55 protein-coding genes and 3 pseudogenes are annotated in these 53302 nt (G+C 45.8%); 32 read left to right on the top strand and 26 right to left on the bottom strand.

All coding sequences use genetic code 11. From position 1 onward, the window contains the following. The first annotated feature begins 210 nt into the window (after nucleotides 1–210). Entirely contained in the window at nucleotides 211–1254 is a 1044-nt protein-coding gene (locus QUA20_RS23970; RefSeq protein WP_333191737.1) for a chemotaxis protein CheB, read from the top strand. Between the two features lie 223 nt (nucleotides 1255–1477). On the opposite strand, the gene QUA20_RS23975 is transcribed toward QUA20_RS23970, so the two are convergent. Both QUA20_RS23975 and QUA20_RS23980 read right to left on the bottom strand, forming a co-directional pair. Further along, entirely contained in the window at nucleotides 1478–1771 is a 294-nt protein-coding gene (locus QUA20_RS23975) for a glutathione S-transferase C-terminal domain-containing protein (RefSeq protein ID WP_333191738.1), read from the bottom strand. Nucleotides 1772–1980: 209 nt separating this feature from the next. Next, on the bottom strand, nucleotides 1981–2721 hold the full coding sequence (locus QUA20_RS23980; RefSeq protein WP_333191740.1) for a DUF1963 domain-containing protein: 741 nt from the start codon (nucleotides 2719–2721) through the stop codon (nucleotides 1981–1983). Between the two features lie 121 nt (nucleotides 2722–2842). Here QUA20_RS23980 and QUA20_RS23985 point away from each other — a divergent pair, with 121 nt between their 5' ends. The 13 genes and pseudogenes from QUA20_RS23985 (at nucleotide 2843) to QUA20_RS24040 (ending at nucleotide 13015) form a co-directional block, all read left to right on the top strand. Beyond that, nucleotides 2843–3751, top strand: a complete 909-nt coding sequence (locus tag QUA20_RS23985; RefSeq protein ID WP_333191741.1) for a DMT family transporter — start codon at nucleotides 2843–2845, stop codon at nucleotides 3749–3751. A 134-nt stretch (nucleotides 3752–3885) separates the two neighbouring features. Further along, the gene (locus tag QUA20_RS23990) at nucleotides 3886–4335 is read left to right on the top strand and encodes a pyridoxamine 5'-phosphate oxidase family protein (RefSeq protein WP_333191742.1); all 450 of its coding nucleotides are present in this window, start codon (nucleotides 3886–3888) and stop codon (nucleotides 4333–4335) included. 119 nt (nucleotides 4336–4454) lie between these two features. Beyond that, nucleotides 4455–4808 carry a DUF5335 family protein gene (locus tag QUA20_RS23995; protein ID WP_333191744.1) on the top strand — a complete coding sequence of 118 codons (354 nt, stop codon included), beginning with the start codon at nucleotides 4455–4457 and terminating at the stop codon, nucleotides 4806–4808. Between the two features lie 75 nt (nucleotides 4809–4883). Next, nucleotides 4884–5027, top strand: a complete 144-nt coding sequence (locus tag QUA20_RS24000; RefSeq protein WP_333191745.1) for a hypothetical protein — start codon at nucleotides 4884–4886, stop codon at nucleotides 5025–5027. Between the two features lie 17 nt (nucleotides 5028–5044). Beyond that, entirely contained in the window at nucleotides 5045–6028 is a 984-nt protein-coding gene (locus tag QUA20_RS24005) for an aldo/keto reductase (protein ID WP_333191746.1), read from the top strand. Nucleotides 6029–6350: 322 nt separating this feature from the next. Continuing rightward, nucleotides 6351–7679, top strand: coding sequence for an IS4 family transposase (locus tag QUA20_RS24010; RefSeq protein ID WP_333191809.1), 1329 nt, complete (start codon nucleotides 6351–6353; stop codon nucleotides 7677–7679). Nucleotides 7680–7896: 217 nt separating this feature from the next. Beyond that, nucleotides 7897–8901, top strand: a complete 1005-nt coding sequence (locus QUA20_RS24015; protein ID WP_333191747.1) for an NADP-dependent oxidoreductase — start codon at nucleotides 7897–7899, stop codon at nucleotides 8899–8901. Nucleotides 8902–8988: 87 nt separating this feature from the next. After that, on the top strand, nucleotides 8989–9783 hold the full coding sequence (locus QUA20_RS24020; RefSeq protein WP_333191749.1) for an SDR family oxidoreductase: 795 nt from the start codon (nucleotides 8989–8991) through the stop codon (nucleotides 9781–9783). Nucleotides 9784–10597: 814 nt separating this feature from the next. Continuing rightward, nucleotides 10598–10879: a hypothetical protein gene (locus tag QUA20_RS24025; protein WP_333191750.1), complete on the top strand. Its 282-nt coding sequence runs from the start codon at nucleotides 10598–10600 to the stop codon at nucleotides 10877–10879. A 353-nt stretch (nucleotides 10880–11232) separates the two neighbouring features. After that, nucleotides 11233–12330 (top strand): HAMP domain-containing sensor histidine kinase, encoded by a 1098-nt coding sequence (locus QUA20_RS24030; RefSeq protein ID WP_333191752.1) that lies wholly within the window; start codon nucleotides 11233–11235, stop codon nucleotides 12328–12330. A gap of 131 nt (nucleotides 12331–12461) precedes the next feature. Further along, a pseudogene (locus QUA20_RS32115) lies at nucleotides 12462–12596 on the top strand (cation-transporting P-type ATPase); the annotation flags it as partial. A gap of 66 nt (nucleotides 12597–12662) precedes the next feature. Beyond that, a complete protein-coding gene (locus QUA20_RS24035) occupies nucleotides 12663–12842 on the top strand; it encodes a hypothetical protein (RefSeq protein WP_333191754.1) in 180 nt (59 codons plus the stop codon). Nucleotides 12843–12856: 14 nt separating this feature from the next. Then, entirely contained in the window at nucleotides 12857–13015 is a 159-nt protein-coding gene (locus tag QUA20_RS24040; RefSeq protein WP_333191756.1) for a hypothetical protein, read from the top strand. Here QUA20_RS24040 and QUA20_RS24045 read toward each other — a convergent pair. The 4 genes from QUA20_RS24045 to QUA20_RS24060 all read right to left on the bottom strand — a co-directional run bounded on the left by QUA20_RS24045 (nucleotide 13012) and on the right by QUA20_RS24060 (nucleotide 15451). Then, nucleotides 13012–13650 (bottom strand): ankyrin repeat domain-containing protein, encoded by a 639-nt coding sequence (locus QUA20_RS24045; RefSeq protein ID WP_333191758.1) that lies wholly within the window; start codon nucleotides 13648–13650, stop codon nucleotides 13012–13014. The two genes, QUA20_RS24040 and QUA20_RS24045, sit on opposite strands and share 4 nt — an antisense overlap. Before the next feature lie 23 nt (nucleotides 13651–13673). Further along, nucleotides 13674–14273: a glutathione S-transferase family protein gene (locus tag QUA20_RS24050; protein WP_333191761.1), complete on the bottom strand. Its 600-nt coding sequence runs from the start codon at nucleotides 14271–14273 to the stop codon at nucleotides 13674–13676. 84 nt (nucleotides 14274–14357) lie between these two features. Continuing rightward, entirely contained in the window at nucleotides 14358–15320 is a 963-nt protein-coding gene (locus QUA20_RS24055; RefSeq protein WP_333191763.1) for a glycosyltransferase family 2 protein, read from the bottom strand. Next, on the bottom strand, nucleotides 15317–15451 hold the full coding sequence (locus QUA20_RS24060; protein WP_333191765.1) for a hypothetical protein: 135 nt from the start codon (nucleotides 15449–15451) through the stop codon (nucleotides 15317–15319). The genes QUA20_RS24055 and QUA20_RS24060 overlap by 4 nt, the downstream gene beginning before the upstream one ends. Nucleotides 15452–15598: 147 nt before the next feature. On the opposite strand from QUA20_RS24060, the gene QUA20_RS24065 reads away from it, so the two are divergent. Continuing rightward, complete coding sequence (locus QUA20_RS24065; protein ID WP_333191766.1) at nucleotides 15599–16222, top strand: TenA family protein; 624 nt, start codon at nucleotides 15599–15601, stop codon at nucleotides 16220–16222. Between the two features lie 514 nt (nucleotides 16223–16736). Here the strand turns inward: QUA20_RS24065 and QUA20_RS24070 are convergent. Further along, nucleotides 16737–16955 carry a hypothetical protein gene (locus tag QUA20_RS24070; protein WP_333191767.1) on the bottom strand — a complete coding sequence of 73 codons (219 nt, stop codon included), beginning with the start codon at nucleotides 16953–16955 and terminating at the stop codon, nucleotides 16737–16739. A gap of 97 nt (nucleotides 16956–17052) precedes the next feature. Further along, entirely contained in the window at nucleotides 17053–18345 is a 1293-nt protein-coding gene (locus QUA20_RS24075; RefSeq protein WP_333191769.1) for a pentapeptide repeat-containing protein, read from the bottom strand. 119 nt (nucleotides 18346–18464) lie between these two features. Between QUA20_RS24075 and QUA20_RS24080 the strand changes: the two genes are divergently transcribed. Next, the gene (locus QUA20_RS24080; RefSeq protein WP_172189250.1) at nucleotides 18465–18920 is read left to right on the top strand and encodes an aspartyl protease; all 456 of its coding nucleotides are present in this window, start codon (nucleotides 18465–18467) and stop codon (nucleotides 18918–18920) included. A 240-nt stretch (nucleotides 18921–19160) separates the two neighbouring features. Here the strand turns inward: QUA20_RS24080 and QUA20_RS24085 are convergent, their stop codons facing one another. Continuing rightward, a complete protein-coding gene (locus QUA20_RS24085) occupies nucleotides 19161–19673 on the bottom strand; it encodes a DUF1648 domain-containing protein (RefSeq protein ID WP_333191770.1) in 513 nt (170 codons plus the stop codon). 101 nt (nucleotides 19674–19774) lie between these two features. On the opposite strand from QUA20_RS24085, the gene def reads away from it, so the two are divergent. The 3 genes from def to QUA20_RS24100 all read left to right on the top strand — a co-directional run bounded on the left by def (nucleotide 19775) and on the right by QUA20_RS24100 (nucleotide 22047). Further along, nucleotides 19775–20335, top strand: a complete 561-nt coding sequence (gene def, locus QUA20_RS24090) for a peptide deformylase (RefSeq protein ID WP_172189246.1) — start codon at nucleotides 19775–19777, stop codon at nucleotides 20333–20335. Next, a complete protein-coding gene (locus tag QUA20_RS24095) occupies nucleotides 20335–20535 on the top strand; it encodes a hypothetical protein (RefSeq protein WP_281363548.1) in 201 nt (66 codons plus the stop codon). Before def ends, QUA20_RS24095 begins: the two co-directional genes overlap by 1 nt. A gap of 177 nt (nucleotides 20536–20712) precedes the next feature. After that, complete coding sequence (locus QUA20_RS24100) at nucleotides 20713–22047, top strand: PrsW family glutamic-type intramembrane protease (RefSeq protein WP_333191772.1); 1335 nt, start codon at nucleotides 20713–20715, stop codon at nucleotides 22045–22047. Between the two features lie 36 nt (nucleotides 22048–22083). On the opposite strand, the gene QUA20_RS24105 is transcribed toward QUA20_RS24100, so the two are convergent. Beyond that, nucleotides 22084–22758: a PEP-CTERM sorting domain-containing protein gene (locus tag QUA20_RS24105; protein WP_333191774.1), complete on the bottom strand. Its 675-nt coding sequence runs from the start codon at nucleotides 22756–22758 to the stop codon at nucleotides 22084–22086. A 511-nt stretch (nucleotides 22759–23269) separates the two neighbouring features. Between QUA20_RS24105 and QUA20_RS24110 the strand changes: the two genes are divergently transcribed. After that, the gene (locus tag QUA20_RS24110; RefSeq protein WP_172192820.1) at nucleotides 23270–24322 is read left to right on the top strand and encodes a Gfo/Idh/MocA family protein; all 1053 of its coding nucleotides are present in this window, start codon (nucleotides 23270–23272) and stop codon (nucleotides 24320–24322) included. A 358-nt stretch (nucleotides 24323–24680) separates the two neighbouring features. Here QUA20_RS24110 and QUA20_RS24115 read toward each other — a convergent pair whose 3' ends face one another. Beyond that, on the bottom strand, nucleotides 24681–25667 hold the full coding sequence (locus QUA20_RS24115) for a GDSL-type esterase/lipase family protein (RefSeq protein ID WP_333191776.1): 987 nt from the start codon (nucleotides 25665–25667) through the stop codon (nucleotides 24681–24683). A 407-nt stretch (nucleotides 25668–26074) separates the two neighbouring features. Here QUA20_RS24115 and btpA point away from each other — a divergent pair, with 407 nt between their 5' ends. The 4 genes from btpA to QUA20_RS24135 all read left to right on the top strand — a co-directional run bounded on the left by btpA (nucleotide 26075) and on the right by QUA20_RS24135 (nucleotide 31815). Next, nucleotides 26075–26962 (top strand): photosystem I biogenesis protein BtpA, encoded by an 888-nt coding sequence (btpA, locus tag QUA20_RS24120; protein ID WP_333191813.1) that lies wholly within the window; start codon nucleotides 26075–26077, stop codon nucleotides 26960–26962. Between the two features lie 312 nt (nucleotides 26963–27274). Continuing rightward, nucleotides 27275–28201, top strand: a complete 927-nt coding sequence (locus QUA20_RS24125) for a vitamin K epoxide reductase family protein (protein WP_333191778.1) — start codon at nucleotides 27275–27277, stop codon at nucleotides 28199–28201. Between the two features lie 669 nt (nucleotides 28202–28870). Next, nucleotides 28871–31009: a CHASE2 domain-containing protein gene (locus tag QUA20_RS24130; protein WP_333191780.1), complete on the top strand. Its 2139-nt coding sequence runs from the start codon at nucleotides 28871–28873 to the stop codon at nucleotides 31007–31009. 569 nt (nucleotides 31010–31578) lie between these two features. Beyond that, nucleotides 31579–31815, top strand: coding sequence for a hypothetical protein (locus QUA20_RS24135; protein WP_333191781.1), 237 nt, complete (start codon nucleotides 31579–31581; stop codon nucleotides 31813–31815). Between the two features lie 10 nt (nucleotides 31816–31825). Here QUA20_RS24135 and nadB read toward each other — a convergent pair whose 3' ends face one another. From nadB to QUA20_RS24150, 3 genes are all read right to left on the bottom strand, one after another. Further along, nucleotides 31826–33490, bottom strand: coding sequence for an L-aspartate oxidase (gene nadB, locus QUA20_RS24140; protein ID WP_333191782.1), 1665 nt, complete (start codon nucleotides 33488–33490; stop codon nucleotides 31826–31828). 322 nt (nucleotides 33491–33812) lie between these two features. After that, nucleotides 33813–34247 carry a photosystem II complex extrinsic protein PsbU gene (gene psbU / locus QUA20_RS24145; protein ID WP_172191957.1) on the bottom strand — a complete coding sequence of 145 codons (435 nt, stop codon included), beginning with the start codon at nucleotides 34245–34247 and terminating at the stop codon, nucleotides 33813–33815. Nucleotides 34248–34498: 251 nt separating this feature from the next. Further along, nucleotides 34499–35488: an adenylate/guanylate cyclase domain-containing protein gene (locus QUA20_RS24150; RefSeq protein ID WP_333191785.1), complete on the bottom strand. Its 990-nt coding sequence runs from the start codon at nucleotides 35486–35488 to the stop codon at nucleotides 34499–34501. Between the two features lie 514 nt (nucleotides 35489–36002). Here QUA20_RS24150 and hisF point away from each other — a divergent pair. Both hisF and QUA20_RS24160 read left to right on the top strand, forming a co-directional pair. Then, the gene (hisF, locus tag QUA20_RS24155) at nucleotides 36003–36794 is read left to right on the top strand and encodes an imidazole glycerol phosphate synthase subunit HisF (RefSeq protein WP_333191787.1); all 792 of its coding nucleotides are present in this window, start codon (nucleotides 36003–36005) and stop codon (nucleotides 36792–36794) included. A 442-nt stretch (nucleotides 36795–37236) separates the two neighbouring features. Then, nucleotides 37237–37578 carry a low temperature-induced protein gene (locus QUA20_RS24160; RefSeq protein ID WP_333191788.1) on the top strand — a complete coding sequence of 114 codons (342 nt, stop codon included), beginning with the start codon at nucleotides 37237–37239 and terminating at the stop codon, nucleotides 37576–37578. Between the two features lie 120 nt (nucleotides 37579–37698). Here QUA20_RS24160 and QUA20_RS24165 read toward each other — a convergent pair whose 3' ends face one another. Further along, a complete protein-coding gene (locus QUA20_RS24165; RefSeq protein ID WP_333191789.1) occupies nucleotides 37699–38715 on the bottom strand; it encodes a sulfate/molybdate ABC transporter ATP-binding protein in 1017 nt (338 codons plus the stop codon). 444 nt (nucleotides 38716–39159) lie between these two features. Here QUA20_RS24165 and argC point away from each other — a divergent pair, with 444 nt between their 5' ends. Further along, nucleotides 39160–40218: an N-acetyl-gamma-glutamyl-phosphate reductase gene (gene argC, locus QUA20_RS24170; RefSeq protein ID WP_333191790.1), complete on the top strand. Its 1059-nt coding sequence runs from the start codon at nucleotides 39160–39162 to the stop codon at nucleotides 40216–40218. A gap of 351 nt (nucleotides 40219–40569) precedes the next feature. Here the strand turns inward: argC and eno are convergent, their stop codons facing one another. After that, nucleotides 40570–41850 carry a phosphopyruvate hydratase gene (gene eno / locus QUA20_RS24175; RefSeq protein WP_445304707.1) on the bottom strand — a complete coding sequence of 427 codons (1281 nt, stop codon included), beginning with the start codon at nucleotides 41848–41850 and terminating at the stop codon, nucleotides 40570–40572. A 298-nt stretch (nucleotides 41851–42148) separates the two neighbouring features. Here eno and QUA20_RS24180 point away from each other — a divergent pair, with 298 nt between their 5' ends. Next, nucleotides 42149–43060 carry a calcium-binding protein gene (locus QUA20_RS24180; RefSeq protein ID WP_333191791.1) on the top strand — a complete coding sequence of 304 codons (912 nt, stop codon included), beginning with the start codon at nucleotides 42149–42151 and terminating at the stop codon, nucleotides 43058–43060. Nucleotides 43061–43150: 90 nt separating this feature from the next. Here the strand turns inward: QUA20_RS24180 and QUA20_RS24185 are convergent, their stop codons facing one another. From QUA20_RS24185 to QUA20_RS24195, 3 genes are all read right to left on the bottom strand, one after another. Next, nucleotides 43151–43798, bottom strand: coding sequence for a nucleoside triphosphate pyrophosphatase (locus QUA20_RS24185; RefSeq protein WP_333191793.1), 648 nt, complete (start codon nucleotides 43796–43798; stop codon nucleotides 43151–43153). A gap of 123 nt (nucleotides 43799–43921) precedes the next feature. Next, nucleotides 43922–44461, bottom strand: a complete 540-nt coding sequence (gene psbP / locus QUA20_RS24190) for a photosystem II reaction center PsbP (protein WP_172191939.1) — start codon at nucleotides 44459–44461, stop codon at nucleotides 43922–43924. 142 nt (nucleotides 44462–44603) lie between these two features. Continuing rightward, nucleotides 44604–44816, bottom strand: a complete 213-nt coding sequence (locus QUA20_RS24195) for a chlorophyll a/b-binding protein (RefSeq protein ID WP_172191937.1) — start codon at nucleotides 44814–44816, stop codon at nucleotides 44604–44606. Between the two features lie 329 nt (nucleotides 44817–45145). On the opposite strand from QUA20_RS24195, the gene QUA20_RS24200 reads away from it, so the two are divergent. Next, the gene (locus QUA20_RS24200) at nucleotides 45146–45757 is read left to right on the top strand and encodes a hypothetical protein (RefSeq protein ID WP_333191795.1); all 612 of its coding nucleotides are present in this window, start codon (nucleotides 45146–45148) and stop codon (nucleotides 45755–45757) included. 112 nt (nucleotides 45758–45869) lie between these two features. On the opposite strand, the gene larB is transcribed toward QUA20_RS24200, so the two are convergent. The 6 genes and pseudogenes from larB to QUA20_RS32120 form a co-directional block, all read right to left on the bottom strand. Then, entirely contained in the window at nucleotides 45870–46673 is an 804-nt protein-coding gene (gene larB, locus QUA20_RS24205) for a nickel pincer cofactor biosynthesis protein LarB (RefSeq protein ID WP_333191796.1), read from the bottom strand. A gap of 144 nt (nucleotides 46674–46817) precedes the next feature. Beyond that, a complete protein-coding gene (locus QUA20_RS24210) occupies nucleotides 46818–48578 on the bottom strand; it encodes an ABC transporter substrate-binding protein (protein ID WP_333191798.1) in 1761 nt (586 codons plus the stop codon). A 40-nt stretch (nucleotides 48579–48618) separates the two neighbouring features. Continuing rightward, nucleotides 48619–49224, bottom strand: a complete 606-nt coding sequence (locus tag QUA20_RS24215) for a PIN domain-containing protein (protein WP_333191800.1) — start codon at nucleotides 49222–49224, stop codon at nucleotides 48619–48621. Further along, a complete protein-coding gene (locus QUA20_RS24220; protein WP_333191802.1) occupies nucleotides 49199–49717 on the bottom strand; it encodes a hypothetical protein in 519 nt (172 codons plus the stop codon). The genes QUA20_RS24215 and QUA20_RS24220 overlap by 26 nt, the downstream gene beginning before the upstream one ends. Before the next feature lie 62 nt (nucleotides 49718–49779). Then, complete coding sequence (gene ispF / locus QUA20_RS24225; RefSeq protein ID WP_333191803.1) at nucleotides 49780–50259, bottom strand: 2-C-methyl-D-erythritol 2,4-cyclodiphosphate synthase; 480 nt, start codon at nucleotides 50257–50259, stop codon at nucleotides 49780–49782. A gap of 163 nt (nucleotides 50260–50422) precedes the next feature. Beyond that, a pseudogene (locus QUA20_RS32120) lies at nucleotides 50423–50570 on the bottom strand (IS1 family transposase); the annotation flags it as partial. A 350-nt stretch (nucleotides 50571–50920) separates the two neighbouring features. On the opposite strand from QUA20_RS32120, the gene QUA20_RS24235 reads away from it, so the two are divergent. The 3 genes from QUA20_RS24235 to QUA20_RS24245 all read left to right on the top strand — a co-directional run bounded on the left by QUA20_RS24235 (nucleotide 50921) and on the right by QUA20_RS24245 (nucleotide 53121). Further along, the gene (locus QUA20_RS24235; protein WP_333191805.1) at nucleotides 50921–51082 is read left to right on the top strand and encodes a hypothetical protein; all 162 of its coding nucleotides are present in this window, start codon (nucleotides 50921–50923) and stop codon (nucleotides 51080–51082) included. A 93-nt stretch (nucleotides 51083–51175) separates the two neighbouring features. Beyond that, nucleotides 51176–52237 (top strand): ATP-binding protein, encoded by a 1062-nt coding sequence (locus QUA20_RS24240; RefSeq protein WP_333191806.1) that lies wholly within the window; start codon nucleotides 51176–51178, stop codon nucleotides 52235–52237. Between the two features lie 2 nt (nucleotides 52238–52239). Continuing rightward, nucleotides 52240–53121 carry a hypothetical protein gene (locus tag QUA20_RS24245; protein ID WP_333191807.1) on the top strand — a complete coding sequence of 294 codons (882 nt, stop codon included), beginning with the start codon at nucleotides 52240–52242 and terminating at the stop codon, nucleotides 53119–53121. A gap of 113 nt (nucleotides 53122–53234) precedes the next feature. Here QUA20_RS24245 and QUA20_RS24250 read toward each other — a convergent pair. Then, a pseudogene (locus QUA20_RS24250) lies at nucleotides 53235–53302 on the bottom strand (photosystem II protein D1); the annotation flags it as partial.

Genomic DNA, 53302 nt, shown 5'->3' on the forward strand with positions numbered 1-53302 from the left:
ATATCTACCAAAATGGAATTATCGTGCAGTTCCGACTATTTAGCAGACGCTAATGTTATTAAATTTTCATTCCTAAAAGCACTGTCGAATGCAGGTTTTAGCATTGACGACCCTTTTGTCACTGCTGCTAAACATCAGCCAAGCTGTGCTAAAAAATTCAAAAAACATACATAACGTTGGGCTGGTTTCAGTCACTAAAAAAAGGAATTTATGCCTGGACACGACATTATCGTTATTGGAGCTTCGGCAGGCGGACTCAAAGCACTGGGCGCGATCTTGGGTAATCTGCCTAGTGACATAGATGCTGCCATCTTTATTGTTAAGCACCTCGCAGCCGATAAGCCCAGTATTCTTCCCCAAATTCTGACAGATCTAGGCTCTCTGCCGGCATCTCACCCGTCCGACGGAGAGGCTATTCAAAAAGGGCGAATCTACGTCGCGCCGCCCGATAATCACCTGTTGCTCAATCAACAAGGGTCAATCCGCGTGGTGCACGGGCCTAAAGAAAATAGATTTCGGCCCGCCATCGATACGTTATTTCGTTCAGCGGCTCGTGCTTATGGTTCAAGGGTGGTGGGTGTGGTACTCACTGGTTATCTGGATGATGGCACGGTGGGATTACAGGCAGTCAAGAAACGGGGCGGAGTGACGATCGTCCAAGATCCAAAAGAAGCAGAATACCCCAGTATGCCAACGAGTGCCTTGCGATACGTGAAGGTCGATCGCTGCCTGCCACTGGCAGAGATCCCAGACCTGCTAGTGGAGTTATCAAAGCAACCTGCCGCCGAGCAAGAGGCCTACCCCATGACCGAAGAGATCGAAATTGAATCTAACATTGCTGAACAGCAAATGAATACTAAGGAGCTTTTAGATAATGTAGAAGCGATCGGGACTCGGACAACTTACACCTGCCCTGAATGCAACGGCAGCATCTGGCAAATTGACAAATCAGAGCCGCTGCGGTTTCGCTGTCACACGGGGCACTCGTTTACGGCTGATACATTTCTGGCAGAGCAAACTCAGAGTTTGGAGAACGCGTTATGGTCGGCAACTCGAATAATGGAGGACAAGGTGATGTTTTTGCGTCAAATGTCTGAGCGAATGAGAAATTACAATTTACAAAGTGCGGCAGCAAAATACGAAGACCACGCCGAAAGCCTGGATGCCGAAGTATCACTGATTCGAGGCATAATTGTCAAAGGCTTTGCCACGAAACGAACCATTGTTGAAACAGATGAAGAGCAGCCACATTAACTCAATCTCGATAAAGTTTTCTTTCGACCCAGCAATACGCTTAACGAGTGTTTTACAGCCGCGTAAAATTTTAGTCGTCAAGGCGCAGCACTGATTATTTTAGACAACTAAGAAATGTGGCGGTAATGTTATAGACGTATACTATATTTAGCCTCATTTTAATTTAATTTAATTGTGCTATTTTGATATATCGAGGTCGAACTTTTACTCGATTTGTCCAATTTTAAATTGCTGGAAATTTGGTTAAATCAAATCCGCTTTCGCGCGCAAAGTGAGTGTAAACAAATAAACCGATGTCAGCAATAGTATAGCGATCGCCTGTAAAAAAAGCATGGTTTGCTAAATACTGTTCCATCACCCCCAAAGCACCATAACCCGGTGCTTGTTTTTGTTTAATTGCTTCCCGATATTCTTGTGCTTTCCCCGTCATATCAACTCCGGTAGCATCGGAATTAATATTACCCAGAGTCAGGACACGGCAGTGCCGTGTCCCTACCCCAATTAATTGTAGGGACACGGCACTGCCGTGTCCTCAGTATCATTCCGATGCAACCGGAAACGATATCAAATACCAAAAACGAGAAGTAGCAATAAAAAGTTCGTGACTGTACTGCTCAAAAAATAACCACTTTGTAGCAAATCCCAGAGAGCGAATATTCGTAAAGTTTCAACATGAGTATTTTTTTATATACCGTAGAGAACGCAGAGAATACAGATTACTGGCTATTAACCAGCGTCCGATCTTAGATTTGAAAAGTCGTGTTTTTTGAGTCGTTCAATCTCGATAAAGATCATGAGCTTATCACCATCGTGCCAATGCCAGTCTAATTCGTCATCCGAATGACCTGTAAATAGCGAAATCCACTCTGATCCCGGAGTTGGATCGTATGCAAGGCTACAATGCGATGGATATCCGAGAAGATAATCATCACTCTGGTGTAAAGCATTCCGAAGCTCGCCATAAGATGCACATAGCTCATCTGTCTGAAATGGCCACTCGTCAACTTGATATTCGTCAAAGGGAAGATCGAATGTCTGTCTAAATGTGATGGTGCACCTAGAGCCTCTGGCAACCGCATCAGGCGGTATAGTAGGAACAAGTTTTGTGATGTCACTAAAGAATTCTGCATGAATATAGCCCGGATCTCCCCAAAAAAGATCGCTTTCACCATCAGGGTCATCAGCGACGAAAAGACTCAATAGTCCGCGCTCAGGCAAATTAGTATTAACTTGTGGAATTTCTGCAAAGTTAAACTGACCGAGGAAACGGTAAAGTCCTAAGTGGTGAGTTGGCCACTCGAACCCTTCTGGCAAATCAGGCGATCCGCCATAACGACTTCCAGCCAAGTTAATCCCAGAGTCAGACCGTATAATTTCTATCGCCGTGCGGAGAACACTACATAAATAGTCTTGGTGTAAGGCGATCGGTGTTCGCTCGAACATCTGCAAGAAGTTTGTTACGTCCATTTTTATTCAATCTTTTCTGCAATTGTCCACATCGTAACTAAGGTCAGCCACAAATATCCTAAATATTATAATCAGCTTCGCGGTCAGCTTCACTTTTACACAAGACTTTATGGGAGATTCAATGAAATCCTACTGGAAAAATATTCACTTAAGTTCGGAAAATATTGGCTTAATTTACGGTTTCTTGGGCGTTGTTGGATTCAGCTTGACACTACCGGCAACCAGAGCCGCTGCGCTCGATTTAGACCCGCTTTTTGTAGGCTTGGGACGCGGATTAGTAGCAGCTATACTAGCAGCATTTACTCTGCGGATAACGCATCAACCCATTCCCTCAAAACAGCAATTTCGGAGTTTATTAGTTGTCGGATTGGGAGCTGTTTTGGGATTTCCGGTACTATCGGCTTGGGCTATGCAGCAAGTACCTGCCGCCCACGGTGCTGTGGTGTTGGGATTGTTGCCTTTAGCAACAGCGATAGCGGGAGTTTGGCGAGCTGGCGATCGCCCTGATGTCACTTTTTGGATGGCTAGCATTGTCGGTAGTGCAACTGTTGTCGGTTTTGGTATTATTAGTGGTGCTGGAAACCTTCAGCTCGCCGATTTAGCTTTGTTTGGATCTGTAATTGCTGCTGCTTTTGCCTATGCTGAAGGTGGGCAATTAGCTAAGATTTTAGGTGGATGGCAAGTTATTAGTTGGGCATTGGTAATTATCGCTCCTTTCGAGGTTTTGCCAACAATATTTGTGGTCTTAAAACAAGGGTTGACAGCATCACCGATAGCCTGGTTCGGTTTTGCGTATGTGAGTATTTTCAGTCAATTTATCGCATTTTTTGCCTGGTATCACGGTATGGCAATTGGTGGAGTTGCCCGGGTAGGCCAAATTCAGTTATTGCAACCTTTTTTGACGCTCCTGGCTTCGGCAATTCTGCTTGGTGAGACTTTGGAGCCGATCGCCCTAGCCACGGCCTGTTTGGTTGTTGCTAGCGTAGCTGCGGGTAAAAAAGCATCAATTAAGCGGGCAGAAGATTTGTGAGGCGATCGCTTTCTCAACAGGCTATTGACTCTGCTCATTAACTTTCACAGCTCGACTCCATCCAACGACAGATGTAAAGCTGGGATTATTTCTGTTCAATACTACCAATCAACTGAATTTTTTAGAGAATAGTAATGTTAGATATTGATGAAATGGGGCAAAAAGAAATACACGAACTCCTACACAAAGTAGGATACGGTCATCTGGGCTGCATACACGAAGGCAAGCCCTACGTGATACCAATGAACTATTATCTCGAAGAAGAGGACATTTACCTGTTTACAACGATCGGCATGAAGACTCACGATCTTGATGCAAATCCAGAAATTTGTTTGCAGGTTGAAGAAATACGCGAGCCGCTTCATTGGCGCAGCGCGATCGTCAATGGTCGAGCCTCGCGCCTGACTGAGCAGGAAGATATCGATCGGGTAATGCACCTGATCAAAGACCGCAATCCCACGCTGTCACCTGCGATCAATCGAACCTGGACTGATGCTCAGGGACGTTCAGAAGCGATCGCAATCTACCGCATCCACGAGACTGAAATGAGCGGGCGCACGACTGATGGAGTCAGCAGTCGTTAAGAACCGAGATACCTCAAACGTTTAGAATGTTGAGGGAAACCCGATTCTCCTAGGTCGAGGCTTCACAATAATTAATCCATTGCTTTGATTCTTTTTACTATTTTTTCACAAGGAATGATATGACGAACAAAATTGACATCAACAAATCTGTGCCGCAGGAGCGATGGGGTGAATTTTTCGATCAGTTTTCAGATGGTAATCGCGGGCGGCTTATTTCCATCGAAACCATTAATTCAGAACTCGGTCATGCAGAACTGATTAAGGACGCACCATTGATGGCTATGGTTTACGATCGCCCTGGAAAGGGAGATGATTTGGTGATTGAAGTGGGTAAAGATGTGGTGACTTATGCTCACACGATCGATTCACCAACTGAAGTTTTAACGGGACAGGACTCAAACGGCGTGATGATGGCGGTTCGGATTAGTGACGCTGCTGGGACACAAACATTGATCCAGCTACAAGCAAGTTGAGCTGGTTGAATAATGCTGATTTTAGTTTATTTCAGTACCCAATGTTTCAAGCCCCACACTCAATCACCCACTTAGTTGAATACCGCGATTAGCGATAAAGATACAGCAGCGGGAATGAATGCTCTTTATGCGATCGCCATTGATGCAGATGCCATTGAGCAGCCTGGTGATTTTGATGTGAATGAAATCATCATCCGTCCGACACGTCAAGAACTTTAGACTAATAGGAAAACATCATGAAACAGCGAAAACTGGGCAATCAAGGATTAGTAGTCTCAGAGTTAGGACTGGGCTGTATGGGTATGTCCGAGTTCTACGGCATAGCCGATGAGTCAGAAGCGATCGCCACCATTCATCGCGCCTTAGAGCTAGGCGTGACGTTCCTCGACACGGCTGATATGTATGGTCTCGGCCACAATGAGGAGTTGGTCGGCAAAGCAATTAAAGACTGTCGAGATCGAGTCATCATCGCCACCAAGTTTGGCAGTGTACGCGGTAGCGACGGCAGCTTTCTAGGCGTGAATGGCAAACCCGAATATGTCCGCTCTGCCTGTGATGCCAGTCTCAAGCGTCTGGGCGTAGATACGATCGATCTTTACTATCAGCACCGAGTCGATCCAAACACTCCCATCGAAGAAACCGTAGGTGCAATGGCGCAGCTCGTCCAAGCCGGGAAAGTTCGCTACCTCGGTCTTTCCGAAGCCGCGAGCGCCACCATCCGCCGTGCCCATGCAGTACATCCTATTTCGGCACTCCAGACTGAATATTCGCTGTGGAGCCGGGAGCCAGAATCCGAGATTTTGCCCACCTGCCGAGAGCTAGGGATTGGGTTTGTGCCTTATAGCCCTCTGGGGCGCGGGTTTCTCACAGGCAAAATCAAGAGCCTCGACACGTTATCTGAGGGAGACTATCGCGCACAACGATATCCTCGCTTTCAAGACGATAATCTCCAGCAAAATCTGGATCTAGTCGAGCAGATTGAGCAGATAGCCGCAGCTAAGGGCATCAAAGCTGGACAGTTGGCGCTGGCATGGGTCTTAGCCCAGGGCGAAGACATTGTGCCAATTCCAGGCACCAAACGCCGCACCTATTTAGAAGAAAACATTGCGGCGACTGCTGTAACGCTCACTCAAGAAGAACTAGACCAGCTCGGGAAAGCGCTGCCATTAGGAATTGCGGCGGGCGATCGCTACCCCGATATGAGCAGCGTCAATCGTTAGGATTTGGTCAACTCGCCAAGTGGATGGAGAGGGTCGGCACGGGGGGTCATTGGTGTCCACAATCGCCTGAAATTCCCGATCGATCTCGCTTTTAGCCCAGTCTCGATCCCCCTAAATCCCCCTTAAGAAGGGGGACTTTGAGCGCTTCCGGTTCCCCCCTTCTTAAGGCTACCGTGTACACACAAGTCAAAGTAAACTAGGCTCATGTTGTGAGAGAGGTATAAACCGTGGACAATCCCATACTGATTCACGCCTCGCTCCTCGAAGGAACAGCCTTTGGAGACCCAAGGCTGGTAAAAAGGGGGCGGCATTATATGAAGCAATCAACCAGCATCAATCGGTAAATATTCGTCAAATCAGCCGAAATCGAGCTGAACAAGTAGGATACTATCGTTTTTTGGAGAATGAAAACGTGACCGTATCGGAATTAGTGCAAAGCCTATCGGGGCATTGCCAAAAAAATATAGAAGGACGGCACGTATTAGCCGTCAGTGATAGCAGTGAAATCAATTTGCAGTCCCACGCAGGCCGACTAAAACCCGAACAATTAGGGGTGGTTGGCAACAATACAGATGTGGGTTTTTATATACATCCTACATTAGTTTTGGATGCTGAAAATGGCTTTCCATTAGGGTTAAGCACGGTGCAACTGTGGAGTAGAGGTTTAGATCATAAGAATAAGCATGAACGCAATTATCAAAATCTGCCAATAGAGCAGAAAGAATCATACAAATGGTTGGCATCCGCCGAGCGCAGTCAACGGTGTTTAACTAAGGGTGGTGCCAAGATGGTCACTCACATTGGTGACCGCGAAAGTGACTTATATGAGGAATGGGCGACCGTTCCCGACCAACATAATCACGTATTGGTGCGCGTTCGTCAAGACCGTCGGTTATTAGGACAATCTCAATCGCTTTATACCTATTTAACAGAACAGCCCTGTGAAGGGGCTTATACAATTGATGTACCAGCAGACCCACGCATTGGTCGGACGGCGAGAGAAGCATTGCTCATTATTCGCTGTGTTAGTGTTAAGATTCGGCGTCCCGATCAATTGAAGGCACAAGATTATCCACCCAGTATCACTCTTTACGCAGTCGAAGCTATAGAAGTTAATCCTCCGGCAGGGCAAGAAGCGATTCATTGGCGATTACTCACAACTCACAGGGTGGTTTGTTTAGAACAAGCACTACAAGTTATCGAATGGTATCGATGGCGATGGCGCATTGAACAACTTTTTGCCACATTGAAACAAGCAGGATTAAATCTTGAAGCTACACAGCTAGAGTCCGTAGCTGCCATTCAACGTCTCACTGTCTTGGCATTAGGCGTTGCCGTGCGAACCCTACAAATGGTTGAAGGGCGCGATCGTGCCGACTTACCAGTTTCCCTGACTTTCTCTGATTCTCAACAGCAATGCTTGTCTGTGATTGAACCATCTCTTCAAGGGCGCACGAAAAAATTGCAAAACCCCTATCCTCCCGCCTCCTTACCTTGGGCTACTTGGCTGATTGCTCGACTTGGGGGTTGGTCTGGTTATAGTTCTCAGACACCTCCTGGAATGCCTACCCTTGTTCATGGACTCCGACAGTTTGAATCCATCTTTTTGGGATGGAAACTAGCTCAGAATCAACTTGTGTGTACACGGTAGCCTTCTTAAGGGGGGTTAGGGGGGATCTCCGCGTTAAAAACACGCCCTGGCCGCAGCAATCTCAATCTTTTTCGTTGCCTTTTTTATTAAGTAAACCAGAGGAATAGAACTTAAATAAATCTAATCTTTGGCATCCATGCCTGTAGTAAATGTTAAAAACAACAGATAAAACTCAAATCGAGCGAGTTCTGAAAGCCTAATCAATAAGCAGAAAATTATGACAAATACAATCAGCCGCGAAATTCAGCTAGTCTCCCGCCCCAAGGGGATGCCCACCGCCGATAATTTTACGATCGCCCAAACAGAACTAAAGCCACTTCAAGAGGGGCAGGTGCTCGTTCGCAATCTCTACATTTCGGTAGATCCATATATGCGCGGTCGCATGAATGAGGGGAAATCCTATGTCCCCCCGTTCAAGTTAGGTAAAGCGCTAGAAGGCGGTGCAGTCGGCGAAGTCATCGAGTCGCGCGCCCAGGAATTAAAGCCGGGTGATGTTGTCACTTCCCAGTATGGCTGGCGAGAATACTTTATAGCTGCACCAAAAGATTTGCATCAGGTCAACCGCGAGATTCAACCGCTCTCAGTTTACCTGGGTGCCCTCGGCATGACGGGCATGACAGCTTGGGTTGGGTTGAATTTGGTAGAGGTCAAAGCTGGCGATGTTATTTTTGTTTCGGGAGCAGCAGGTGCGGTGGGAAATGTCGCCGGACAACTAGCGAAATTGCGCGGATGCCATGTCATCGGGTCAGCCGGTTCAGGGTCGAAGGTCAAGTTTCTGCTGGAAGAATGCGGATTCGATCGCGCCTTCGATTACAAGGTAGGCCCCGTCCTCGAACAACTCAACCGGGCAGCACCGGACGGAATAGATGTTTATTTCGATAACGTAGGAGGCGAAACCCTCGAAGCGGCGCTCTTGGCGTTGCGCGTGCACGGCCGAATTATCGCTTGTGGCGGCATCTCCGGTTACAACGAGGAAAAGCCCCAGCCCGGCCCTTCCAATCTATTTAATATGATTACCAAACGGTTGACGATGAAAGGGCTAATCGTGAGGGATTGGGTGGATCGCCAGAGTGAATTTGAACAGGAAGTGGGCGGCTATTTCCAAGCTGGCAAACTGAAGAACAAGGAAACAGTGGTGGCAGGAATCGAGGGAGCGGTGGGTGCATTCATCGGTCTTTTTGAAGGCACAAATGTGGGTAAAATGGTGGTAAAATTGGATTAGGTGGCGACTAATTGAGTCGGCACTTGCTTGATAATTTGAGCAAGTTGAAACCCTAGATCGCTTATACATTATTTGGTTTAAGAAAGTATGGATCTCCAACTATCCGATAAAGTTGCACTCGTCAGCGGTTCAACCGCCGGAATTGGACTAGCGATCGCCACGACACTTGCCCAGGAAGGAGCAACTGTCATTGTCAATGGCAGAACGCCAGAGCGCGTAAACGAGGCTCTCGATCGCCTGAAGCAAAGTGTCCCAAATGCCAAACTTCAGGGAATTGCTGCCGATTTGGGAACGCAAGCAGGAGTTGAATTATTGTTTCAACAAGTGCCAGAAGTCAACATTTTGGTCAACAACTTGGGAATTTATGGCTCTCAAGCATTTGAAGATATCTCCGATGAGGAATGGATGAACATTCTGGAAGTAAACGTTATGAGCGGTGTTCGGCTCTCGCGTCATTACTTACCGCCAATGCTAAAAAAAGATTGGGGACGAATTATTTTCATCTCTAGCGAATCTGCCTTGAATATTCCCACCGAAATGATTCACTATGGCGTTACCAAGACAGCACAAGTGGCGTTGAGTCGCGGTTTAGCTGAAACAACCGCAGGCAGCCATGTCACGGTTAATACAGTATTGCCAGGGCCAACCCGTTCCGAAGGAGTGGAAACTTTTATTGAGGGACTTGCTAAGGATCAAAATATTTCACCCGAACAAGTTGAGAAAGAATTTTTTACCAAGACTCGTCCATCTTCACTGATTCAGCGATTTGCTACAACGTCTGAAGTTGCTGCATTAGTTGCATTTGTTGCTAGTCCTCTAGCTTCTGCAATTAATGGGGCCGCCTTGCGAGTCGAGGGTGGATTGTTGCGATCGATTGTTTAATAATAGGACTTACGCAACTGGCACATATAAGGTGTTCTGCATTTAAACAATGCTACCCCAGCGACCTCTCCGGCTTGCACTGCCAAGGTTTCACGATTTCGCAATAGCTAATTTAGATACAGAACAGCTTAGTAGGGTGCCCCGGAACAGAAAACCCTCGATATTCGTTGTAGAAATTCGTCTGACGCACCCTACAAGTCAAATCAGGCTAAGTCGAGGAGTTTCTTCGGGGGAGTTGAGGTCATAGCCAGTGAGCTAATCTGTATAACATCCCGATCGGGGGTATTGTACAGAACATTTTCGTCTAATATTCCTGTGGAAAAAGTTATTCTGAACAATTCTTAAAAAAATCCTTGTTTGGGATGTTATATAGAAACTTTCTGTAGAATTCATAGTTAGATATCCTTCTAATTTTAAATATCGATGTGAAATGTCAGATTTAACAAGTATTGAAAAACTCAAGCTAGAAAAATTACTCGAAATGGAAAGCAGTTATGTGCTTTTAAAAAAGCATATTGCTGTTCACAATTAACTTATATCTGTCCAATTATAGATTTCCTTTCAATCAAAACTGTTCCCATCGATAGAGGATATTTAAATTTTTAAATTCTACTATAAAAAACATCTAAAACTTAATGATAATCAGAAAAGTGATGTGATAAAAATAGCTAGATAAATTCTAAGCTCATGTGGTGGCTAATCAATCTTTTTTCTTTGGAAGGGTCTAATTATGCCTCGGATTCGTTATCAAGAAATAGTTGTGTAAGCCATTGAACTCAATTCATACCTTTTATTAAATCTACAGGAGAAACTCATGGAAAATACAGAAAGTACATTGTTCGATCGCATATTCCGGGACAGCGAAGGCAATATTGTTATAGCTCAGCCGCCAAATCTACCACTGATTGTCGGGCTTGTAGCTAGTTTGTTAAAGCTGATTGTTCCAACAGGCGAAATTAATTTAGCGTTGGAGCTAGTAGCCTTTGGCTCGTTGTTTACTTGGGCTTGGGAAGAATTATTTCAAGGTGTTAATTACTTTCGGAGAGCATTAGGTCTGATTGCGCTTGTTGCTCTAATTGCGTGGAAACTTCAATAAGTAGGTAAACATCAATAAATCCTATCGACCGTGACCTTACCTGAAAAATTTACGCAAACTCTTCTTTTGTTATGGGCATGACCAGTCAAGTTTCAGATGTACAGATGACTTCGCGCTGAGGCGATGAGCTTGACTCCATAGCATTCTCTGCTTTTTCTTGAATACCGCAATTGTAGCGATGAGTATTAATATCATTGCCGGTTTAATTCAGTAATTACCGCAGATTCCACCTTTATAAACTACCCCCCAGAAGCCGAGTTTCTTGCTGAAACCCGGCTTCTGTGTAGTTCGCTTACCTCAAAATTGCTGTATAATTAGCTCTCAACACGGACTCATGCAGAAAATCAAAATCGATGTCCAACGAAGCGTCTGACCGTCTTAAACAAAATGCTGAAAAAATTATGCGGATGTGGGAGAAGCGGGCGCGCGATGAAGTCAGTGCATCAACGCCTCAAAATTCTCTTGCCCTGCAAAATTCCCTTCCTCTGTACTTAAACCAACTGGTAGATCAACTCTCAAACAGAATTGTCAGGACACCTGCCCGAATCACAGCCGACGAGGTAGAAAGCACCCGGATTGGCAAGCTGCACGGGCATGAACGGGCGGGGTATGCTGACTACTCTATGAGTCAACTCATTTTCGAGTATCACCTCCTCCGTCAAGTAATATTTCAAGTTTTAGAAGAAGAAGCACCTTTGGAAGTGCAGGATCGAGACATTATTATCGGCTCCATTGAGCAAGCCGTTAATGACGCGGCCACTCAATTCTCCGAAACGCTGCGAGATATTCAAGAATTATTTATGGTGACGCTAACTCACGACCTCAGAAATCCCATCAATGTCGTAAAAATGGGAACTCAACTGATGCTGCGGCGGCTGGAACGACGAGATACCCACACGGATGTGGCCGCGAGGATGCTGGGTGCGATCAATCGGCTGGATTCGATGATTCAAAATCTGCTGGATGCGAGTCGGCTGCGGGCAGGGCAGAGCTTAAAGATTGAATTTGAAGAATGCGATTTGGAGATGCTAGTCCAAGAGGTGGTAGAAGATTTGAACTTCGCGTATGGAGAGCGGTTTGTTGTGGTCTGTGATTCTGATATCACGAGCTATTGCAGCCGTAAAGAAATACGGCGGGTGATTGAAAATTTAGCAATTAACGCTGTGAAATACGGTGAGCCTAGTACGCCGATTACACTCACACTCCAGCAAACTGAAACGCAGATCAGCCTTACTATCCATAATGAAGGCAATCCGATCGCCCTAGACGCTCAATCCATCTTATTTCAACAATTTCGTCGAACCATTTCTGCCCAGGAGCAAACCGGCTGGGGATTAGGATTATTTTTAGCAAAAAATATTACTGAGGCGCATCAAGGGACACTTGCGGTTGAAAGTGGAGAGGGCAAGGGAACAAGCTTTATTATAAACTTACCTAAAGTTCTTCTTTAGTTCGGGACATTAAGACTAAGAAGAAAAATAGGGTATAAAATAATTAATTTACAGTCAAAATTTCTTCCGAGCTCACCCAAAGCTCAGGTGCTTCAACAGACGCACTCTAAACCGCAGAATTAAGCCGTCAAGATGCGAAACAAAGCCTGAGCGAGTACGGCGCAAACAGCCTCAAACAAAAACACAAATCGACCGCATTGATACTGTTGCTCAATCAGTTCAAGAGTCCGATTATCTTGATTTTGATTATGGTGGCGGTGCTATAGATTTTCCTTCAAGATGCGGCAGATGCCATATTTTGGGACACTAAACCGGATTTCTACAAAGCTAGTTTGTGCAACGCACAGTTGCGCTTTGCCAATGGCTTGATCGCTGAAGCTGTTTATGAAAAAGGAGAGACTTTTTGGCAGTCTGACAACATTTTTACCATCTACGGAGCAGAAGGAACGCTGGTTTTTACTCCTGAATCCCGTCAATTAATGAGGGAAAAAATAGGCGCACTATCAAAGTAGGAACGCGGCGCGGTTTGTTTGCCAAAGATACAGATATGGTGTGGGAACATTTGTCAAACGGTACGCCTTTGTACGTGGATAATGCCAGTAGTTTGTACGCTTTGAAGGTGGCAGATGCTGCGAGGAGATCGAGCAAAATCGGGCAAAATGTAGCTGTTAGTAATTTCGTTTAAAATGGAATTCCCTCATCAATATAGGGAAATTTGGCATTTGTTAGCGGATATAAGTAGTTGAACACATCCTGATGACTGTTTTCAGAAGCTTTCCTTAAAGCAGTATTTTTATACTCATCAACCGCATTTACATTTGCACCAGCTTCAACCAGAAGTTGCACAACATCAAGATCCCCTGATAGCGCTGCTATCATTAAAGGAGTGAAACCAATTTCATCTGTTGAATTCACATCAGCACCTGCGTTAATTAATATATTAGTAACATTTATATGACCTTGACTTACAGCACGATCTAATGGACTTTGTAAACCTCCAGCATTAACATCAGCTCCAGCCCGCAATAACAGTTGTACCGCTTCTATGTTACCTAGTTCAGCAGCCATTCCTAATGGCGTTGCAGGTTGATAGTCGAATTGCTGTAAATTTGCTCCTGCTTCGATAAGAATTTTGATAATTTCAAAGTGACCCAAAAACACTGCTTCGGTTAGTGGGGTTGAACCTTCTTTACAGTTCAATTGGTTGACATCAATCCCATTTTCAATATGTTCTTGTATCCGCGACAAATCACAAGCAGCAATTGCTTCATGGAGTCTCATATCTCCCTGATTTGATTCGTAATTAAATTGAAACTTCATTGTAATTCACACATTGAGGTTTGTTAAGACGCGATGCTTATATATCGAGGCTGATTCTGGACGCGATCGATCCAAGTTTGAATTGCTGGAAATCTGGTTAAGTCAAATCCGCCCTCACCAGCAACGTGAGTGTAAGCAAATAAACCGATGTCAGCAATTGTATAGCGATCGCCCACAAAAAACTCATTTTCTGCTAAATGCTGTTCCATCACCCCCAAAGCAGCATAACCCGGTGCTTGTTTTTGTTGAAGTGCTTCCTGATATTCTTGTGCTTTCCCTATCAAATACCAAAAACGAGAAGTAGCAATAAAAGGTTCGTGGCTGTACTGTTCAAAAAACAACCACTGCATGACTTGAGCGCGTTCAAATTTATCCGTGGGGAAAAACTCAGTTTCTTCGCTCAAGTAAAACATAATCGCATTCGATTCAAACAGAAACTTACCCGGTGCGATTTCTAACACCGGAATGCGGCCATTGGGATTTTTGACCAAAAATTCAGGTGTGCGGCTTTTTCCTTCGAGAAGATTAATTTCTGTGCGATCGAACGCAATATTGAGCTGAGTTAACAGCAAGCGAACTTTATAGCAATTACCCGAGGGGGAATACTCGTAAAGTTTAAACATGAGTCTTGAGAAGATTTTACGATCTTAAATTATTTCATAAATTAGATAATTTAAGCACGATGAGTTAACTGTTGTTTGCTAAAATTATTTTGGCGATCGGTGGCGATCGCCAAAACCAGCCACTTCTGCCAGCGTATAAAGCGGGCGGCCCTTTACCTCCTCGTAAATACGCCCTATATACTGGCCCAAAATCCCAATACTAACCAACTGCACCGCACCCAAAAAGAAAACCGCCATCATGACAATTGTCAAACCAGTTAAGGCAGAACTTGGATAAAAAAGCCGCCAATACAAAATCAAAAAAGCCATTAACACAGATATAAATGCAGCAAATAACCCCATATAAATCGAAAGTCGGAGGGGAACTTTTGAAAAAGAGACTAAACCATTCATCGCCAAACTTAAAGATTTTCTGAAGGTATACTTAACCTCGCCTGCAAAACGCGGATCGCGTTCAAACTTAACCGCCGTTTGTTTAAAACCAATCCAAGCGCGCAGTCCCCGAATGTAGCGGTTGCGTTCAGGCATCGCATTGAGTACGTCCACCACGCACCTATCCATCAAACAAAAATCTCCCGTATCTATGGGAATATCAACATCAGCAAGATGGCGCAAAATGCGATAATACATATAAGCAGGCAACCGCTTAAACCAACCTTCTTGACGGCGTTGAGTGCGCTGAGCGTAAACAACTTGATAGCCCTGCCGCCACTGTTCTACCATATCTATAATTAGCTCTGGCGGGTCTTGCAAATCGCCGTCCATGATGACTACAACTTGACCAGTAGAAAAGTTTAAGCCAGCAGTTACAGCTATTTGGTGGCCGAAATTGCGGGCCAAACTGAGGTAACAAATTCGCGAGTCTTTTTCGTGCAATTCTCGCAAAAGTTCGAGAGAGCGATCGCGGCTACCATCATTGATTAAAATTAATTCTACTGTGCCGTCCATTCGATCCATCACGGCACTAATTCGCCGATACAATTCAGCGAGATTTTCTTGTTCGTTATAGATAGGAATTACCAAAGAATATTTAGGTGTATCGTTCATTGCAGTTTCTGTTTAAAAATCGGCTTTTTTACCCTTAAATCAAAAGTTTCTTTTTTCCCGACGCTGGCTGCTTCACGAGAGAGGTTCGGCACGTAATTTCGCTCTTTGAGCCAGACAACAGCAGCAGACAAAATAGCAGCTTACCAAAACTTATCTATTTTCTTAAATACGAAAAATAAAAGACACCATAAGACTGACGCACAGCGAAAATATTTGTTATCATAGATGTTTAGTCAGACTAGAAAAATTACAATCATAACCCATACATTCCAAATTGCATGACAAATTCCAATGATCTTTGGCAAGCAAATCAAGACTTAAGCGAAGCTTGTCTGCAACATCCCTTTGTCACAGGCATTGCTGACGGCAGCTTGCCCTCAAATAGTTTTGCATATTACATTGCACAAGACGCATTTTTTCTGGGAGCATTCGCTCGCGCTTACAGTATCGCTGCGGCAAAAGCACCCGACTGGGAGGGGTTTGAAATTCTCCACAATCTCGGCAGCGGTGTTTTAGAAGAACTTCAGTTGCATCAAGGATATGCAGGCAAATGGGGGGTAAACTTGCAAGAGGCTAAACCGGGAATCGCTACCCGCCGCTACACAGATTTTTTATTAGCCACAGCCTGGGGAAACGGTGTGGGTTTGACAGCAGCCGCCATGACTCCTTGCTTGCGGTTGTATGCTTTTTTGGGACAGCAGCTAGCTAAACCTAATATACCGGAACACGCCTTTAGCGAGTGGATTTCCACCTATAGCAGCCCTGATTTTGAGATTTTAGCAAAACGGCTGGAAAGTTTGGTCGATCGCTACGCAGAAGCTACGCCGGAAGTAGAAGCTACCTATCGCTACGCCATGCTGTGCGAAAGAGACTTTTTTCAGGCAGCTTGGGAAATAGAGTAAATTAAGTTTGGGAAAAAGATATGGAGAACTATCTTAAGCTACCTACACGCAGCAAATTTAACAGGGATGTAGCAAATAAAGTCATAACAGCATATCCCCAACAAGGCTGACTGCTCAACACGAAAGCGAGTGCGATCCGAGAGCGACACAATGCCGTAAGCGTATCGGTGAAACGATTACAGAGCAACGGAGTTGATCGGTAGCGCTAAAAAGTAAAAACCCAAATAGCTGACTGTAAGTCTAAGCATTTTTCGCAAATTCAAGAAATAGCCAGCGCCCTAAATAATTGGAATTTTACTAATAGCTTGCAACTACAAATAATCCCCTCAAAATGCCCAACTATTAATTAGTATCCTGCTAATTCCACTTGCATTATAAGAGTCTTCAACCCGCGCATCAGCAAAGGAAACAGCGGATAAAAAGCCACAAAATGCTGCTGCCCGTCATCTGCATACCTGTAGCCTAAAGTAGCTATTTCGAGGTACCATTTACCGTCCGCGTGCGAAAACAGTTTTCAGCCGCTTTTGGGAAGAAAGCCGCTTACAAAACCCAGAGGCGGTCGAATCGTATACACGGGCGGGTTCTTGCAGACTAAACGAGCAATTACCTGCATCCCGATCGCAATTACCGATCGGCTCAGAAACCACATAGAACTTACAAAAATTAACCCGTCCCTGCTTTTGGAGCGCGGACGGTGCGGAATTACTTCTAGCCCTAAATCAGTATTTGTCATGGCTAAAACAGCGCAAGACTCTAGATTTAAAATTAAAGTATAGTCCGCTGCCGAGTGCTCGCCAAATATATACGTAAGTACAGCGGTACTGCTAATTTTAACGTCCGAGTTTATTGGGAATCCCTTCGCAGCCACCGGGAATAGTCTCTCTCGACTTCGAGCCGCACCAAGCGCAGCAGTAATAGCGCTGCTCCTCCGACAGCCGCTTGACAGCGGTGAAATCAGCACGTTCAACCACAGCGCCGGTATGTTCGCCCGTTTGATAGTTGGGAAATTGGGTACGGCTGCGGGGGGATGCAATTTCTGCCGAGCCGTAGAACAAAGCGGCCGCTCTCATGTCGGCGCGAGCGAGATTGGCGTCGTACAAGACAGCGCGCGAGAGGTTGGCTTTCACTAAATCGCACTTGCTGAGATTGGCACGGACGAGGTTGGCTTCGCTCAAATCCGTCCACCGCAAATCGGTGCCAGCCAGGTCAGCACCCGCTAACATGACATTGAGATCGATAACGCGGATACCGTGATCTCTGTCTTCAGCGTAGCCGCCGTCCCCGTCAAGGATGGGGCGGCCTAAAAGCCGATCGCGCTTCAGAGGAGTAACCAATCTAGACTGCGACAAAAACCGCAGAATTTTAGCTTTACCTTCAGCATCTACACTGCTCATAATCGCAGCGGTGCGGCCTTCCGCGATCGCCCTTTCCTGCGGCCAGTCTTCCAAAAACCCTTGTTCGTCAAGGGCTAAGTCGGAAACCCCTTGAAAATAAGCATCGATCGTTTGCTGCTGCGTAATTCGATTTTGCTGAATCGTCAAATCTTTCGAGATCACGTACTGCCGCCAAGCCACGTAAACGCCCAAAATTGCGATTAAAATTTGGCCCAAAGCGCCGATCAACTCGCCCAGAGCACCGATGGCGTCCCAGTTGATTTGGATGTTGCGGCTTCCCGGTTCAGTATTACTACCGCTGAGCATCAGCAAGCCCACAATCCCAGCTAAAAGCCCGAAGCAGGCGACAATCAGAGTGCGCCAAGTCGGCGGAATTACCTGCGCCCAGATTTTGCCCCAACTCGGCCACATCAGCCGCAGCGATATGCCGATCGCACCGACGGCACCAATTAAGCCCAGCCAAATGTTGTCATTGGCCAGCCCAAAAATCATCGCTGCGATCAACCCCAGCGTCAGCGCCGACGCCGACTTCTCAGGAGTCGTTTGTTCCGGCTGCTGCGGCAATAAAACCTTGCGAGTTGGAGGCGGCGGCACCGGTTTTTCGGGTTCAGCAGTAGCGACGATTGTCCCTGATTCTGGTGGCACAGTAGGGCTCGCACCGTTCTGACTTTCTACAGTCACGTTCGATTCAGGGCGATTGGGTTGAGAAGAGTTGTTTTCTGGTGTCATGCGTTGAGGCAAATTCTAATTTTGGCCGATCACTAAAACGATTTTAACTAACCAAGGAGGATTCTAGATAGTATTACCATAGAAATATCCACTAATTACACTCAAAGAGGTAACATACTATGACCCTGGTACTTCCCAATCTGCAAGCAAAACAAATGGGTCAAGTAATCACTACAATCACCGTCACGAATTTCATCGATCTAGTTATGGCTGAACGGGGATTCATTGCTGCTGAGGAAGTTCGCTCTGTTACCCTCGATAACGTTGTTGTCGATACCGGAGCAACTCTGCTTTCCTTGCCAGCTCCCATTATTAGCCAACTAAGTTTAAGGCAAGTAGGAGAAAGAGATGTAGAAACATCGGCTGGCATCAAAAAAGGTCGAATTTTTGCAGGCGCTCAAATTATTGTAGAGGGGAGAGAAGGGAGATTTGATTGTTTAGAATTGCCCGAAGGCGTTTCTGCTGTTTTGCTGGGCGTGATTCCAATGGAAGAACTAGGTTTAGAACCTGATTTGAAAAATCGACGGTTGCGAGTATTGCCGATGAACAATCAGCAAACATATCTGATGGGTTAGTCGATCGGCGTTTAGCGTAGCACAAACCTCTCGCCTATAATTCCTATCATCTCTAGTCAATTACCAGCCATCAAAAATGTTTGTAGTGAGGACTGAACTCCTCATAAAAAAATGATGAATAAATTCCTCATTACAAAGTAATTTTCTTTGTTTTTGAGCGATTATATATTATTAACTGCGGTTAAAAAAATCTATCAAAAAACTGGTTGTTTGGGTATATGTAAGTTTTTTGCCCTACCTCTAGCGAGCAGAATAAGCCTTGAGCAAATACACCCCAACCGTCCCAAACATAAAAACAACTAACCCTAAAAGTACCTCGATACTAAACCTTTGAGAATTGCCCAAAGCGACAAGAATTTGCTGCCGAACCACAAACGCCAACAGCCAGCAAATCTCCGCCTTCAGCCAAACCAAAAGGCCTCGCCCCAACAGATATTGCCGGCGAGCGTTCTCAGAAGTAATTGGTACGGGATAATTAAAAGTATGCGGATAGCGCGATACCGCAGTTAAAACCGCAAAAATAATCGCAGCCACCGCGGGCACGATCCAAATCGTCAGCTTGTCGCCCCAAGCATCAGCCAGCCCCTCCAAGCCGAAATGAATCGGAATTCGATCGGGCAAAACCGCCCAAAACTGTACGATGAGTAAAACAGCCAGCAAAATAGCGATCGCAGCTAAAAGCTCTACCGCCACTAAAACAGGCGAAAGGCCAAGAGAAATAACCGGCCGTTGGTTTGGTGCGTTTCCAGTCATGGCTACTTAAAACTATAATTAAGATTGGAAATAATAGTATTGGTTCCAATTTCATTCCCCAACAGCTTTCGTTGGGGTTTCCAAACATCCCGCGAGGTTTTATGACGGCTCAGGTTTTGGTTGAAAAGAAAAAGTTAGAAAAACCGCCCCTAACCATACACACATTAGGCGATCGCGTCCTGCGGCAGCCAGCGAAGCGCGTCAAAAGCGTCGATGCAGAAATTCGGCAGCTCGTCCGAGAAATGCTGCAAACCATGTACAGTGCTGATGGCATCGGTTTGGCCGCCCCCCAAGTCGGAGTCAACAAACAAGTAATCGTGCTCGACTGCGACCCGGAAAACCCCGCCACACCCCCCATGGTGTTGATCAACCCCACCATCAAGGCTAGCAGCAGCGATGTCTGCATTTTGCAAGAAGGGTGTTTGAGCATTCCGGGAGTTTATTTAGAAGTCAAACGCCCAGAAGTCATTGAAGTGTCCTACCGCGACGAATACGGTCGCCCGCAAACCCTGATAGCAACAGAGTTACTGTCGAGGGCAATTCAGCACGAAATGGATCACCTCAACGGAGTGCTGTTTGTAGACAGAGTAGAAAACAAGCTCGCACTGACTGAAGAATTAGTCAAGCACAAATTTTCGCCAAAGGCAGTAAAGTCAGTATGATGGCAGGAACTCCTAAAAGTAGTTTATTGTTAGCTCTTTCGTGTATCGCCGCGATCGCAGCAGTCGGCTCCATCTTTGAGCTATCTTCGGGAGAAGCTCAACTCGGCAATTTAGTCACCGGGATCATCCTCGCCCTCAGCGTACCGCTAACAGGCATATTTTTCTATGCAGCCGTTCAGGATGCCAGAGCCAATCTATAAGCAGAGTCATTAGTTATTAGTCATTAGTCAGCAGTTATTAGTCATTAGTCATTAGTCATTAGTCAGCAGCTAACAACCAATAACTGTCGAATAAAGACTGCCCAAAAATAACATCAGCTAACAGCTTGCGAGCTCATGACCAATGACTAATGACTGAGGACTAATGACTCATAACTCATGACAAATGAAATCGGATTTCTGCGACAAGTGCCCGCTAAAGGCGCTGCGGGAGCGCCAGCGTCCAAGTACCAACTTTCTGAAGATGGGGAAGTGGCGATCGGACGCGATCGAAATTGTCAAATAACTTTAGAGTCGATCGCCCACGGCATGGTTTCCCGCCGCCACGCCGCAATCCGTCCGCTGACTCAGGGTACTTTGACGAGATGGGAAATTTGCGACCTCAACAGCGCTAACGGAACTTATATCAACGGGAAAAAGCTGCAAGGTTGCCAAACTTTAGAAACAGGCGATCGCATCAGTCTCGGCCTTGACGGCCCTGAATTCATATTTGAATCTCCCCTAACCCCTCACCCAACTAAACCTGAATTCCCAGCAAGAAGTGGCAATTTTGCTGCTAGTGAAAAAGACACTCTCACTTTAACTCAATTATTCCCGATCGCCTCGACGGGCAAACAATTAAGCCAAAAAGCTTACTTATATCCAGGTATTGCCACAGTTATTGTTGTCGTGTCGATGTTTGTCGCCGTTGGAAATTCTGCAGCATTCAACTTGCTGCTGTCAGCTTACCTCGCCGGTGCGGCTTACTACTTTATCTATCAACTGTGCGGCAAACACAAACCGTGGTGGGTATTGCTTGGTTCGGCTTTAGCTACAGTCCTGATTGTGATCAGCCCCCTATTGATTGGATTTATATTAGTATTTAGAGAAATTTTGCCCGGCCGCCTGCCAGCCGAAGGCGAAGCAATCAGTTTTTTGCCTTTTTTGACCAGAATGTTTTTTGGGGCGGGTCTGATGGAAGAATTGCTGAAAGCCCTGCCCGTTTTGGGAGCGATGTTGCTGGGAAATTGGCTCAAAAATCCGTGGCGCGATCGAGTCGGCGTTTGGGAACCTTTAGACGGAATTCTGTTAGGAAGTGCCTCCGCAGTCGGCTTTACACTGTTAGAAACTCTGGGACAGTACGTTCCCAATGTCATCCAAAATGTCACTCTGCAAGCAGGGCCAGACGCCGGACAATTAGTAGGATTGCAGTTGCTAATTCCCCGCATTTTGGGTTCCGCCGCCGGACACATGGCTTACAGCGGTTATTTGGGATATTTTATCGGTTTGAGCGCCCTCAAACCCAGGAAGCGCTGGCAAATTTTGGGCGTAGGTTATTTCAGCGCTTCCGCACTTCACGCTTTGTGGAATGCGTCGGGAGCCGCCAGCGTACTTTTGCTGGCCTTGGTGGGAGTTTTGTCCTATGCGTTTTTGGTAGCCGCGATTTTGAAAGCCAGGGCTCTGTCTCCCAATCGATCGCAAAATTTTGCAACTCGAATATTTTCTGAAAAGTGACTGCAGAGTGATTAATTGTTGAGGTGCGATCGCACCTCAAGCTGCCATTTTTTTCTTGTGTTTTAACCAGGTTAAACCTGCCAATGCTAAAGCTGTCCCCCCAGCGGTGAGAGGTTCGGGCACTGGTTCGGCTTCGGTATCCACTAGAGTGTAAGAAAACTCGCCATTGTAGAAATTTCTATCGGTTCGCTCTGTTCTACCGTCGCGGTTGGTAGTATATTGCTCGTAATACCCAAAAAACGCAGAGACCGGCGGTGAATCCAAATAAGGCACAGGGAATGTCTCGATAAACCAAGATATCCTGCTGTCGAGTATAAACCATACAGGCGGTTCGCCTGGATCTTGATAGCTTACTTCTGCGATCAAATCGTCGCCGCCGCTTGTATTCAGTCCGCGAAAATCCCCTTCATAAAAGAAAGCTGTAACCCCTGCCAAATCCTGGTATTCTTTGCTTGTTCGGAAAGTGTAACCGTAGAATCTTCCCTCGGAAACAGCAATTTCTTCAACTCCTATTCCTGTAAGGGAGGAGTTATCCACCTTCAAAAAACTTCTAGACCCAGGGGGGGAATAGAAGGGATTGCCCGCATCGAAAGTGTAGGTGAGTAAGGCGGCTTGTGCTTTGTCTACTCCTACCAATAACACAGATGAACACAAACTTAAAATTGTCGTAGCGATCGCACTTTTTAATCTCTGCCTTTGTTTTTGACTCATTGTTTTCTTGATTAGGCTTTACGTAAGTGTAATTTATTTGAGTGAGCGAGCGCCTGTAATTATCCGCATTGTTAACGTCAATTTTTTATAATTCAAAGATTGCCAAATGTAAATAACCGAAGCAATACTGATGCGGCACCTGTAATATTTGTATAATTTATGATTTTAACTATTAATTTTGAACCTAAACCAGAAAAATGTTTGCTCGTAATCGCCAAATATGCCGACTGGTTTGTGTTGTTGCGATGCTGCAGACGATCGCCCCACATATTAGGGCATATTTAATAAATTTTGTCAATACGTAATTCCCACAAAGTTTACCCCGGTATTCGGCCCTTGTGTATGAGTAGCTTCTGTTTAATTGCCTGACGCTATAATCCTAAAACTGAACTTAGAAATTCTTCACAAATAGTTTGACTGTGGTACTATCTGGATGGCTGTGAGTAGCTGAGGGAAGCCAAGGGGCTTGATTCCTGTGGTGGTGGAGGAGAATCCAGGAGTGCTAGATAGGATGTCATTGGGATACGCAAACGTTTTCGCCCAGCGAAGTCAACCTGAACCCCTCCGCATTGGGGTGATTGGGGTTGGCAATATGGGCCAGCACCACACGCGAGTTCTGAGCTTGCTAAAAGATATCGAACTCGTGGGTGTTGCAGACATAAATGTAGAGCGGGGAATAGATGTAGCAAGCAAATACCGGGTTCGCTTCTTTGAAGACTACCGGGATTTGCTCGCCCACGTAGATGCAGTTTGCGTCGCCGTTCCAACTCGCCTGCACCACGCTGTGGGGATGTCTTGTCTCCAAGCGGGAGTTCACGTTTTAATTGAAAAGCCGATCGCGGCTAGCATTGCCGAAGCCGAATCTTTGGTCAACGCGGCTGCTGAGGCCCACCGGATTTTGCAAGTGGGTCACATCGAGCGCTTCAATCCAGCTTTTCAGGAACTCGGCAAAGTGCTGAAAACTGAAGAGTTACTGGCATTGGAAGCTCACCGGATGAGTCCTTATTCCCAGCGGGCTAACGACGTATCGGTAGTTTTGGATTTAATGATCCACGACATTGACTTGCTCCTGGAATTGGCAGATTCCCAAGTGGTGAAGCTGACGGCCAGCGGCAGCAGGGCCTCAGATTCAGGTTATTTAGACTACGTGACAGCGACGCTGAACTTTGCTAACGGCATTGTCGCCACCTTGACTGCTAGTAAGGTGACGCACCGCAAACTCCGTTCAATCGTGGCTCACTGCAAAAATTCTCTGACAGAGGCAGATTTTCTCAACAACGAAATCTTGATTCACCGACAAACAACCGCCAACTACGTGACGGATTACGGTCAGGTGCTTTACCGTCAAGATGGGTTGATCGAGAAAGTTTACACCAGCAATATTGAACCGCTCCACGCAGAGTTGGAGCATTTTATTAATTGCGTGCGGGGTGGAAATCAGCCTTCTGTGGGAGGAGAACAAGCTCTCAAAGCTCTGCGGCTTGCGAGTTCGATCGAGCAAATGGCTCTCGACGGTCAAGCTTGGTATCCCAAAGAGCTAGAGTCTACTTTGCAAGTTAGCTAAATCGAGACAAATCGTGTCGTTTCCGGGTGCTTTTACAGTTTGGGTTTGTTGTTCGTTGAAGACAGTAACTGTTCCCATGCAACCGGATTCGATGTCAGTCGATTTGAGATTGTAGATTTTAGATTTTAGATTGACTCCACAGATCTATCTGGGGGCTTGATTTGTCGATTCGAGACTGTAGATTTGAGATTTGAGATTGACTCCCTATCCCCATTGGGGGATTAAACTGTCGATTTGAGATTTGAGATTGCAGATTAGAGATTGACTCCACAGATGAATTTGGGGGCTTGGACTAAGGTTTAAATTTTTTTGCTCTCCACAATCTAATTCGGGGGCAAGTATCCGTTTTGGGGTGAAATCACGATTTGTGCCAAAAAAGAGCGACTATTTGACGACTGATGGTTTTGCTCACTAGCTGATTTCCTTGAGGACTCAGGTGAATGCTGTCTCGATACAAAGTTGGAAGTTGCGCCGCACAATTGAAAATGGGAAGAAAATCTATGTAAGTAATTTTCTCTGTTTCCACGAGTTCGGCGAGACGCTCTCTAGCCTTGACTTCCCAGTCGCGAGGGCCCAGGTCGCCGAATTCGCCCAGCTTGGGCGTCACCGCAAGCAAAAACCGGACGTTGGCGGATATAGCTATTTTCTGGATTTGGCGAATAGCTTCTAAGTTGCAGCCGACTACATCTGGGGTTTCAGCTCCGGGTGCTGCTAATTGGCGAGCCGGCACTGCAGGTAACAGGTAGCGGCTCAATAAATCTAGTGTGGCCGATCGGGGTTTGCGATCCGGGTAAGATCGATCGCGGCCCACAACCTCCCCACAGGGAGCGGATGCAAACAAATCGTCCGTATTGAGCAGCAACACCAAAGCCTTGGCCCCAAAAACACCGAACCGCTTGGCGTAAGCAAGTTGATTCCTCGGCCCCCAAGAATTGGCTGAGGCGTTGAGAACTTCAAAATCTGAATAGTTGACTTTTGAAGCGAATTGTGCATCGCTCGCCAGATTTTGTACTTGCAATCTCAACTGCCGAGTCATAATTTCCGATATCGTATTGGTCTGATGTGTCCACCAACCGCCGTTGGCGACAGAATCTCCCAACAGCAAGACACGCAGAGTTTCTGGAGAGGGTATCGGGGCGATCGCTCCGGTACGCATCGAATACTCGTTAATCTCAATCCGGTTGCCCAAGCGGCGCACCTTCTGGTTGGGCGCCAACAAATAGCCGCACTCGGCATCGGCAATGTAAATCAAGGGATTGCCAAAACCCAGCAGCACCCGCAGCAGCACTTCGATTGCTGCCCACAATCCGGAGATGACAGCCAAAATTATGAGAACAACTTTCACCACTTAACCTCGATAGAGAAGGAAAAACCCCTGCCGACACCAAGGTATAAAAAAGAATGCAACTGCACTCAAGCTCTCAAACCCGATTGTGGCCAGTCGATTTTAGATTAAAGATTAAAGCATTCACTCCACAGATGAATCTGGGATATCTCCCTAAAATCTCAACTTTTTTGCTTTACAGGATTCCTGTCTTGAAGCAAGTATCCGTCTTTGAGTGAAATCAGTAGGTCGCCCTTGGAAAATCTAAAATCTAAAATCTAAAATCTAAAATGTTATAGCTTAGGGGCTTGAGGCACTTGGCCGCCCGATTAACTCAACCGAATCGCCCCCGTGGATATAGAATTCTAGAATATACCGTCAAAATCCGCCGTCAGCCGTCAGTGAACTTGGTGGTTTCAGGAAAATCCGTGGACTTAAAACAAATATTCAAAACGCCGAATCCCATAATCGGTGTCGTACATTTACAGCCTTTGCCAACTTCTCCCCGCTGGGGCGGAAACCTCAAAGCTATTATCGGAAGAGCCGAGCAAGAGGCTACAGCGCTGGCTTCTGGTGGCGCAAACGGTATCATAGTCGAGAACTTTTTCGACGCTCCTTTTGCCAAAGACAGCGTAGACCCGGCTGTGGTAAGTGCCATGACTCTGGTAGTCGAGAGGCTAACAAATCTCGTGACGCTGCCGATCGGCGTTAACGTGCTGCGAAACGACGCCCACAGCGCGATCGCCATCGCCTCCTGCAGTGGTGCTCAATTCATCCGTGTCAACGTCCTCAACGGCATCATGGCTACAGACCAGGGCTTAATTGAAGGCCAAGCTCACCAGCTACTGCGCTACCGCCGGGAATTGGGCAGCGATGTCAAAATATTAGCAGACGTGTTAGTCAAGCACGGGCGACCCTTAGGCAGCCCCAACTTGACCACAGCCGTCCAAGAGACGATCGGGCGGGCTTTAGCCGACGCCGTGATCCTTTCCGGCTGGACAACTGGCAGCCCTCCCAATCTCGAAGACTTAGAACTCGCGAGTGCAGCAGCGGCGGGAATTCCTGTTTTCATAGGCAGCGGGGCCTCGTGGGAAAACATTTCCACCCTCATGCAGGCGGCTGACGGCGTAATTGTATCCAGTTCCCTGAAGCGAAACGGCCGCATCGAGCAGCCGATCGATCCGATCCGCGTTAGTCAGTTTGTAGAAGCCGCCCGCCGCAGCTTGTCACAGAAAGAACGCGAACAGGAAAACAGAGACGCTAATGGCTCAAGAGGGCCAACACCGGAACCGGGCAAAGTCAAAAGTAAAACGTAAAATGGGAAGGGGTAATCGGTAATCGGTAATCGGTAATAGCTGAAAACAAAGACCTAATAGTGAAAGAAAGCACCAATTATCAGTTCCCAATTATCAATTATCAATTCCCAATTACAAATTTCCAATTATCAATTCCCTTGATTCACGACAGGAAGTCACAGATAAACGGATAGCTCTTTTTTTGCTCTGACTTCTGACTTTTGACTTTTTCCTTCAATATCCATCCGTTTAATTTGTTAAATCCCGTACATTGCTGGTTGCCCAACTTCTTTCTTCTTTCAACGTCCCAATTACCAATTACCAAATCAAAAAATGATTCGCCGACGTTCAACCCCTTGGATTCATCGCTGGTCTAGGACTGTGATAGGAGCGATCGCAGCCATCGGCGTCGTAGAAACGGCCTATCTCACGATCGCTAAATTCACGACAGGCTCGGTCATTTGTCCCACCAGCGGCTGCGACAAAGTTCTCAACAGTCCCTACGCTACAGTCTTTAGCACAGTGCCTTTAAGTTTGTTAGGCTGTCTGGCTTACCTGAGCATAGCAATCCTGGCATTGGCTCCCAAAGCCGTCAATCCCAACACCAATAAAGGACTGCACTCTCAACTAGAAAACAAAACTTGGCAAGCGCTATTTATCATCACCGCTGCGATGGTAATTTTCAGCAGCTATTTGATTTATTTGATGGCTTTTGAAATTCAGGAATTGTGCATTTATTGCATCAGTTCCGCCGTATTTTCACTGTCGCTGTTTGTGCTGGTGCTAGTCGGGCGCGAGTGGGAAGATATCGGACAGTTGGTGTTTACAGGCATTTTGGTGGCAATGGTGAGTTCGATCGGCGCCTTGGGACTTTATAACAGTGTCAACTCACCTGCTGCTTCTGTCTCTACCCCCGGAATTGTACCCCCTGCCGTCACTACAACCTCCGGCCCGGCACAACTTGCTTTGGCCCGCCACCTCAGACAAATCGGGGCGAAACAATACAGCGCTTACTGGTGTCCCCACTGCCACGACCAAAAAATGCTTTTTGGTAAAGAAGGTGCTGCGATAATCGATTACGTTGAATGCGATCCCAAGGGGCAAAATTCCCGCGCTGAACTTTGCCAAGCTGCTGCTGCGAATATTAAAGGTTTCCCTAGTTGGGAGATTAAAGGTCAGTTTTATTCCGGGACGCAATCTTTGGAGAAACTCGCTGACTTATCGGGTTACACCGGCCCGCGCAACTTTCAAAACAGATAGAAAAAGTTTGTGATTATAGATGGCAGATTTTAGGTTTATTGCCAGGAAATCTCCTGATTTTTAGCTTAGTTGATAGTTGTCTCGTTCTGCGAAATTAATCTAAAAACTCGCCTCTATAATCAATAAAAAATTAGTACAAACTAGGTAGATAGCGGCGATCGCAAAAATTAAATACGCCGAAACCAGTGTTGCTAAGCTTTTTATTTTTTAAGTGTGATCATGTACCTCATCTACCCAAGAACCTCTATAGCAACTGTGCCCGACGTTGAGAAAGTTCTTAATTGCTGAAACCATTGCCGTTGATAGCAACTTCGATCTTCCTTATTCCTTCTTTTTACCCTGTCCTTCGACTTCGCTCAGGAACCGCGACTTGCCCGCTCCCGGAGCCTAAAGGAGCCGAAGGGCCTTCAACATCTGCTATACACAAAAACTCAAGAAACCGGATTTCTGCTTCGAGAGTCATTCTTGAAATCATATATTTTGGTTGAGCAACCCGGTTGATGTTGTTGCAGCCCGATCGCACCAAAAAATAAAAAATAAAATCTAAAATCGACTTGCCCCCACCGAAAAACCAAAAAATTGGATAATCTAAAAAATAAAAAATAAAATATAAAATCGACTGAGCCGATAGTCCCGGAGATCTAAAAGCTATATGTAGTAGTAGCTTAGATGCTCGAAGAGCGAGGCAAAAATCCCGAAAATATGCTAAAAACTCTCAAAAAATGGCTCGATCGAGAACGCCGAGTATTGATTACTGCGAGTGCCGTTGCTGGTACGGTCATTGTAATGCGCTGGTTCGGCTTTTTTCAGGTGTGGGAATGGGCTGCTTTCGACTACTTTGTGCGCTGGCGGCCGGCCGAACCAATTGACTCGCGCATCGTCATTGTCGAAATTAAGGAAGCTGACTTGCAAAAATACGGCTACCCAATTTCCGATGCTGTATTGGCCCAATTGCTGAAAAAATTGCACGCTGGCAAGCCGCGGACGATCGGCCTCGACGTTTACCGAGATTTACCAACTCAACCGGGTAACGCCGAATTGCTCAAAACTTTTCAAACTATTCCCAACTTAATCGGCATTGAGTTGATGCCAGACGAAGCCAGGTTCGGAGTTCGGCCGCCTCCGGTACTTGACAAGCTCGATCGAATCGGTTTCAACAACGTTGTCATCGACGCTGACTCAAAAGTGCGCCGAACTTTGCTCTATTCTTGGCCCGGAGACAGCGAAACTCATGAAAGTTTAGCGCTGACACTGGCTTTGCGTTACCTCGAAAGCGAAAAAATTTTCCCTCAACCAGCAACAGTCAATCCTCAATACTTGCAGTTAGGTAAGGGAGTTTTTCAGCCTTTTCAACCTAACGACGGTGCTTACGTTAGAGCGGACAGCCGCGGCTATCAAATTTTGGCCAACCTGCGTGGCGCGCGAGGCCGTTTCCGCACTGTATCGATGAGCGACGTGCTTTCTGGCAAAGTACCCGCTGATTTTGTGCGATCGCGCGCTGTATTGATCGGCTCAACTGCCCCCAGCCTCAGAGACTTTTACCAAAATTCTTACAGCTCGGGTTGGTTTGCTCCTCCCCAGCAAATACCGGGAGTCGAGCTTCAGGCTCATTTCTTGAGCCAAATTTTAAGTGCAGCCCTCGACGGGCGCGGGGGGATCAATGTCTGGCCAGAGGTTGCCGAGTTGCTGTGGATTTTACTCTGGTCTTGGGCGGGAGCAAGTGTGAGTTGGAATTTGCGATCGCTGCGTCGATCGGTTTACTGTTTGTCAAGTATCAGTCTCGGTTTGAGTGCCTGTTTATACTTAGCTTTTTTAGCGGGTTGGTGGCTGCCGTTAATTCCTCCAATCCTCAGTCTTGTGGGTTCTGGTGCCGCTGTTGTGGGTTATCTGGCTCACTTGCAAGAAGAATTAAAACGGTCTAAAGAATTTTTACAATCGCTAATCGATACAATTCCTGACCCCATTTTTGTAAAAGATCGAAATCACCGCTGCCTTGTTTTGAATCAGGCATATTGTCGCTTTATCGGCTATCCTTTAGAAATTTTAACCTGCCGCACTGATTACGATTTATTTCCGCAAGCTGAAGCCGAGATATTTTGGCAGCAAGACGAATTAGTATTTCAAACTCACCAGCCGCGAGAAAATGAAGAATATTTTACTGACGCTCACGGAATTACGCATCTGATTGCGACTAAAAGATCCCTGCATCAAGATGCTGCCGGCAACCTATTTTTAGTCGGAGCAATCAGAGATATTACCGAGCGCCAACTCCGGGAAAATGCCCTAGAACGAAAAAATGCTGAACTCAGCCACCAAGCCGATCACGATGCTCTCACGGGTTTGCCCAACCGCAAAATGTTTTACGAATGCTTGCATCAGTCTCTCGAAAGAGCCTCCAGCAATCAGGAATTGGTAGCTTTACTATTTTTAGATTTAGATGGATTTAAGTCAATCAACGACACTCTCGGACACAATGTGGGCGATTTGCTGTTAAAAACTTTTGCCAGTCGGCTCAAAAAATCCTTGCGCGGCAGCGATACTATTGCGCGGCTGGGCGGCGACGAGTTCACAGTCATTCTGCCCACAATTCCAGGTCGCGAGGAAGCTGCGAAAGTAGCTGAAAAAATTTGCTACGCCATCGTGCAGCCTTTCATTTTAGAAGAACATACGGTTTCTGTAACTACAAGTATTGGCATTAGTTTATATCCCATTGACGGTTCAGATCCAGACATTTTAGTCAAGAATGCCGATGTTGCGATGTATCGTGCTAAGGAATGCGGAAAAAATCAATATCAATTTTTTAATTAATACCACTTTAAAAAAATAATGCTACTGTAGGTAAACTCCAAACCACGATCTTCATCAGTCATTCCTAATTATTCAATTTTTTAATCTAAAATTCTCAATAATTCGGACAAAATTTGAGCAATTTTTAGACCTCAAACCCTGATTCAGTCGTGGGGTGATATTATTTTAAGATGTCCGATGTGCAGCTAGCTTGGAAAAAATAGCTCCTGAAACCGTAAGCCATGTAAACTTTTTGAAACCGTTCACAAAAATGTCCAAAAAATTGAAATTTATACTCTTAACTCGTATAGCCTGTCATCTGTCATTAGATAGACTTACAAAAATATGAAAATTTTTACAGCAAATTGCCGTTTCATCTAAATGTTACAAATTATTAAAAAAATCAAAACCTGATACTGGAAACCCAATTATAATCGTCAAAAAGCCTTAAATTAAACCAGTTTACGTAAACTTATGAAAGTTAATTAAAGAAAATGTAAATATATCAGTGGAACTACGGAAATTGATAGATATAATACGTGGTAGGGACGTGCATCTACTTCGGTGATTTGAATAAGGCTGTGAATAATATGCGTACTTTGATTAAGCTCACAACAACGGCAACTCTGGCTGCCTGCCTGCAAGTAAATACAGTCGGGACCGCAAATGCGGCTCGACTTGCCAGCAACTCCACTACCAACTTAACAAAAGATCGATCGACCTCCACAGTTGGGACATTTACACCAACATCTAGGTTTGGAACTTACGAAAAATACGAACCAGCCCCGAACGGGAACCCCAAAAGTGACGGTACGGGGACGCGCTGACCCCCATTTTTCAATCTTCTATTCGCCCCGATCGAGCAGCAGATTTGTACCAATTGCAGTAGTGAATTAAGGTGTGCGTGCACCAATCCGGATCTGTGAGAGGATAGTCCACCCGGTAGTGACCGCCGCGGCTTTCCGTGCGAAACGCAGCACTTTTGACAATTAAGTAGCCGATATCCAATAAATTGCCAACTTCTCCCCAATTTCGTAAAATCGAGCTATTCTCCGCATCAGCAGGGGAAAAATCAATAATTTGTCCGGGTCGTAAATTATTAAGCGTTTGACTCAAAGGCAACGAAGCAAATTCTTGCCGCCAAATCTCAACTTGGACGATCGCACTTTCCAAATCGCGTTGTCCCCGGCAAATTCCCGCACTCTGCCACACCAAATTCGGTAATTCGACCCGCAACTTTTCGATCGCCTCAATGTCCTTTTCAGAAATAGATTTTTCTAAGATTTCTCCTGCAGCTTCCCGATCTGCGAATGCCTCGGGCCTTCCACCTTCTAGCTGCAAAAGTCCCATCTGCGCCCCAAAAACCAGACACTCCAGCAGCGAATTGCTCGCCAATCGGTTAGCGCCGTGTACCCCCGTGCTCGCAGTTTCTCCCACCGCGTACAAACCCGGAATCGACGTTTGGTTAAATTTGTCAGCCACAATCCCTCCCATCCAGTAATGGGCAGCGGGCGTCACCGGCACGGGTTCGGAAAAAATATCAATTCCCCAATCAGCGCACACTTGAATAATATTCGGAAACCTGTAGCGCAGTCGATCGACAGCAATCGGGCGCATATCCAGCCAAACATGAGGTTCTCCCGTCTTCTGCAAGTGGCGGAAAATAGCGCGGCTGACAACATCCCGAGGGGCGAGTTCCCCGCTGGGGTGAGAGTCAAAAGCAAAGCGATATCCTTTACTGTCAACCAAATGAGCTCCTTCTCCCCGCACCGCTTCGCTAAGGAGAAACCGAGGCGCGCCCGCAGTGCTCAGCGCCGTCGGGTGAAACTGCACAAATTCTAAATCTCGCAGCAGCGCCCCGGCGCGCCAAGCAATTGCTACCCCGTCCCCGGTACTTACCGACGGATTGGTCGTTTGAGCAAAAACCTGTCCGCCGCCGCCTGTTGCCAGCACCACTACCTGGGCCCGCAGCCACTTGACTCGCGAACCGCAAATCGAGCTAATGCCCTGACAGCGCCCGGTTTCGTCTAGCCACAGACTCAAAGCAAAGGCAGGAGATACGAGTTGAATGTTTTTGCGGCTCAATACTTTTGCTGTCAGCGTACTGATAACGGCTTTGCCCGTAGTGTCGGCGGCGTGGAGAACTCGGCGGCGGGAGTGGGCAGCTTCTAGGGTGAGGGCTAAATCTGGGCCGGTGCGATCGAATGCAACGCCCATTTTCACGAGGGAGTCAATGCAAGCTGAAGCTTCTTCGACTAAAAATTTCACCGCCTCCAAATCGCAAAGACCGGCTCCCGCAGCCAGTGTATCCTGAATGTGAAGTGCTGCTGAATCTTCAGGGGCGATCGCCGCGGCAATCCCTCCTTGAGCCCAATCACTAGCAGAAACAGGCAGGGTATTTTTATTGATCAAGCCCACCTGCAAATGCTCTGGCAGGCAAAGTGCTGTGTACAAACCCGCCGCGCCAGCACCTATTACCAATACGTCAAATTTGTCAGTCATAAGTCTGCCGCCAGTCGATTTTAGATTTTAGATTTTAGATTTTAGAATTGACTCCACAGATGAATCTGGGGAGTAGAACTAATGTCTGTCGATCGAGTCTATATTTTAGATTTTAGATTAAGGAATTGAGTATACAGATGAATCTGGGGAACCCGCTTATTTCAATCTAGGGAATTTTGGCAGGCTTTTTCCGAATAGTGGTTGAAAGTAAGTCTTGATAAATTAAAGGCAGAAGTCATCAGCCTCTAGAAAAAAAATCTTTTCTTTCTACCGAATGCCTTCTGCCAAATGACTTCTGCCTTTAAATGAGGCCCGCTGCTACCTAGTCGTAGAGACCATTATTTAATCTGGTGTCTCCTTCAATAAAGACTGATTCAACATCAGTTACGGTGAATTTGTCCAGGTTAGCTTGCAGCACTTTTTTCTGAGCTTCCGTCAAGTCTGAAATGTTGAGTACGTCCTCAACTTTTTCGTAAGGAGCATTCTTAATAATTACTCGAGCTAAAGTGGGATACAACCCTCGAAAGTCCCGAAAGTCCCGGACGGCGCTGTTGTTCAAATCAAGTTTTTTGCCGTATTCTGTGGCAAGCTTGTCATCGGCGCGATTGGTTCTAACCGGAGCTTCAACAGCTAGGAGCGAGGATGATGGCAAGACGATACGGCTCAAGGTCGCCGCGATCGCGCTTTCGTCTCCAGCCCATGCAAAGCAGCCCAGCACTAAGCCCAATACTGCCAATAGACGACCCAATCGTTTCATGAAGTTTTGTCTCCTAATTTCATACACAGCATTTATGTAGAGACTACCATTTTGCTTATGCAGTTTTTCAGATAAATCCGCAACACGTAGAGGGCTGTTATAAAATTTACATTAAGGTATTGACATCACGGACGATATATGATACCTCTGCCAATTTAGGCATCGCAGGCAATTTTATAGAAGACCCTCCAAATTAACAGCTCGGACTGGCATTTTAAAGGGTTAATTTTTGCCCCCACGCAATTTTCTAGCTATCGAGAATTCTTTCCTTTCATTTTGAGAAAAGCGTTCAAGTCAGCATAAGTACCGCCGTAAGTCACGGTGGGAGTGTCGTAACCCTTCAAAGAAACTGTGTGCTGCTCGAAAGCGTCCTGGGCACCCAATTGCGTCAGGTATTTGTAGGTCGTTTCTCCCACAGCGATATCCTTGCCGAGTTGCTTGGTGCAAGATTCCAGGCGAAATGCTGCGTTGACAGTATCTCCCAAGGCGGTATAGTCCGATCGGTCGCTGCTGCCAGAATTTCCCACCATGGCATAACCGGTATTGATGCCGGCCCCGACTCGCAAAGGAAAAGGCAGGGGGTAACGGCTGCTGAGTTCGTCTGTTGCCTGGTGCAGTTCGCTCAAAGCTTGGCAAATTCGCATCATTTCCTCGCTGCTGACACCGCTGGTTTTGTGGAACCAGACGGCCATGATGGCATCGCCGATGTATTTGTCCACCCAACTGCCGTGTTCGCGAATGATCAGTCCTGCTTTGCGGAACCAACTGCCGATGACTTCTGAGAGTAGGGTTTCGTCTAGCTGCCTAGTCAAAATAGTAAAGTCTCGGATGTCCATTACCATGACGCTAATCAGGCTGCGCACCGTCAAAGTCGCCGTAAAATCGTCAGAGTCTGTGTCGTGTATTGGCTCTATCCGGTGGCCGCCGGTTGGGTTGTAGAAGTCCAATTCGGTTTGACCGAAAATAATCCGATCGCCATTTCTGAGAGTGACAGGAATACTGACGCGCCGCCCGTTGACAAAGGAACCGTTGCGGCTGCCCAAGTCGATCAGGTAGAACTCTCCTGTCTCCATTTGCTGTAACATCGCGTGATTACGGGAAATCCAGCGATCGGTCAGTACAAAATTATTGTCGTCGCTCCGCCCTACTGTCCAGCAATTGCTGCCGGAGAGCGGCAAGTAGCGATTGCCGCTTTTTTCTGTACGAAGTACCAAATGTGGATTGGCTTGCAAAGTCACCACAGCCCTAGAAACTACATCAAGTCAACCGATTTGAGGTTTTAAACTTAAAATTTTAACTTTACCGCGCCGCTTATAACTGAGATTGCTGCTAAAAAACCTCAAATCTGCCGTTCTCAAATCTAAAATTGTTTAGTCGATCGTCGATGCACCGGAACCATACAGGATTGCCGAACCACAATTCGATCGCCAGCGAAGGTAGTTATTGTTAGATCATAAGCGAAAGTGCCATATTTTTCACCCCACAAATGTATCTGGGGAGTTAAATTTGCTGCTTTTTGCCGAAAATATAACTGTGTACCAATATTCTACCTAATGTCACGGCTCCCACTGCGAGCCAAGTTTTATTTATGTTGAGGGGGCGTAAAAAAACTGAAAAATGGCTCTCCGGCTCAGACCGATAATTGTTAAACACAAGGTATCTTTAAGATTTGTTGCTTAACTTCTGGTTTTTGAAGATATCAACAAAGCCTTTTCCTCGCTGCGGCGGTCAATAAATTAGAAACACGAGAATTTTATGTTGTCGAAAAGAATTTTGCCTTGTCTGGATGTGAAAGCCGGTCGCGTGGTCAAAGGTGTCAATTTTGTCAACCTTCAGGATGCTGGCGATCCCGTAGAAATGGCTCAGGTTTACAATGATGCGGGTGCTGACGAGTTGGTGTTTCTGGACATTACCGCGACTCACGAAGACCGGGACATTATTATTGATGTGGTGTACCGAACGGCCGATCGAGTATTTATCCCTTTGACCGTGGGCGGCGGCATCCAATCTTTAGACACCATTAAAAGTTTATTGAGGGCGGGCGCAGACAAGGTGAGTATTAATTCGGCGGCGGTGCGCGATCCGAGTTTAATTGACAAAGCCAGCGATCGATTTGGCAATCAGTGCATTGTAATCGCGATCGACGCCCGCAAACGGCAAGATGCAGATAATCCCGGTTGGGACGTGTACGTGCGCGGAGGGCGAGAAAATACCGGCAAAGATGCGATCGCCTGGGCCAAAGAAGCCGAACAGCGCGGCGCTGGCGAAATTCTGGTGACAAGCATGGACTCGGACGGCACTCAAGCCGGTTACGATTTGGAATTAACCCGAAGCATCGCCGAAATTGTCGAAATTCCCGTCATTGCTTCCGGCGGCGCCGGCAACTGTCACCACATCTACGAAGCCGTGACACAGGGCAAAGCAGAAGCTGCACTGCTGGCTTCCCTGCTGCATTACGGGCAGCTCAGTGTAGGAGAAATTAAAACTTATCTAGCAAAATGTCAAGTTCCCGTGCGACAGCAGCAGCCATTAGTCATTAGTCCTTAGTTCAGTGGGTGGATAGTCGGGCGCATCTCAATATCTTGCAACATTTTCAACAAACCGCTCTGCGGGTTCACTCCAGCGCCCTCTCACAGTGCAAACAGGCTAAATAAATCCGCCCCCACCCCACGATAAAACCCGTTACTGACATTGATACCCATATGTGAGGCGCATCCGAAGGCACTTATATAGAATTTTTGTGATTCTACACAAGTGCCTTCTACATAAATGTGTTGGGGCGACCCGCGCCAGTCATCTAGAAATATTCCCTGAGAAGGATTTCAAATCTCAGCTTTTTCAGCTAGATATTATATATTAGCTCGATTTGAGAGAGAGCAACGGTTGCTTTTCTCAAACTTAAGTTAAAGATTGTGCAGAATTTGAGTGAGTTTCAGCCTGTTAACAATCTTAGCGACGATCAAAACTTCTAAAAACGGAGAAATTCTGTATGTCTTTTATCAGCTTTAACTTTCCTACCAAGCGTTTAGTTCGCACTTTAATAGCTGTTTGTTTTTGTGCCTTAATGTTTGTTTCTAACGCTTTCCCGGCTTTTGCCGTTACCAGCAGCACCACCAAAGGTGAAGACCAACTTTTAGGGATTGAAAAAGAATCTCAAGAAGTTGTACTGAAAAAACCAATGTCCTTGGAAGAAACTCAAGAAAAAGCGAGCAAAGGACCTAACGAAGTTCAGGGAGACGCTGACCTTGAAAAAATGAAAAATCCTTCCAACACAAACGCTACATCCTTTGAGCAACAAGTCAAAAAAGCTGTTGGTAAGATCAAAGACTAACTCAGCGCGCAGTAGTAAACCGACATTTGTCAGTATAAAAGATTAGGGACACGGCACGAAGCCGTGTCCCTTGAAATGTCGTATCCAATCTCAATTTAGGTCTTTTTTTAAGAATTGGTATCAGATTGAATAAAAAAGTGGAAAGGACTTGGCATCTTTCGGCTTTACGAACACTCTTTGCTGGGGCTGCAAGTGCAAGCTATCGAATTTTTCTCTCGTCAAATTAGCGTTTACTACTTGACCGTCATCTAAGGTTAATTCAACCTGAATTTCCCATCCCAAATGAATCAAGCGACTGATTCTTGCAGGCACTGTTGCACTATTTTCTGTAGTTTCAATTACTACGTCGTGAGGGCGCAAGAAAATCTCTGGGTTGGCTGAGTCAAAGCCGTTGTCTTGAAACATCCTCGAACTGCTGGGCAATACATTGACTGGACCGATAAAACTCATTACGAAAGCACTAGCGGGATGGTCGTAAATTTCTGCGGGTGTGCCTACTTGTTCGATTTTACCTTTATTCATTACTGTAATGCGATCGGCAACTTCCATGGCTTCTTCTTGATCGTGCGTCACAAAGACTGTGGTAACGTGAACTTCGTCGTGCAGCCGCCGCAACCAAGCACGCAAGTCTTTGCGAACTTTGGCATCGAGAGCTCCAAAAGGTTCGTCTAGCAGTAACACTTTCGGTTCCACAGCCAGGGCTCTGGCGAGGGCCACCCGCTGTCGCTGGCCTCCAGAAAGTTGCGACGGGTATCTATCGCCCAATCCTGCCAATTGCACTAAATTCAACAATTCTTCTACCCGCGATTTGACTTTCGCGGGCGGTGTTTTCTGAATTTGCATCCCGAAAGCGATGTTTTTTCGCACTGTCATGTGCTTGAATAGCGCGTAGTGCTGAAACACGAACCCAATTTTGCGGTCTTGGACGCTAGTATTGGTCGCATCTTGTCCTGTCAGCCAGATTTTGCCGGAGTCGGGCATTTCTAAACCGGCAATCAGCCGCAGCAGCGTAGACTTGCCGGAACCAGACGGACCCAGCAATGCGACTAGGGAACCGGATTCAATTTCTAAGCTGACCCGATCGAGTGCTTGGAAACTGCCAAACTGTTTTGATACGTTTTCTACAACTATGCCCATAGGAAGTTCGGCAACGAAGCCGTGTACAAAATTTAACAGATTTAACGGATGGAGGTTGAGCTTCGAGCTTCGAGCGAAAAAAGTTAATCTCCGGTTTGGAGATGGGTTAAAGTAAGTTTTTTATAGCACGATCGCAGATCCGTTTGTTAATTTTAGGGTTTTGGCGATCGGTCAGTCGATTTTAGATTTTAGATTTTAGATTTTAGATTTACTTGCAGCTTTGAATCTGGAAGGTGGAACTTTGGTCTAAAATTTTGAACTCTCCAGGAAAGGAGTCGGGGCTTTGTATCCGTTTTTGGGCGCGGTCAAACACCCGAAAATTCACAAAAATGCACCTCCCAAACAAAACGACACAATTCTTTGCTCCCAAAGTTGGCGTTTGGTACTACAATGCAGCAAAAGTTCAAGCGTTTTTGACTTCAACGGCTGAGGGGATAAAGGAAAATGGGAGATGTTGGACGTGTGCCTGTAGGAATTATCGGCGCTTCAGGGTACGGCGGCGTGCAACTTGTGCGACTGCTGGCGGATCACCCACTGGCTGAAGTAGTCTATTTGGGTGGGGATAGCAGTGCGGGAAAACCTTTTTCCAGCCTTTATCCGCATCTGACTAACTGCATTGATTTGACAATCGAGGCAATCGACCTAGAAAAAATAGCGGCAAAATGTGAAGTTGTGTTTCTGTCGCTGCCGAACGGTTTAGCTTGCAAAATGGCACCGACGCTGATAGAAAAAGGCTGCAAAGTCTTGGATTTGTCGGCTGACTACAGATTTGAAAATCTGGAAACTTACAAAGCTTGGTACGGCGGCGAGCGATCGGACTCTGAACTGGCTGCAACGGCTGTTTACGGTTTGCCAGAATTGTATCGCGATCGAATTAAAGATGCTCAGTTAGTAGGCTGTGCCGGCTGCTACGTTACTGCTAGTTTATTAGCCCTGGCACCTTTGCTCAAACAAGGTCTGATCGTGCCAGAAACAGCAATTATCGACGCCAAATCCGGTGCTTCTGGGGGGGGCCGCAAAGCCGAAGTTAATCTCTTGTTGGCTGAAGCAGAGGGTTCTCTGGGCGCTTACGGTGTTGGTCGCCACCGCCACACGCCAGAAATCGAGCAAATTTGTGGCGATTTAGCCGGACACGATATTAAAGTTCAGTTTACTCCTCACCTAATTCCAATGGTACGGGGAATTCTGGCGACTGTTTACGCAACTTTGCGCGATCCGGGTTTGGTGCGGGAAGATTTAATCACGATTTTCAGCGCTTTTTACCGCAATTGTCCCTGGGTAAAAGTGTTACCGGCTGGGGTTTATCCGCAAACAAAATGGGCTTGCGGTACGAATCTTTGTTATATCGGCATCGAAGTCGATCCGCGTACTGACAGGGTGATTGTGCTATCGGCGATCGACAATTTAATTAAAGGTCAAGCCGGTCAAGGCATCCAGTGCATGAACTTGATGATGGGTTGGGAAGAAACTTTGGGTTTGCCTCAATTGGCTTTCTATCCTTAATTGAGAATGGGTAATTGGTAATGGGTAATTGGGTCGGGGCGGGTTTACGAGATGATTGGTTTTTAGGCAATCATTGTTTGTAAAACCCGCCCCTTGTATCTACAGGATATAAATTCCCGATGCGCGATGCCCATCCGATTTTAGATTTCCAATTTTAGATTTTAGATTCAAGCTACTAATCAATTCTTCAATCTAAAATCTAAAATCTAAAATTGCCAGATGCCCGATGCCCATCCGATTTTAGATTTCCGATTGCTGATTTTAGATTCAAGTTACTAATCAATTCTTCAATCTAAAATCTAAAATCTAAAATCTAAAATTGCCAGATGCCCAATTACCAATTATCCAGTGTTATTTTGGCCCGTAACCGATCGACCCAGCATAAATTGCCCGATCGCCCAATTGGTCTTCAATCCGTAACAAACGGTTGTATTTAGCCACCCGTTCGCTGCGACACAGAGAACCGGTCTTGATTTGGCCGGCACGAGTCGCTACCGCCAAATCGGCAATTGTGGTATCTTCAGTTTCACCGGAACGGTGGCTGATGACCGATCGATAACTGTTCCGTTTACCGAGGTCGATCGTATCCAAAGTCTCCGTCAAAGAACCAATTTGATTCAGCTTAATCAAAATCGAATTGCTAGCTTTCAAATCAATCCCTTTTTGCAGCCGCGTGCGATTAGTAACAAACAAATCGTCACCCACCAATTGAACTTTGCTGCCCATTTTTTGCGTCAGCGCTACCCAACTATCCCAATCGTCTTCATGCAAACCATCTTCAATGGAAACAATCGGATATTTTCCGGCCAAACCATCCAAATAATCGATTAATTCTGCTGGCGAATGAGCCACACCGTCGTAAGTGTACTGTCCATCTTTGTAAAATTCGCTAGCAGCAACATCCAAAGCCAAAGCAACTTGTTCACCTGGCTTGTAGCCAGCTTTTTCAATAGCTGCAATCAACAAATCCAAAGCTGCTTGATTGGATTTAAGATTAGGCGCAAAACCGCCTTCATCACCCACACCAGTCAGCAAACCCTCAGCTTTTAAGACTTTGCTCAGGGATTCAAATACCTCTGCACCCCAGCGCAAAGCTTCTTTAAAAGATGGCGCACCCACAGGGACAATCATAAATTCTTGAATGTCTACGTTGTTGTCGGCGTGGGCGCCGCCGTTGATAACGTTCATCAAAGGCACTGGTAACACGTTAGCTAAGGGCCCGCCCAAGTAGCGGTAAAGGGGGAGTCCTAAAGTCTCGGCGGCCGCCTTTGCTGTGGCTAAGGAGACTCCGAGAATGGCATTTGCGCCGAGGTGGGATTTGTTCGGGGAACCGTCCAAGTCAATCATGGTTTTGTCTACCAGTGCTTGGTCGATCGCATCCAGATTAGCCAAAGCGGGGGCAATTTTGTGTTCGACGTTAGCGACGGCTTTCAGGACTCCTTTGCCGCCGTAACGTTTGTTGTCGCCGTCGCGGAGTTCGTGGGCCTCAAAAGAGCCTGTAGACGCGCCGCTGGGCACTTGTGCGAGCCCGACAACACCGTTAGCTAGGTAAACTTCAGCTTCAATGGTGGGGCGGCCGCGGGAGTCGAGGATTTCTCTGGCTTTAATAAATTCGATCGCAGTGTCTAGCATATTAAGGATTCCTGACTTTACTCACGGTTTGATGACATTTGGCAGTCTGTTGGCTTTCCGACGCTGACTGCTGACGGGTAATAGAGTACGCGATCCCCAGAATTATTGCTGCACAGTTCAAAATATTTGCGGATTTGGGCAGTTGAGTGTCAATAAGTTAGGCTTGTTGCACAATAACTGGTGGCAATTTTGATAGTAATTTAATTTTTTTAACCGCAAATTCACGCAGATTTTCTAATTGAAACCTTTGTTAAAATCAGAATGTCAACAAAGTCAATCAAAAAAGGAGAAAGCTAGGATGTCAGAAACAACTCTCGGAGAAATTAGAGCATTAGCTGAAAACTCCGACCCAATTATTGCCGATCCCCCCAACATTAGATTGCTAACTGGGCCATTAAATCCTGGTAGCGATCCCAACTTTTTTGACCTCACTGCGAACGACGATATAGTTCAACTCGCAAATGGAATCCTCCGCAACACTCCGGGAGGTTTGCGGGCCTTAGCCGGCAACGATTTTGTCAGAGGTTCAGGTGGTGCAGAACTGATGAACGGCAACAGCGGCATAGATACTTTAATCGGAGGTTGCGGCAACGATACTATTCGCGGCGGTCAAGATTTTGACATACTTTACGGAGAATGCGCCAACGATTTAGTCAGCGGAGATCAAGGCGATGACTACGCTTATGGAGGCACGGGCAATGACTTTATTCGCGGCGGTAAAGGGAATGATGCTTTAGTCGGAGACAGTGGAAACGATACTCTAATCGGTGATGCTGGAATTGATAGACTTTGGGGAAAAGAAGGCGCAGATTTGTTTGTCATCAAAAGAGAAGCGGGAGCAACATCGCGAGAAATTGGTTCGGATCAACCGCCTTCAGTTCCCAATTTTAATACAGATGAAGTGCCTGCAGATTTTATTCTCGATTACAATCCAGCTCAAGGAGATGTTATTGGATTAGCTTCAGGGTTAACGCGAAATGACATTGTTTTGACTGAAAAGTTTTTAACAATTGGTGATGCCAGAGATTACGATAGCAATGGCCCTTTTCCTCCGGGACAGCCTCGAACCGCTGATTTTAGAATTTTAAATACTAAGGCGACGGTGATTAGGGAAGCTAGTAGCGGAAATATTCTGGGTTTGGTGAAAGATGTGTCGCCGGCTCAACTTCAGTTTACCTCTGTGTCTGAAAGCTCGATCGCCCTTGGATAATCCTCAGAGGTTTATAGTAAGAACTAAAGTCCTCTATCAGAACTTTAGTCCTTACTACAAAAAATTTTATTCGTTTCCAAGTTGTGCATTTCAAGACCAAAAATCCGCCACATCATATCCCATTTCACTGAGCATTTGCCGCAGCAGAGGTAAGCTCAAACCGATCACATTCGTGTGACATCCTTCGATTTTTTCCACAAAAAAACCGCCTTTACCTTCCAGTGCAAAACAGCCCGCACAGGCGAGGGGTTCTCCGGTAGCGACGTAGGCCGCTATTTGGCGCGAGGTAACTTCCGCAAAATGAACTTTTGTAACTTGACAGCGAATGAGCGATCGCGACCTTGCCTCATCAAAGTCATCGAATCTAGTATCAATTAAAGCATGACCCGTATATAATTCGCCAACCTTACCGCGCATTTTTTGCCATCGCGAGATTGCTTCTTCCGCATCCTTCGGTTTGCCGTGAATTTCGCCATCTATGAGCAAAATTGAATCGCATCCCAACACCAAACACGATTTGGGATTGGGGATTTGCGGGTGAGAATTACCCAGTAAAAATTTAGCTACAGCCTCAGCTTTTCCCGATGCTAAAACCTGCACTAATTTAGTGGCATCCCTCATTTGTATTTGCCCTTCATCAAAGTCGCTGGGGCAAATCACAGCTTGAATGCCAGCATTTTCTAGCAGGCTGCGGCGGGCCGGAGAAGCTGAAGCTAAAACAAAAGTTGGAATTTTCATAAGTTAAGAAGGAAGAAGGAAGAAGAAAGAAGGAAGAAGGAAGAAGGAAGAAGGAAGAAAAATAAACTATTCCCCATCCCCAAGGCACTGCGCCCTATTCCCCATTCCCAACTACTTTTTAACCTAATAAACAGAGAAAGATTTAACGACTTTCTCAAAAGCTTCTTTTACCTTTGGCCAGCGTTCTTCTGTAGTGGAAACGTTAAGCGTAAAAAGTTTGCCGCGGCTGACTGCTACACTCGCTAAGTTGTGCCGTTCTTGGTTTGGCAACTTAACGGCGTATTCTAAAATGTAATAGTTTTTCGATCGCGATTCGCGAGCTTCTGCATTGACTAATTCAGCTTCGCGGCCGGAATCACTCGGGGCGATCGCACTTTTGCTGAGCTTGTATCCCACATCCGTCGGCGTTCCCAAATCCGCCAGAGTTTTGTCCTTGGGGACTGGACTGATGACCACGCTGACGTTCTCGGTTTGCTGAATCAAATCGCGGAACACCACATCAGGCCCGTTAGAAACCGCGATCGGCAGCCAGCCGTTAGGATAGAGAAATTGATAGCCGTCGCCAGTATCAACGTAGCTTTTGAGTCCGGTGACTTTAGATACACAACCGGTCAAGGTGAGGCTCAGAACAACCAGAAGTATTGCCGCAATTCGTTTGAGCATTATTTTTACGGGTAGGGTAACACTAAAATATTTAATTTTAATTGTCTCACCAAACCTTGCCCCTAAAAATAGTTAAGCTATGCTCGCCGTTTGTGTACCGCCCGCGAGGCATAGCCGTATAGTCTAATTTTTAACAAAATCATTACAGGTGAGTGAGCCAGCTAATCAGTCCGTGCTTGGTAGAAATTTCTAAAGCCAAGAGAGAAACAAAACCAATCATGGCAAGGCGGCCGTTTAAGCGTTCTGCGTAGGGGGTGAAGCCGGTGCGGGGTTCGTCATCGATATATACTGTCGGTTCGATCGCAAAATTGTTCATTTTGCCTTGGTCGTCCAGCATTAAGCCTCTGTTAGTCATGTTTGTTTCCTAAATTGCGTTTGGTCTACTGTAAATAAATGTAACAGACTTATGAAGATATGTAAAGGATTGTGAGCTTTTTTTTTAAAAAAACCTCAATATGACACCATTTTTAAAAAGAAATGCAACTGTCGGCAAGCTCTAAACCCTTATAGAATCAGTCTTTCCCAAATCTAAAATCTAAAATCTAAAATTTAAAAGGGTATGACTGCGGACAGTAGACTCTGGGCCCCGGAGGGGGGAGGATAGAGTTGAGAGGCGCAAAAGTCAATGGTGTGTGGCAAATCCAGTCTGGGTTTGACGAAAATTGTGGAACGGAGGAAAAATTTATGCGGGCCAGTCTGGAAATGCGGTGGTTTTATAGCGGTGCGCTGCCAAAATCGATCGCTCAATGGTTTGGAAGCGACAGTCTCGGCGGGTATCTTTCACCTCCCGAAGAGCGGGAAGACATATATTTGCTAGTCCCTGGCTGCGACTACTTGGGAGTGAAGCTGCGCGGGAAAACATTAGAGGTAAAGTGGCGGCAGGCAGAGTTGGGGGCGATGCAGTTCGGCAACCGCTGGGAAGGCAAGGCCGAGAAGTGGCTGAAGTGGGTATGTGCCGACACGATGGCCCCGGTATCGGCTGATATTATGGCGACAGGAAAGTGGGTGGGAGTCAGGAAAAAGCGAGCGCAGCGTCTTTACCAAGTTTCGGCCCCTGGTTCCCTGATGTCTGTGCCTGTGGAAGCCCCAATTCCCCAAGGTTGCACCGTGGAACTTACTCAGTTGAACATTAACGGCAGCGCGTGGTGGACATTGGGATTTGAAGCGTTTGGCAGCGAAAGTTCTTTGACAGAAAGCCTGCAAACAGTGGCTACTTGGACTAGCAAGAGCTATCAGGCGCAAAAGTTGAAAGCTGAGGATTCTTCTGCTTATCCGATTTGGTTGGGCAGCAAGTAATATCAAATCCGGCTTTAATAATACCTCCTATATTGTTTAGTCCCTGCCTGCTGGGACGACAGTTTTTGTAGACGCGGTTTCAACCGCCGAGTCTAATCGAGGGGGTTTCTCACTATTCCCCCTCTGTCCCATTCTCCCCTTCTTTCATTCTCCCCACTCTGCCAGCAGTTCTCAGAATTTGACAAGCTAAAATTGCCGCCCCAAACCCGTTATCAATATTCACCACACCCACACCAGCCGCACAAGAATTGAGCATAGTTAAAAGAGGAGCAATCCCGCCAAAACTCGCGCCGTAACCCACACTCGTCGGCACAGCAATCACCGGACAATCTGCCAAACCCGCAACCACACTCGCCAAAGCACCTTCCATACCCGCCACCGCAATCAACACATCAGCATCAGCAATTACGTGCCGGTTGCTCAGCAAGCGGTGAATGCCGGCAACTCCGACATCCCACAAACGTCGCACCTGAAAACCGCAAAGTTCCGCAGTAACTGCCGCCTCTTCGGCTACAGGTAAATCCGCCGTTCCCGCACTGATAATAGTCACAGTACCCGGATGCTGCGGAGTTGGGGAATTAGGAGAAATTGCACAAATTCGAGCCTTTTGGTAGTAGCACAAATCGGGTATTTTTTGCTGCAATTGCTCGAAAACTTCCGGTTCAATTCGCGTCGCCATCACCGCAGAATTTCGCCCGCGCATCGCCTCGATAATCTCAACAATTTGGTCTGGCGTTTTCCCTGGGCCCCAGATTACTTCAGGAAAACCTGTTCTTAAAGTACGGTGGTGGTCAATTTTTGCAAAATCCCCCACTTGTTCAAAGTCAAAATACTTTAATTTATCTAAAGCTGCGATCGGACTGACATCGCCTGCAGCCACAGATTCGAGTAACTTCTGTAAAATTTCAGGTTCCATTAATTAATGACTGATGAATTTGACTGCTGACTGCTATAGATTGCTCCGGGCGGGTTTATTTATCCGATCGGTCGATCGCACATACCCTGGTAAAACCCGCCCCTACAGACTAATAAATGCTGAGTGCTGAGTGCTGACTAATAACTATTCTGTTATTTTCAGCTCGTACAAATTCCAGAAAGCACCGCCGAGGGCACTGTAGCGAATTCCCGAAATGCGATCGCGCACCGCCTCAAAAGTCAGCGGATTCACCATATAAACAAAAGGCACTTGTTCAGCTATAATCCGCTGGGTCTCCCCATAAAGTTCCTTGCGCTTCGCCTCATCAAGCTCCTGGGAAGCCTTCACATAAAGGTCATCGATTTTCTGCTCCCAGTCGTACACTTCCCAACCTTTAATCGGCGGTTCTCCGGCTTGCGGGCCCTGGTTGAAACTGTGCAAAGTCCCATTGACCGACCAAATATTGTAGCCGCTGTGCGGTTCAGTACCTCCTGTAAAACCGCCGAGGTAAGTATCCCAATTCCGCGTCAACCGCAGCTTTTCCACATAAGTGTTAAAACTCAGGAATTGTGTATCAACTTGCATCCCCAGTTTGCCTAAATCTTGCTTAATTTGCGTTCCCATTTGTTCCCGAACTTTTTTACCCGCAGCCATCAACAAAGTAAATCGGACTTTGTTGCCCTCCGCATCCAATAATTGACCCTCACTATTATATTTGAAACCAGCACTTAACAGCAACTCTTTGGCTTTTTGCAGATCGTAACTGTAAGTTTTCAATCCCTGTTCTGGGGAAAGGTAGAATGGACTTTGCGCCGGAATTGGGGAATGCAGCGGTGCCCCAAGTCCGCGATAGATATTGTTAGTCATGGCGGATCGGTTGATCCCGTAGGCGATCGCCTGCCGAAATTCCTTAGTCGCGAACCACCGAGACTTAACCGGGTCTACAAACGGCTGATTTTGAGCATTGCGCCCCTTATTCAGATTGAAACACATAAACACGCTGCCAGTATCCGGGCCACCGTTGAAGACCGTATATTTGCCGCGTTTTTCCTCCCGTTTCAGCAGCGGAAACACTTCCGGCTGCACGTCCAGAGTATCCAAATCGCCAGAGCGAAAATTCAGCAGTTGATTGTCAGTATTTTCGATAATTTGCCAAACTATTTGCTGGATGTAAGGCTGAACATTTCCCTCAGCATCTTTGCGCCAAAAATACGGATTTCGTTCCAAAACAACGCGCTGATTAGGAGTATAGCTCAGCATTCGATATTGACCGTTGCCGACAATTTTTTGAGGTTCAGTATCCGTGTTCCAAGTAGCCAGGAATTTAGGTTTACCATCTGCATCTGTATTGTCTACAGATTCCTGTAAAATATGAGCTGGTAAAATTGGGATTCCCCCAGCATATCTAATAAAAGGAGCAAAGGGTTCTGCAACAGAAAATTCAACGCGGCGGCTGTCAATTTTTTTAACTTTTGGGAATTGGCGACTGTTGCCAACCCTCAGATTATCTTTCAAACCGCTAGGAATTTTGTCATTGAAATAAATCTTTTCATAGCTGAAGATAATGTCATCAGTAGTCATCGGTTCGCCGTCGGACCATTTCAATCCCTCTCGCAGGTTGAAGACAACCTTTTTGCCATCTTTAGAAACCTCCCAGGACTCGGCTAAACCGGGTTCTAGGTTCGATGTCAAGCCGTTTTCGTTGATCAATCCCTCGTACATATAGCCAAAAACGCTGTATGCAGATTGATTTAGGGGGTAGTTGAAGGTTGCTGGGCCGCTGGGGGTGGGAACGATGAGTCTGTTTACTAAGTTCGATCGGGCTGGAGTGCACGCAGACAAAGTTATCGTGGCAATTGCCACCAGTAAAATCGCCAGCCAGCGCAGTTTTGAATGTAGCATCATAGAAATTTTCATAATTTTTTAGTTTACCACCTGCGTGCAACTATGACTGAGATTGTAACCAACCGAGAAAGTCTTCAGTGCGTGAAAAATACTGTATCCCTCCTTCCTCCAAAGCATATTTAACTTCTGGTAGTTTGCGAAATTCTTTGACGTTGCCACTTAGAAATGCTTTGGTTTCTGTGGGGCGCAACCGGGCATGACTCAAGATACAGTGTAAAATCAAATTGTCTGTTGGGTCTTTTTCTATGATAGTTGTGTTTAAGCTTGCTTCGATAATCTCTGTATTTAATACAATCATTTCTGCCTTTTGCGACAGCATATAAATTGCTTGACGCAAGCGAAATTGAATTTCATCTACTCGATTGCTATAGTAAATCAATGACTGTTCTAGGTGAAAAGATAGAGATGCGACCTGTTCAGATGTCACATCTCGCTTTGTTTCACTAATTTGACACGTTAGCTGTTCCTTAAACTTGTTTTGTCGCTTCACCTCGTCCTCTAAAGCCGACAGAGACTCCATATAACAAATGCTGGGTATGACCAACTGAACTGATGACGATAAATCCCGCAGTAACATAATTGCTTCAGCCTCGCGCCCTGTAGCAATACTCATCAGAAAGTTAGTCTCGATATATAAAATTGCCACCTAATTTCACTCCGGATTTTGTTGTTCCACCTGCTAACATCGGCAGCAAACCGATTTCTGCTATCTTTTTAGAGGCTGGGGGAATTTCTGATTTCCAGTGATAGGCTAAGTCATGCAGCCACGCTTCTACCAGCGTTTCTATCGTATGTCCAAATATCCCTTTGCTACCAAAGTCAGGCTGATAAGAACGAAGTATTTCACCAGTGTTTAGAGAGCAAACTGGTTCAGATAAATTCACGCCGTCCCATTTGAAAATCAGAATTTGTTCGGTGTCAACAAACATAGCATAGGGAATTACTGTGCGTTGTTCGGACATCTTCGCTAACGCAGCTTTCATCCAAGATATCATGTAATCAGCAATCCTCTGCTTTGCTGCTGTTTCTTGAGCTTGAATAATTTTGACCTCGATTAGCACGACTATGCGATCGTCTTTATCCAACGCGACAATATCCGCGTCAATGGGGAATTCTACTTCCAAGGTTTCAGTTTCCATGTTTTCAGCCTTCTTAGGGTATAAGTTTAAGTAAATTCAACTTCTACTATCAAACCCGATTTTTATTTTTTCCCCAGCAAAACTACAGCATAGGCTGCAATTCCTTCTTCTCTCCCCACCGGCCCTAACTTTTCGTTTGTAGTAGCTTTGATGCCGATTTGGTCGGGTTTTAATTGGAGGACAGTAGAAAGCCGATCGCGCATTTGCTCAATATGCGGTTTCAGCTTTGGACGTTCTGCCACTACCACCGAATCAATATTGCCGATTTCCCAGCCTTTATCTAAAATTAACTGATTGACTTGTGCCAGCAATACGAGACTATCAGCCCCTTTCCATTTCGGGTCAGTTGGCGGGAAATAAAGACCGATATCTCCTAAGCTGAGAGATCCGAGCATCGCATCCATGATAGCGTGGGTAAGTACGTCGGCGTCGCTGTGTCCTAATAAGCCTAATTCGTGGGGGATGTGCACGCCGCCGAGGATGAGGGGGCGTTCTGGAACTAAGCAGTGAATGTCGTAGCCGTTGCCGATGCGGATGTTCATGTGAATTTAAGGTTGGGGAAAAGCCGAGACTAGACAATTATTTTACATTCAGTCTGGAGATAAGTAAATTTGGGCGTTGGTGAACTGAGGTATGATTTGGCTCTCACCGCTGACGGAGGCAGGTCGAAGAGCGTTCAAATCAGAGTATCTAAATAATTATTGATTATGGAATGAGAACCTCCTCGAATTTGAGGAGCGTGAATTAGTAAATAAATTGAATATTTGAGCATTTCTTCGTATTTAGAATAACAAAGATTTTTTCTCTTCAATCGAGCCAGATAGTGTCTGAGTTTTGTATTTTCACCTTCAACTGCAAGTCATATAAGTTTTACCGATGATTGAGTCACCATCTGGAATAAACATTGGATAAACTTTAAGGCAATTTGTTACATAAAAATAGCATTTTCATTTTTCAACATCCCATAAATGTTTAAAGTTTGGGCATCATTGTTTCCTACAACCCAGGCTAAAATATCTGCTTTGAAGTGGTCTACTGCTATCCACAACCAGACGCAACTTTTTTTTAACCAATAAATTTTTATAATTCATCTAGTTCTCCGACCTCGGGAATTGTGTCTGGACGGACGATATTTCAAAAGTTTGAAAAGCGAGAGCCCTTTTTTGGCACGCTACATATAGTGTGCTTGCGTAAGTCCTGTATGTGTTAGTTTATAGATCGTCCCAAGAACCCGATCGCCTCCTCAAATCTACTTATTCCCTAGATGGCGAAGAAATCGTCCCCGGCTTTACTCTCGCGATTGCCGAGTTTTTTCAGAAACTGGCTTTTTTAGGAAAGTGCGATGTAATATATCTAAATGGCTAGGTCAATTTTGGACATGAATTTGGCTGAGTGCGATGATGAACAAGGCTTTAACAAAATTTGTATGTAGTAAAATATTCAAACAAAAGTGTTATTATGAAAATTCAATCTATCAATTTAAAGTATTTTAAGAAATTTAAAAATAAAAAATTCGACTTTACCGATCCAGAAACTGGATTGGCACGAGACATTATAGTTTTAATAGGGATGAATGGGGCGGGAAAAACAAGTATTTTACAGGCAATAGCCGCAACACTGGGAGTGGCAACAGGGAGGTTGCAGAAACTTCCTGACTTAGAATGGGCAGGATTTAACTATGAATTGCTGGGGAGTAATTGGGCCAAGTTTGAACCAGAGGTTACTCTACAAGTACAATTTTCGTCTCCAGAGATCCAGGCGGTTCGTGAGTTCCAACAAAAATTGCAAGATATAGGTCGCAATTTACCAGTTCCTCCTGCTGAAAAACATATTGTGGATCTTAGATGGCAAGGTGAGAGTGTTCAAGCAAACACTGCGAATGAATTGTTTCAATTTAAAGGACGGGAATATGCTAAACAACTCCGTCGAACGGAAGGCTTTCAGGTGTTTGAGCGAGTTGGTACGATTTTTTGGTACACAGAGCAGAGAAATTCAACCAGCTTAACTCCTGAAAATCCGGATGGAAAAGTTGAAATTACCTATGATATGCTACGCGATCGCCTTTCAAAGTTGCGGCAGTTTCATCAGGATGTTGACAGGGGAAGAATTCAGCAATTCCGCCCTGGACAGAAGGACATATATGCTGAAATTGAGCAAGCTTATAAAGCTGTTTTTCCAGAACGTAGCTTTGAGGGGCCTTTTCCACGAGAAGGGATCGATGACATTCTGAGCGAACCCTGGTTTTATCTATACGATAACAGAAACCTGTATGAGATTTCTGAGATGTCTGGGGGCGAACGCGCTATATTTCCGATGCTGATGGATTTTGCTAATTGGAATATTCATAATTCGGTGATCTTGATTGATGAAATTGAGTTGCACTTACATCCACCACTGCAACAAGCATTGTTGAGAGCTTTGCCTAAGTTAGGCAAAAATAATCAATTTATCATTACAACTCATTCTGATTACATAGAGCAGCTAGTACCCGAAGCACACATTGTTCGTGTGGAGGTGTAACTATGAGTGTTGTTAGCAGTGGAAAAATAATTTTTTGTGAAGGGAAACCAAGCAGCTTAGACTATAGATTGCTTAATAGAGTAGTCGATAGCCTACCAGGTGATAGATGCACAATTGTCCCTGTGGGTAGTAAGTTTGCCTTCTCAAGCTTTGCCGACGGCTACTTTTTAGGGAAGACAGCGGTTAATCAGAAATACATCGTTTTTCGCGATCGGGATTTCGATGTCCAGCCAACTCCTAACTGCGGATTACTCCAACTAGATAATAGATCAGGTAATAAACCCGTGGCTTTAAGTTATCGCACTTGTGTTGAAAATTACCTCTTAGAGGCTAATTTGATTCACACCTATTGGACAGAAAAGTACAATGAAAAGCAGGAAAATCCAGATTCTAAGTGGGGACATCAAAATTCACCAGGAGTCGAGCGCATTTCAGAATCGATTGAAACTAGCGCCAGGAACCTGCAACATTACCAAGCTGTAAGATGGGCATTGGGTGACTTGGTGAACATGAGACCAGCACGAGAACAACTCAAAACTACATGGACGAAGAAAGGTAACCTACCTGAGTCATTAATTTTGCAAGACTGCAAAGATCAAGCGTTAGAATTAATTAATAAATTTAGACTGGCAGTTGGAGCAGTTACATGGGAAAAATTTGAAGATAACCTTGTTTCCTATCAACAACGGTTTAACCAAGAAGAATTTTGGACAGAGAAGCAATACTTAATCTGGTTTAATGGCAAGGATATTCAAAAGGAAATACAGAGACAAGACTCTAAATACATTTCTCTAAATTCATTTTTCGATTGGGCAATTCGGAAGCTTGACATTAATCAGCATCCTGATCTTATCGAATTAAGGACAAAAATAGAGCAGCTATAGCAGAAGGAAGAAAAAAGAAGGAAGAAGGAAGAAGGATGTCTAAAAAAATATTTTTTCCCAAACAAAAAGCGCCCCTATTTCTAGGAGCGCTTTTTGTAATCTCAGACTAAAACTTAGCCGTTGATAGAAGGAGCAACCATTGCTACGGGAGTTGTCTCACCAGCAGCCAAGTCGAGAGGGA

Source organism: Microcoleus sp. Pol7_A1 (genome assembly GCF_036701085.1).
Taxonomy (GTDB): domain Bacteria; phylum Cyanobacteriota; class Cyanobacteriia; order Cyanobacteriales; family Microcoleaceae; genus Microcoleus; species Microcoleus asticus.

Excerpts from the sequence above, each read along its gene's own strand:
- QUA20_RS24125 (WP_333191778.1), top strand. The coding sequence starts at position 27,275 with ATGATTCGCCGACGTTCAACCCCTTGGATTCATCGCTGGTCTAGGACT.
- QUA20_RS24105 (WP_333191774.1), bottom strand. The coding sequence starts at position 22,758 with ATGAGTCAAAAACAAAGGCAGAGATTAAAAAGTGCGATCGCTACGACA.
- QUA20_RS24245 (WP_333191807.1), top strand. The coding sequence starts at position 52,240 with ATGAGTGTTGTTAGCAGTGGAAAAATAATTTTTTGTGAAGGGAAACCA.
- psbU (WP_172191957.1), bottom strand. The coding sequence starts at position 34,247 with ATGAAACGATTGGGTCGTCTATTGGCAGTATTGGGCTTAGTGCTGGGC.
- QUA20_RS24025 (WP_333191750.1), top strand. The coding sequence starts at position 10,598 with ATGGAAAATACAGAAAGTACATTGTTCGATCGCATATTCCGGGACAGC.
- QUA20_RS24095 (WP_281363548.1), top strand. The coding sequence starts at position 20,335 with ATGGCAGGAACTCCTAAAAGTAGTTTATTGTTAGCTCTTTCGTGTATC.
- psbP (WP_172191939.1), bottom strand. The coding sequence starts at position 44,461 with ATGCTCAAACGAATTGCGGCAATACTTCTGGTTGTTCTGAGCCTCACC.
- QUA20_RS24005 (WP_333191746.1), top strand. The coding sequence starts at position 5,045 with ATGAAACAGCGAAAACTGGGCAATCAAGGATTAGTAGTCTCAGAGTTA.
- QUA20_RS24160 (WP_333191788.1), top strand. The coding sequence starts at position 37,237 with ATGTCTTTTATCAGCTTTAACTTTCCTACCAAGCGTTTAGTTCGCACT.
- QUA20_RS24200 (WP_333191795.1), top strand. The coding sequence starts at position 45,146 with ATGCGGGCCAGTCTGGAAATGCGGTGGTTTTATAGCGGTGCGCTGCCA.
- QUA20_RS24070 (WP_333191767.1), bottom strand. The coding sequence starts at position 16,955 with ATGACAAATACTGATTTAGGGCTAGAAGTAATTCCGCACCGTCCGCGC.
- QUA20_RS23970 (WP_333191737.1), top strand. The coding sequence starts at position 211 with ATGCCTGGACACGACATTATCGTTATTGGAGCTTCGGCAGGCGGACTC.
- QUA20_RS23985 (WP_333191741.1), top strand. The coding sequence starts at position 2,843 with ATGAAATCCTACTGGAAAAATATTCACTTAAGTTCGGAAAATATTGGC.
- QUA20_RS24195 (WP_172191937.1), bottom strand. The coding sequence starts at position 44,816 with ATGACTAACAGAGGCTTAATGCTGGACGACCAAGGCAAAATGAACAAT.
- QUA20_RS23990 (WP_333191742.1), top strand. The coding sequence starts at position 3,886 with ATGTTAGATATTGATGAAATGGGGCAAAAAGAAATACACGAACTCCTA.
- ispF (WP_333191803.1), bottom strand. The coding sequence starts at position 50,259 with ATGAACATCCGCATCGGCAACGGCTACGACATTCACTGCTTAGTTCCA.
- QUA20_RS23995 (WP_333191744.1), top strand. The coding sequence starts at position 4,455 with ATGACGAACAAAATTGACATCAACAAATCTGTGCCGCAGGAGCGATGG.
- def (WP_172189246.1), top strand. The coding sequence starts at position 19,775 with ATGACGGCTCAGGTTTTGGTTGAAAAGAAAAAGTTAGAAAAACCGCCC.
- QUA20_RS24055 (WP_333191763.1), bottom strand. The coding sequence starts at position 15,320 with ATGAACGATACACCTAAATATTCTTTGGTAATTCCTATCTATAACGAA.
- hisF (WP_333191787.1), top strand. The coding sequence starts at position 36,003 with ATGTTGTCGAAAAGAATTTTGCCTTGTCTGGATGTGAAAGCCGGTCGC.
- QUA20_RS24180 (WP_333191791.1), top strand. The coding sequence starts at position 42,149 with ATGTCAGAAACAACTCTCGGAGAAATTAGAGCATTAGCTGAAAACTCC.
- QUA20_RS24220 (WP_333191802.1), bottom strand. The coding sequence starts at position 49,717 with ATGGAAACTGAAACCTTGGAAGTAGAATTCCCCATTGACGCGGATATT.
- QUA20_RS24100 (WP_333191772.1), top strand. The coding sequence starts at position 20,713 with ATGACAAATGAAATCGGATTTCTGCGACAAGTGCCCGCTAAAGGCGCT.
- larB (WP_333191796.1), bottom strand. The coding sequence starts at position 46,673 with ATGGAACCTGAAATTTTACAGAAGTTACTCGAATCTGTGGCTGCAGGC.
- QUA20_RS24030 (WP_333191752.1), top strand. The coding sequence starts at position 11,233 with ATGTCCAACGAAGCGTCTGACCGTCTTAAACAAAATGCTGAAAAAATT.
- QUA20_RS24065 (WP_333191766.1), top strand. The coding sequence starts at position 15,599 with ATGACAAATTCCAATGATCTTTGGCAAGCAAATCAAGACTTAAGCGAA.
- QUA20_RS24050 (WP_333191761.1), bottom strand. The coding sequence starts at position 14,273 with ATGTTTAAACTTTACGAGTATTCCCCCTCGGGTAATTGCTATAAAGTT.
- QUA20_RS24130 (WP_333191780.1), top strand. The coding sequence starts at position 28,871 with ATGCTCGAAGAGCGAGGCAAAAATCCCGAAAATATGCTAAAAACTCTC.
- QUA20_RS24080 (WP_172189250.1), top strand. The coding sequence starts at position 18,465 with ATGACCCTGGTACTTCCCAATCTGCAAGCAAAACAAATGGGTCAAGTA.
- QUA20_RS24045 (WP_333191758.1), bottom strand. The coding sequence starts at position 13,650 with ATGAAGTTTCAATTTAATTACGAATCAAATCAGGGAGATATGAGACTC.
- QUA20_RS24240 (WP_333191806.1), top strand. The coding sequence starts at position 51,176 with ATGAAAATTCAATCTATCAATTTAAAGTATTTTAAGAAATTTAAAAAT.
- argC (WP_333191790.1), top strand. The coding sequence starts at position 39,160 with ATGGGAGATGTTGGACGTGTGCCTGTAGGAATTATCGGCGCTTCAGGG.
- QUA20_RS23980 (WP_333191740.1), bottom strand. The coding sequence starts at position 2,721 with ATGGACGTAACAAACTTCTTGCAGATGTTCGAGCGAACACCGATCGCC.
- nadB (WP_333191782.1), bottom strand. The coding sequence starts at position 33,490 with ATGACTGACAAATTTGACGTATTGGTAATAGGTGCTGGCGCGGCGGGT.
- QUA20_RS24210 (WP_333191798.1), bottom strand. The coding sequence starts at position 48,578 with ATGATGCTACATTCAAAACTGCGCTGGCTGGCGATTTTACTGGTGGCA.
- eno (WP_445304707.1), bottom strand. The coding sequence starts at position 41,850 with ATGCTAGACACTGCGATCGAATTTATTAAAGCCAGAGAAATCCTCGAC.
- QUA20_RS24075 (WP_333191769.1), bottom strand. The coding sequence starts at position 18,345 with ATGACACCAGAAAACAACTCTTCTCAACCCAATCGCCCTGAATCGAAC.
- QUA20_RS24020 (WP_333191749.1), top strand. The coding sequence starts at position 8,989 with ATGGATCTCCAACTATCCGATAAAGTTGCACTCGTCAGCGGTTCAACC.
- QUA20_RS24185 (WP_333191793.1), bottom strand. The coding sequence starts at position 43,798 with ATGAAAATTCCAACTTTTGTTTTAGCTTCAGCTTCTCCGGCCCGCCGC.
- QUA20_RS24110 (WP_172192820.1), top strand. The coding sequence starts at position 23,270 with ATGTCATTGGGATACGCAAACGTTTTCGCCCAGCGAAGTCAACCTGAA.
- QUA20_RS24165 (WP_333191789.1), bottom strand. The coding sequence starts at position 38,715 with ATGGGCATAGTTGTAGAAAACGTATCAAAACAGTTTGGCAGTTTCCAA.
- QUA20_RS24085 (WP_333191770.1), bottom strand. The coding sequence starts at position 19,673 with ATGACTGGAAACGCACCAAACCAACGGCCGGTTATTTCTCTTGGCCTT.
- QUA20_RS24015 (WP_333191747.1), top strand. The coding sequence starts at position 7,897 with ATGACAAATACAATCAGCCGCGAAATTCAGCTAGTCTCCCGCCCCAAG.
- QUA20_RS24135 (WP_333191781.1), top strand. The coding sequence starts at position 31,579 with ATGCGTACTTTGATTAAGCTCACAACAACGGCAACTCTGGCTGCCTGC.